Consider the following 40,724-nt stretch of genomic DNA (forward strand, 5'->3'; position numbering starts at 1 on the left):
TTCCGAAAATTATTGTAGAAGGCCGGAAAGGAGGTAGTAATCTGGCCGCCACATTAGTAAATTCCATTCTTACCTTCAATGATGCAGAAGCCCTGCTTCCTGGAAGAGATTTATAGTGAATAAAATATGAAATATATTGTAATAGGAATTAACGACTCATACTCTCCTTATTTCTCTCCTGATATACTTGAAGAAATCAGTAAAGGAAAGGTGTTCTCCGGAGGGAAACGACATCACGAGATAGTAAAGGCTCTTCTCCCAAAGGATATAGAATGGATTGATATTACCATTCCTCTGGAGGAGGTTTTTTATCAATATAATAAGTTAGATGCCAAAGGAATAGAACGAATCATTGTATTTGCATCGGGCGATCCGCTATTCTTTGGCTTCGCCAATACGATTAAACGTAAAGAGCCAAATGCAATTATCAAAGTTTATCCTACCTTCAACTCCCTACAAACACTGGCACACCGATTAATAATGCAATATCACGATATGCGAATCGTCTCTCTTACCGGTCGCCCATGGACAGAATTAGATAAGGCACTCATAGAACGTTCTCCTAAAATAGGCATTCTAACCGATAAGGAACATACTCCAGCAATGATAGCACAACGGATGATAAAATTCGGTTATACCACTTACCAGATGCATATCGGTGAACATCTGGGAAATTCAGAGATGGAACGAATCACCTCATGTACTATATGGGAGGCTTCCAAACATGCTTTTGATAATCCGAACTGTTTAATTATAGAAACTCCCAAAGAACTATTAACAGTACGACAATATGGTATTCCCGATCAAAGTTTTGAACTATTAAATGGTAGAGAAAAGATGATTACTAAAATGCCTATCCGTCTACTCACTCTACAGGCGTTAGAATTGAATAGGCATCATGTCTTGTGGGATATAGGATTTTGTACGGGATCCGTCTCCATAGAAGCCCGTCTGCAATTCCCTGATGTAACAGTTGTCTCTTTCGAGATTCGAGAAGAAGGAAAAAAATTGATGTATGAAAACAGCCGTAAGTTCGGTACTCCTGGCATTACAACCCTTATCGGTGATTTTCTGACAATTGATATTTCCGATCTTCCCAAACCCGATGCAGTCTTTATTGGAGGACATGGTGGCCGATTGAAAGAGATGATGGCAAAGGTGATGACTGTCCTTCAACCTGGTGGATGTATCGTAATGAACTCCGTACCAAACAAATCAAATAGCGAAGAACTGTTTAAAGAAACAATAAAAGAATTAAGACTGCACATGGAACCTGTAACTCACATTACATTAAACGATTATAACCCGATAGATATTTTAAAAGCAACAAATAAATGAAAGCAGCTGTCATATTGATTTCTGAAGCAGGTTATGAAACTGCTCAATCTATTCATAAGGAATATAAATTCCCTGTATACTCACTTCATAAGGAACAGAAAACGATTTATATAAATAATATAGATGAACTGTTAAAAGTAGAATTCCACCACTTTGAGGCATTCATCTTCATTGGAGCAATGGGTATTTGTGTCCGTAGCATAGCTTCTTATATAGAAGATAAACATACCGATCCGGCTATACTCTGTATCGACTGTAATGGTCAGTCGGTTATCAGTGTTCTATCCGGTCACATAGGTGGAGCCAACGAGCTGGCCAAACAAGTTGCCGCAACTATTGGTGCTACTCCGGTCATTACAACCCAAAGCGATAAATTAGGATTATGGGCACTCGATACACTGGCTAAACGTTTCAACTGGTATGTGAATAAACAGCAAATGAATAAGGAGATATCCCTCTTTACTTCCGGAAAATCAACTGCTCTTCTATTATCCATCCGCGATAAAGGAACAGAATGGATGGAAGCTAATCATCCTGCAAACGTAAAGGTATTTTATCACTACGAAGACATTCAACAAAATGACTATTCTCTGCTACTCATCGTCTCTCCTTTTACTCCGAGAAATATACATATTCCATACCTTATATATGCCCCTAAATGTTTGCATATTGGCATAGGATTAGCACATCAGGCAGAACCAGTTGAAGAAATTTTAAAAGAGATGGAATCTACTTTGAATGAACATGGAATTTCGAAAGATACCATTCTTGATTTCTCCACAATTAATGAGAAAAAAGATGAACCGGCAGTAAAGAGATTACAGCAAACTTATCCAATTCTTTTCTACGCTGCGAAAGAACTGAAAGAAGTGAATGTTCCTAACCCGAGTTCCACCGTAAAAAAGTATATGAATACTTATAGTGTAAGTGAAGCATCTGCTATTTTATCTGCTGACAATAAAAAACTTATTATAAATAAAACTAAAGGGAAGAAATGGACTTTAGCTGCCTCTATTGATTACAAATTCCTTCGTCAAGGACATATTGAAATAATAGGTGCAGGACCGGGAGATCCTGATCTTATCTCTGTTCGTGGAAGAAAAATGCTGGAGAAAGCTGATCTTATCCTCTATGCTGGCAGTTTGGTTCCACGTGAGTTAACAGAGTGTGCCAAATTAGGAGCAACCGTTAAAAGCTCCGCTTCACTTGACTTAGAGGAGCAAATTGATTTAATGAAAAAATTTTATGATAAAGGTAAACTTGTAGTTCGTCTGCATACCGGAGATCCCTGTCTCTACGGAGCCATTCAGGAACAAATGAATTTCTTCGACAAGTATCACATGAATTATCATATCACTCCCGGAATATCTGCCTTTCAAGCTGCTGCTGCAGAACTGCGTTCACAGTTCACCATTCCTCGCAAGGTACAAACCATCATCCTCACCCGTGGAGAAGGACGTACTCTAATGCCTGAGAAAGAAAAACTACATCTATTGGCTCGTTCACAAAGTACCATGTGCATTTATCTGAGTGCTGATATTGTAGAAAAAGTACAAGCAGAATTACTTCAAGAATATCCTGAGACTACTCCTGTAGCTGCCTGCTATCGACTAACTTGGAAAGAACAACGTATCTATAGAGGTCAATTAAAAGATCTGAATCATCTATTGAGAGACAACAATCTTACACTTGATACATTAATCGTGGTGGGTGATGCTATAGACAATCGTCAAGGCTTGTCGGAACTATACTCATCCCACTTCACTCATTTATTCAGAAAGGCAAAAGAATGATTCTGGTATTCGGAGGAACTACAGAGGGACGCAAGGCCGTTAAAGAGCTGGAAGAAAGTGGAAAACCATTCTATTATTCCACCAAAGGTAATGAGCAGGAAATTACCTTAAAAAATGGAATTCGTCTTGAAGGAGCTCTTCTGAAAGAAGATATGCTGAACTTTTGTAAAAAGAAAAACATTCGACTGCTTATTGATGCAGCTCATCCGTTTGCTACACATCTTCACCAAACAGTAGCCGAAGTAGCGGAAATTCTTCATCTGCCGGCTATTCGCTTTGAGCGAATATTTCCTTCACAGCATACAAATCACATAACTTGGTGTGCTGATTATGCCGATGCCATCAACAAGATTAATGTACCGGTACTGCTTGCTACTACGGGAGTACAGAGTATTAGCCAACTAAAGCCTCTGGAAGAGAAAGGTGTAAAAATATACTACCGCATTCTGGAACGGGATAGTTCTATTAAATTAGCCCGTCAGCAAGGAGTCAAAGAATCTATGCTTTGCTATTATCATCAAGGAGAGAACGAACTAAATATTTTTCGTCAAATTCATCCTGACGCTATTCTACTGAAAGATAGCGGAGAAACGGGAGGCTTCAATGAAAAGATTCGTGCAGCCGAGGAATTGAATCTTCAAATCTTTGCTATCTCCCGACCAACTACACCTAAAATTTTCACCCGTGTCAACGGAGAACACGGACTCCGACGAATGGTAGAGAAACTCCTACCGGACTTCTACACTTTACATAGCGGGCTCACTACCGGAAGTTATGCTACAGCTGCTGCAGTAGCAGCAACCCAACAATTGTTACAACGCAAAGGAAATGGTTATATTCTATCGGACACTATCCCTGAGAATACCGTCCCAATTATATTACCCAATGGGGAAACAATCTATGTTCCTGTAACTTATGGTAAAAACAATAAAGCAACCGTGATTAAAGATAGTGGAGATGATCCCGATGTTACCAATGGGGTGGAAATCATTGCAGAGGTTTCTTATCTGACAGACAATCAACCTAACGAACTTATTCGTATTAAAGGTGGTGAAGGCATCGGGCACATCACACTTCCCGGATTTGACTATCCTGTTGGTGAGGCTGCAATAAACAAAGTGCCACGGCAAATGATACAGAAGAATATTATAAGTCAGTTATATCCCGAAAAACCTCTTTTAGTCACCATCTCCATCCCTAAAGGTAAAGAATTAGCAAAACGAACCTTTAATCCTCGTTTAGGCATCACCGACGGTATATCTGTCGTAGGCGTATCGGGTATTATCAAACCATTCTCCAAAGAAGGATTTCTGAATTCTATACGCAAATGCATGGATGTAGCGAAAGCTACAGGATGCGACCGCATCGTCATCAACTCAGGTGCCAAAAGTGAAGGATTTGTTAAAGCCTACTATCCCGAACTACCAGCTCAAGTATTCGTGGAATATGGCAACTTTATTGGTGAAACTATTAAGTTAGCTCAAGAGATGCATATCCCGAATGTTACACTGGGTATCATGATGGGGAAAGCTGTTAAATTAGCAGAAGGAAATCTTGATACACATAGTAAGAAAGTGACGATGAACAAGGAATTCATCAAACAAATGGCGCGTGAAGCCGGTTGTGATGAATCTATCATCAATGAAATAGACACTATTAACTTGGCCCGCGAGCTTTGGGAAAAGATTCCTGCCAATAAGATAGAAGATTTTTGCGAAACCATCATCCATCACTGCCATAACTGTTGTGATCCGCTTCTTCCGGACGGAAAACTCTCCATTTTGATTATTGGCGAAAAGGGTGATATACATGCCACCGTTAGCTGACTATACTTCTTTCAGGATATGAATGGAAAGATCTTCTTTATTGAACACGATGCCATTCTTTTCAATATAATGACTCAACACTCCATTCTGAGCCAAATCCCGAGGAGTACCGGTACTTAATCCGTTATACTTATCCATCATCCATACTTTATCAGCTATCTGTAAAGCAAGCTCCAAATCATGAGTAGAGAAAAAAATGGTCTTATCCATCTCTCTACTCAACCGTTGCATCAGTTGCATCATCTCCACCTTACTGGGAAAATCCAGAAAAGCAGTCGGTTCATCTAAGAATATCACAGGAGTCTGTTGTGCCAAAGCTTTAGCTATCATCACCTTCTGACGTTCTCCATCGCTTAGTGTCTGAATCATTCGATGCGTTAAATGCAGAATGCCCACCATCGCCATCGATTCATCTACAATGGTATAATCCTCCTTTGTAAGATTTCCCCAAAAACCGGTATATGGGCTACGTCCCAAACCTATTAACTCACGAACAGACATATTCTGGATATGAACCCTGCCAGTCAATACTACACCTATCAACTTTGACAATTGTTTGTCCGAGTAAGTCATTATCTCTTTATCATTGAGGAATATCTTCCCACCCAACTTAGGTTGAAAGACCGAAAGCGTACGCAGTAAAGTGGATTTACCTACTCCATTCGCGCCAAGCAAACAAGTAAGCTCTCCGCTTCGAATCGAAGCATTGATATGTGAGGCAACTACTTTTACATCAGCTTTCTTTCCTATATATCCTATGCTCAAATTCTGCAGACGGATGGTTTCTTTACTCATGGACATCCTCCTTCCTTCTTCTGAACAATACAGACGCGATGATTGGCGCGCCTACCAGTGCCGTTACCGAATTTACCGGAAGTGCTCCCTCAAATCCGGGCATACGGGCTATTAAATTACATATAAGTGCTAAAGCCGAACCTGTGAGCATTGTGCCGGGCATTAGAATACGATGATCGGAAGTATGGAAAATAGCTCTACATAGATGAGAAACTGCCAGGCCTATAAACATAATAGGACCACAATAGGCGGTAACAATAGCCACCAGTATACCCGAACAGGTAATGACCTGCATTCGCGCCTTTTTGATATTCAATCCCAGATTACGGGCATAACCATCACCTAAAAGCAACAAATTCATGGTTTTTACTAAAAGCATGGACAACGGTAGAAGAATACACATCAATGCTACAAACAGAAACATCTGATCGCCTGATACCCGTGCGAAACTACCTAAGCCCCAAACTACATAAGCTTTCACATCTTCCTCGGGACTAAAGAATTTCAATACACCGATAATAGCGGAAGCCAAGTATCCTATCATAACGCCTATAATAAGCAAAGTGACATTCCCTTTTACTTTTTGTGAAACATAAACAATAAGCACCATCACGGCCAATGCCCCAATAATAGCAGCTACAGACATAGCTGCGTCACCAAAATAACCCAGACGGCTCAGAGCTACCTTACCAATAGCTCCTGACATAAGCACCACGAAAGCAACACCTAAACTGGCTCCGCTACTGATTCCCAACACCGACGGACCGGCCAACGGATTACGAAATACCGTTTGCATCTGAAGTCCACTCACTGCTAATCCCGCTCCTGCTACCATTGCAGTCAACGCTTGTGGAAGACGCGATTTCCATATAATATTCTGCCATATCTCAGACTCATTTCCTTCATTAAAAAGAATCTTCACAATATCTTTCACAGGAATATGTACCGAACCTATGAACAGGTTAATCATAAAGAATAACAGGATCAGTACCAACAACAGCAATATCATGGGAATCGACTTACGTATCATTTCAGTAAAGTATAGAACGTAGGTTTATAATTCTCAGGCATCAATTCGGAATGAAATATATAAGTTAAATCTGCAAGCAGTACATCCGGTTCCACAGGAGTAATCTCGTAATATGGAGTTTGCTGCATGTTACAATAAATCACTTGTTTCTCCTTGAATGCCTTGAAATCGGCATTCCGCTCATTGCTCTTTTTCAGAATCTCATAACTAAAATCACCTTTAAAGCTGTTTAAAATACGCCAATAATCGGCATTTGCAGCCATACTGTACATCTTCTCAAAATCTATATTCACGCCCCCGCTACTGGGATTATCTTTCATCACATAATCAGCCCCGGCATCTTCGAACATTCGTGCCAAATAACTCTTTCCTCCCACTGCATACCAATTACCTCCATGCATCTCTCCGCTGAACACCAACGGACGATGTTTCACTTTCGCCACTTTCTCTTTCAGGTCATTATAACGTTGTGCTATCCCGTTAAACACACTATTTGCTTCTGTCTCCTTACCTATAAACATACCTATGAACTTTATCCATTCGGCTTGTCCAAGTGGATCCAGTTCCTTATATCCTAAATGCGGAATCATTGTAATACCCGTCTCTTTAATAACTTCGTAGCCCCCTCGCTTAAACGGTGAGATAAAAATAACATCAGGATTGGCTGCCATAATTACCTCAGAATCAAAATTACCTTCCATTCCTATTTTTACTATCTTTCCTTCTTTCACACGGGACAAGATATCTTTATTATAGAGATTCTTCGTTCCTGTGATACCTGTCACAAAATCGTGTGCATTCAGTGCTGTAAAGTTCGACAACTGCAAAGCTGTCATGCATATACATTGCTTGATGGGTACATTCACCCGTATGTATTGATCTGGAATATCTGTTTCTTTCGCTTTCTGTGGAACTAAAGCGAAATGGTAATCAAGACTCTCTTCATCTTGAGGATCGTGTATATCCACCAGTCGCACGCCATTCTCTATGTACTTCACTTTAAAACCTTTAGCGTAATAGGGATGAATATGCAACGAATCTTTCATAATGCCGGGCGTTACCGACTCCGTAGTTTTTTGTTCTTTCTGCTTTGAGCTGCATGCGCCCATTATGACGGCAAGTATCAAGACCGTTCCAAAAAATAATGCTTTTTTCATTGAATATAAATTTATTCTCCACACCCGGAAGTTTGATTCCATTACGATTCGGCAGGTCTTCTGACTCACTCCTTAACCCAACGCCTTCCCGTCTGAACTAACAGTGGCTGTAGTATGGATCTTTTCAGAGCTTACAGCAGCGGGTACTGCTCAGGATTCTCACCTGATTCCCTTTTAATTAGTTTTAAACCAAATCAAGGTACAAAAATACACACTTCTTATAGCAAAACAAAATTCTCACTACAAATTCTAAATAAAGAAACGGAACTTTTTGATGGAAGATAGGCTATTTATTGCGCATTTTCATGGTTCAGACTATCATGGCTCCTGCTATTACAGAGATCCGAGAAAAGTAATACGTATGAGTTTTCAAAATCATCAGAAGTTTTGAGCAACTCATACGTATCAATCAAACGATTCATGCGCATCACTTTGTCAATTCATGCGCATCACTTTATCGGTTTATGCGTATCACTTTGTCGGTTTATGCGTATCACTTTTATCATTCTTCAAAACGACTTTTTAAAGTAACACTTATCTATTTAATTGATGTCGTCCGACTAATCATGGTGATAAGCATTTTAAAATTCATATCGGCACGGACACTGTGAATGCGTCCTGAAGGAATCATGAACAACTCTCCGGCCTTTACCACATGCTCTACATTATCGAGCGTCATAACCATTTCACCATCGGTAACTTGAACGAGTGCGTCAAAAGGAGCCGAATGAGGACTCAACTGTTGACCTCTCGCAATAGCAAACAGGGTTATACTTCCACTTTCGTTGTGAAGAAGCTCCATACTTACAATGCCTCCATCCTGATACGCCACTACTTCATTAGGATTAATGGCCTTTCCCTTAACAAAATTTGTCATAACAATATTCCTTTATCAGTAAATTCTTTTAATTTTTAATTCAGCTACTGCAAAATTAAAGAAGCCACCAATTAAAAGATGGGCACAATTGTTACCGGTGAGATATAAAATTCTTTAAAAAGAAACTTTTCTGAACAAGTATTACCATGTATAGTTTAATCCGAAGCTAAGGAGTTCGGTCAACTGAAAGTAACTATGATTCTTTGTCACACCATCATCATATCTCGGATTAATAAATAGCTTGGTAGACAAATATTTATTTACCTTAAAGTCGAAAGTATTCTCCCAGTTGGCAATGATTTTCTTATATGTAGTAAAATATTCCAAAACGGAAGTCCAAGTAATATTCTTCGAGATATTCCATGTCAGATTACCTGTAATTTTAGAACCGAACATATGAGCAGTGATATGCCCCGTCTCCACATTAAACTTCGTCACGTCATTGATATGATCATTATTAATATATATAAAGGTATAAGCCAAAGGAGAAGTCAGGACAGACAACGTATAATTCTTTTCCTGTCGCTTATAATCCATACCAAGAGTTATATCAAGTTCTAAAGGAGAAAGGAAATTAGAAATCATATTATCAGTATTCGTTGAGTAGCTGGCAAAGAACTGCGACTTCACTTCAGCAGCTAATGTATAATACCAGTGTTTCCATGCCTGAACACCAAGTTTACTTGTTATACGAAGCAAGTCTTGATTCGTCTTATAGCTATGCACCGTATCAGAAGGAGCTGTAATAAATCCGAGTTTAGCCTCGAACTTATTATCCCATTGCACTTTCTGCCTATCATTATAGTTCGCCTCCAAAACAATACCGGATAAGAGAGATACCGTACTCTCACCACCTTTATACCAGTTATCGGAAATATAATGTTGAGAGAGCTGCGTATATCCGTTTCCTTTCTTAGTCCAAAAGTTTGGACGAAGCACAACAAGCCCCTCATCCGAGGTCACATTGGTCACTTCCTTGGCAGGTTCCACATAATCAGTAACCGCTTCCTCACGAGGAGCAGTAACCACATGTGTTGCGCCCAACGGTTTGGCATCGGCCAGATAAGCCTCATTGCCGAGGACATTATTAGGCTGTTCCAAGTAGTATGTAAGCAATATCTTATTCACCCACTTATCTACCGCCTTTTTCCTTTCCATATCAGGGAGCTGATAAAGTTCGGCCGATTTGTGAACACAACTATACAGACTGTCGGCAGCTGTATTCTCAGGATAAATAGACTCCGGTTTCTTCCAATTGATAACATAGGCTTGTTCAGCTACACTATTATAATAAGTAGGCGGAACAAAAAGCTTGTAGAAATCAGGATCAGGCTTTAGCTTCGGCATCACCACCGTAGGATCTTCCCACAAACGTGCCCATGCACGATACGATGCAGCCAAATTATTTAATGAATCGGAAAAAGCCTTAGGTACATTAATAGTCTGAGTGACAGGAATAGCTTTTATATTAGAAGGAATAATTATGTCCTGAGCAGACAACGAAGAACATAATATTAAAAGAAATGCAAAGATAAATAAATGTTTCTTCATAAAATCGTTTAGTCGTTAAATAATATTTCACAAAAGTATATCATTTTTTCTACAATTACATTATTTACACGGAAAATTCTATTATCTGATTCAATTTTTAGTATTTATATCCCTTTAAACCAAAAAGATTTTATAATTTTGTGACTTATAATAATTGATAAAAAACAAAATAAATATCATGCAAGGAGAAACAAGATATATCTTCGTAACCGGTGGTGTGGCCTCTTCATTAGGAAAAGGTATAATTTCTTCATCCATCGGCAAGTTATTGCAAGCCAGAGGCTATAATATTACCATCCAAAAATTTGATCCCTATATTAATATTGATCCGGGAACACTGAATCCATACGAACATGGTGAATGTTATGTTACCATAGACGGACATGAAGCCGATTTGGATTTAGGTCATTACGAACGTTTTACGGGTATTCAAACCACTAAAGCAAATAATATTACTACAGGTCGTATTTACAAAAGCGTAATTGATAAAGAACGCCATGGCGATTATTTGGGAAAAACAATTCAAGTTATTCCTCACATCACCGATGAAATTAAACGTTGCGTCAAACTATTGGGTACAAAGAAAAACTTCGACTTTGTTATTACAGAAATCGGCGGTACAGTAGGTGATATTGAATCTCTTCCTTATCTGGAGAGTATTCGTCAGTTAAAATGGGAAATGGGGAAAAACGCACTCTGTGTCCATTTAACTTATGTTCCTTATCTGGCTGCAGCTAAAGAGTTGAAAACAAAACCGACCCAGCACTCTGTAAAACAATTACAGGCAGCCGGTATTCAACCTGATATTCTTGTTCTTCGTACAGAGCACGACTTAAACACAAGTATCCGCAAAAAGGTAGCGCAATTCTGTAATGTAGAAGAGAAAGCTGTTGTCCAATCACTTGATCAGCCGACTATCTATGAAGTTCCCCTGAGAATGCAAGAACAAGAGTTAGACGCAACTATCCTCAAAAAGATGGGATTACCGGTAGGCCCTACTCCTAACCTCGGCCCATGGAGAGAGTTCCTGGACAGACGTCATAAAGCAAAAGAGGTAGTGAAGATTGGTTTGGTAGGCAAATATGATTTACAGGATGCTTATAAGTCTATCCTTGAGTCTATCTCCCAAGCTGCTACTTATAACGATCATAAAGCCAATGTTGAGTTCATTAATAGTGAATACCTGACAGACGAGAACGTTGAAGAGAAATTGGGTGGTAAAGATGGAATCATTATTTGTCCGGGATTTGGTCAGCGTGGCATAGACGGAAAGTTTGTGGCTGCTAAGTTCGGACGTACTCACGATATTCCCACATTCGGCATCTGCCTTGGCATGCAATGTATGGCTATCGAGTTCGCACGTGATGTACTCGGTCTACAGGATGCCAACAGTAGAGAGATGGATCAGAAAACGCAGCATAATGTGATTGATATCATGGAAGAACAAAAATCCATTACCAATATGGGTGGTACCATGCGACTCGGAGCTTATGATTGTCGTCTGAAAAAAGGTTCAAAGGTTCATGAAATCTATGGAAAGGATCATATTCAAGAACGACACCGCCACCGTTACGAATTCAATAACGAATATAAAGAAGTCTATGAAAAAGCCGGAATGAAGTGTGTTGGTATCAATCCGGATTCCGACTTAGTAGAAATCATTGAGATTCCTAAACTTCGCTGGTACATTGGAACACAGTTTCATCCGGAGTATAGCAGTACAGTTCTGAATCCGCATCCTCTGTTCCTTTCATTTATCAAAGCAGCAATCACTAAAAAGAAATAATATAATAAGATTTGAAGAATGGATAAAAACACATTAGTGGGATTCGTGTTGATTGGAACGGTATTAATAGGTTTCTCTATTTATAACCGCCCAAGTAAAGAAGACTTGGAACAAGCACACCACTATCAGGATTCTATACAAGCTATTCAAAAGGAACAGTCTAACAAAGTCGACGTTGAAGTACAAAAAGATTCTATCTCGTATACACAAATCGTAGCTGATTCTACATCTGCTTTCTATAGCTCACTAAAAGGAACAGAACAAGAGATCTCTTTGGAGAATAATTTAATACAATTAAAACTTTCGAATAAAGGTGGTACACCGCAAGAAGCAATCCTAAAAAGCTATAAAGACCAAAATGGTCAGCCTCTGGTTGTCTTCGACAAGAAAGATATTCAGATGGATTTTTCTATTGACGGAAAGAATGAAAACATTCTGACTAACAATCTTTATTTCACTCCGACTAACGTAACCGATAGTACGGTTACCATGCGACTGCAAATAAATGGAGGTGGAACACTCGACTTTAATTATAAATTGCTAAAGGACAGTTATGTGCTTAACTTCTCCATTCAGGCTAACAACATGCAGAACTTCTTCCCTTCGGCATCTAAATCAATCAACCTGAATTGGCATCAGAAAATACGTCATCAAGAGAAAGGATATAGCTTTGAACAACGTTACACTGCTCTTACATACAAACGTAGCGGACATGATTCCAATAAATTAAGCGAAGGTCGTGATGCAAATAAAGAAATAGAAGACGCACTCGACTGGATTGCATTCAAGGGACAATTCTTTTCAACTATCTGGATCGCTCATCAAGACTTTAACAATACGATACTGAATTCAAAGGTGTTGGCAGAGAACAGTGGCTATATGAAAGAATATAATGCTAATATGACCACTTCTTTTGATCCGACAGGTAAGGAACCGACAAACATGCAAATGTACATCGGTCCGAACCGCTTCAACACCTTAAAAGCAACCAATAAAATTTGTGCAGCTGCCTCTCCTAAAAGTCTGGAGCTACAAGATTTAGTATATTTAGGATGGCCGATTGTACGATTAATCAATCGTTACTTCACTATTCCTTTGTTCGACTGGTTGTCGGGCTGGGGACTGTCAATGGGTATAGTCCTATTGCTCATGACCTTCATTGTCAAAAGCATTGTTTACCCGGCTACATATAAATCATATATGTCATCAGCCAAGATGCGTGCATTAAAACCTTACATGGACAAAATTAACGAGAAATATCCAAACAAGGACGATGCTTTAAAGAAACAGCAGGAAATGATGAGCTTATATAGTCAATATGGCGTAAGTCCTATGGGGGGCTGTCTGCCCATGCTTGTCCAAATGCCTGTTTTCATGGCCTTATTCTTCTTTGTTCCTAACGCTATTGAACTACGACAACAGAGTTTCTTATGGGCAAGCGATTTGTCAGCATACGATGATGTCATCAACTGGGGAACAAATCTACCTATTATTGGCAATCACCTGAGTTTGTTCTGTGTATTGTTCTCTGCATCCAGCTTACTGAATACTTATATCTCTATGAAGATGCAAGACCCAATGGGACAACAGCAACAGATGCCTGCCATGAAGTGGATGATGTACCTAATGCCGCTTATGTTCTTCTTCATCTTCAATACTTACTCTTCCGGTTTAAATTATTATTATTTCATTTCCGGCTTGATTAGTATTATTACAATGGTCATTTTACGTAAGACAACTGATGAGAAGAAGCTGCTCGCTAAGCTGGAGACTAACAAGGTTAAGATTCAAGCCGATCGGACAGCGAAAGGTTCTCGAGGTGGAATGATGGCTAAACTGGAAGCACTGAAAAAAGAGCAAGAACGTATTGAAGCTGAACGTCAGAAAACATTAAAGAATAAACATTAATACTCTACTTATGAATAAAACATACTTAATCTTAATGGCAGCTGCACTAATGATGACTTCTTGCAAAAAGGAAGAAAAGCAAACAGAAGAACAAGCCCCTTTCATTGGTAAGCAAGAGGTTACCATAAAAGATGGAAGAATGACTCCCGAAGTACTCTGGGCTATGGGACGTATCGGCAGTAGCTCTGTATCTCCTGATGGCAAAAAGGTTGCCTATACAGTAGCTTATTACAGTGTTACAGAAAACAAAAGCCACCGCGTCATATATACCATGAACGCAGATGGAACAGAGAACAAGATACTCACTAAAACTTCGTTCAACGAAGGTGATCCGCAATGGATCAATAATGGAGAACAAATAGCTTTCCTCTGCAACGAAGACGGAAGCAATCAACTTTGGGTAATGAACACCGATGGATCTAATCGGCATAAGGTATCATCGTACAAAGGTGATATAGAAGGATTCAGTTTCTCTCCGGATGGAACAAAAGTACTCTTCATTGCTCAAATAAATAATGGGAAAAGCACAGCAGAACGTTATCCCGACTTACCTAAAGCTACAGGTATGGTCATAGACGATTTAAACTACAAACATTGGGATGAATATGTGCTAACCATTCCACACCCTTTTGTGGCTGATTTTACGGATGGTAAAGTAGGCGAAGCTACTGATATTCTTCAAGGCGAACCATACGAAAGTCCGATGAAACCGTTCGGTGGTATTGAACAGTTGGCTTGGAGCCCGTATTCTAATTTCATCGCCTATACTTGCCGGAAGAAGGAAGGATTGGCATACGCGCAGTCTACCGATTCTGATATTTATCTGTACGACTTGAACACTAAACAAACTACTAATGTTTGTAAGATTGAAGGTGATACTGACCAGAATATGGGTTATGACACGAATCCGAAATTTAGTCCTGACGGACAGTGGTTGGCATGGCAAAGTATGCAACGTGATGGTTATGAAAGCGACCGAAACCGCTTGTGCGTATATAATCTGATGAGCCATAGAAAGAACTATGTAACAGAAAGTTTTGAAAGTAATGTGGACGATTATGTGTGGAATAATGACTGCAAGAGCTTTTATTTTATAGGTGTATGGCATGGGACTACCATGGTATACAGTGCTAACTTCGACGGTGATGTGAAAAAGATTACCAATGGTAACTTCGACTATGGATCGGTTGCTTTGTTAGGTGATCAAATTCTTTGTAAGCGTCACTCTATCAGTGCTGCAGACGAACTTTACGCTATCAATCCTACAGATGGAACAGCTACTCAGTTAACCCACGAAAACGATGCAATCTTCAAACAGCTCACACTTGGAAAAGTAGAGGAACGCTGGACAAAAACTACCGATGGTGAGGACATGCTGTCATGGGTAATATATCCATCGAACTTTGATCCCAATAAAAAGTACCCTACTCTGCTCTTCTGCGAAGGCGGTCCCCAAAGTCCGGTAAGCCAATTCTGGAGCTACCGGTGGAACTTCCAGATTATGGCAGCCAATAATTATATTATCATCGCTCCAAATCGTCGTGGCCTTCCCGGTTTCGGAATGAAATGGCTTGAAGAAATCAGTGGTGATTACGCAGGGCAGTGCATGAAAGATTATCTTTCTGCTATTGATGATATTGCTAAGGAACCTTATGTCGATGCCGAACATTTAGGTTGTGTCGGTGCCAGCTTTGGTGGTTATTCCGTTTACTGGCTGGCCGGTAATCACAATAAGCGTTTCAAAGCCTTTATTGCTCACGATGGTATTTTTAATGTTGAGCAACAATACCTTGAAACAGAGGAACTCTGGTTCACCAAATGGGATTTAGGTGGTCCGTACTGGGAGAAGAACAACCCTATTGCACAGCGCAGTATAGCAACTTCTCCTCACCGTTACATTGATAATTGGGATACTCCTATACTTTGTATCCATGGTGATAAAGACTATCGAATCCTATCCTCTCAGGGGCAATCAGCATTCCAGGCTGCTCTGCTGAAAGGTATTCCTGCCGAATTGTTACTCTATCTGGATGAAAACCACTGGGTATTGAAACCACAAAACGGAATTCTATGGCAGCGAACTTTCTTCGCTTGGCTTGACAAATGGTTAAAACCACAAAACAAATAAACTTCATAAAACACCGTTCACCTTTTGAAGAACGGTGTTTTTTTATTTCCTATTGGAATAAGTATGCCTTTTATAACTCAGCCTGACCTTTTGCCTTTCCTACAACATCAATAGAAAGGTTATGTTAAACCTCATTCTTGAGCAGAAGCGTCCTTACAATGCGTTTAAACATTGTTTTTGTATTCTTGTCAGATGTATTAAATTGGTCATAAGGATGACCGGAAAAAGTGATACGTATAAACCGTCTAACTCATACGCATGAATCGATCAACTCATACGCATGACCGAGGAAAGTGATACGCATGAATTGATCAACTCATACGCATCACTTTGCATAAACTTCTAATGAACTCGGAAGCTCAATGCGTATCTCCTCGATTAAAGATAAAAGCACATTAAAATAAAGTACTTGATAAGCACATTCAATGATATATCCTAATTCTACAGAGTTACTATTTGAACATAAAGAAAGAGGAAAAGAACTTGCGAAAGAAAGAAAAATCTATCATCTTTGCGATATGAACGCAAAAATACATTTATGAGGAAGATTCACTTTATTTTCATTTTAATCATCCATATACTGGCATTTAACCAACCGATCACTTCACAAGAAAAAGCTCATGAACGCCCTAAAGTAGGTGTTGTTCTCAGTGGTGGAGGCGCTAAAGGCATGGCTCATATCAGTGCGCTGAAAATCATTGAAGAAGCCGGAGTTCCTATTGATTATATCGTAGGAACAAGCATGGGATCTATCATCGGCGGCCTCTATTCCATCGGTTATACACCTGCTCAAATGGACAGTATGGTACACAAACAAGACTGGACTTTCCTTCTCACTGATAAGATAGTATCTACAGAACAGAATATCACACAGAAAGAAAATAAAGAAACGTATCTTCTCTCCGTTCCTATTCACAAAGACATGAAAAAGGAAATATTAAGTGGACTCATTCGTGGTGAGAATTTGGCCAATCTCTTTAGCGAACTCACTATCGGTTACCACGACTCTATCGATTTCAATACCTTAAAGACTCCGTTTGCCTGTGTTTCAGAGGATATAGTAAGTGGTAAGCCTTACGTGTTTCATAATGGTATACTAACCGAAGCGATGCGGTCGAGTATGGCTATTCCGGCCGTTTTTACTCCAGTCCGTAAAGACAGTATGGTATTAGTTGACGGTGGTGCCGTCAATAACTATCCTGTAGATGTGGCTAAAGCCATGGGAGCTGACTATATTATTGGTATAGATGTACAGAGTGATAAACGGAATGCCAATGAACTAACCAGTGCAAAAGATATTATTTTTCAACTTGTCAACATGATGGGGAGTGACCTCTATAAAGAAAACCTAAAGAATACAGATGTCTATATCAAGGTGAATGTAGAAGGATATAGTTCTGCCAGTTTCACTCCTGACGCTATTGATTCACTTATTCGTCGTGGCGAGGAAGCCGCGACAGCTCAATTACCTGCATTACGCAGTTTGAAGAAAATGTTGGGGCTCCCCAACTATTACAAACCAGACAGAGGCAATCCATATCCCTGCATGCAGAACAAAATAGTAAAGGTAAACAATATCACCATTAACGGAATGGATCAGAACGATGAGAAATGGATAGAGAAACATTTTAACCTGCAGGAGAACTCAGAAATCAGTATTGACAAAATAAAAGAGATTGCTAATGATATCCGTGCCAATCTAAACTATAAAAGCGCTATCTATCACCTCACACGTTCGGAAACCAATAAAGGATACGACTTGAGCTTTGACCTTACCAAACAAACAGATGATAAGATTAATGTTGGCTTTCGATTCGATTCAGAAGAAAATGCTTCCCTTCTTATCAATATGACCGGTCACCTGAAGCGGAAAAGTAAACCGAATATCTTCTCCGCTACCATCCGCTTAGGAAAGCGTATGGGAGCCGACATATCGTACGCATGGGCTCCATCGCCTATGCGAAAAATTGGCTTACAATACAGTTTCCGTTACAATGATATAAACTTCTATTATAATAATAGGAAGGTATTTAATACTAACTTCCGCTATCATAAAGCAGAGATTGCTTACTCCGATGTATGGCACACTAATTTAGGATTCTCCTTGGGAGTTCGCTATGAACTATACGATTACAGCAAGTTTCTCTATGAACCGGACTTTTATATGAGTTCCTCCATCAATCTGGACACAGAACATTTCTTTACCTACTTTGCTAAAATTAAATACGATTCCACTGATAAGCCTTATTTTCCTTCAAAGGGTATGATAGCAACGGCATCGTATGAGTATATCACCGATAACTTTGCTAAATACTATGATATAGTCGGCCCTTCGGCTGTACAGGGAAGCATAGAAAGCGTAATACGCATGAGCCATCGATTCGCGACCATACCTTTTATCTATGGAAGGTTTCTTTTTGGAAAGACTATTCCATATTCCAAGATGAATGTGATGGGTGGCGATGTCCCCGGATATATGATGGAAAAAGAACTTCCGTTTGTGGGTGTAAATACCGCCCAACTAATGAATCATTCGCTGGTGGTAGGTGGCATAAAACTCCGTCAGCGTATCGGTAAGGCACACTACATTACCATGACCAATAACTATGCTCTGAGCAGTAAGAAGATAAAAGATCTTTTGAACAGCTATACCGCCTACGGATTCAGTCTGGGCTATGGGATGGATAGTATATTTGGCCCGTTGGAACTATCCTTAAACTACATGAATCACTCCAGCAAAGTACGTTTCTTTGTCAATCTTGGATTTCGATTCTAATCGTGCATGATGAGAGCCGACTGCGCCGGAATAGATACTGTTGAGCCCCACAAAATAGAAAGCCCCATCGGTTCTACCCGCCCGTCTTTGCATACCACCGTGTATTTCCCGTCAGGTACCTGAACGGTAGCCGGTTCTTTACGACTGTTGAAGAATACATAGATAGTATTCCATTCATCACCTCCGGCATGATCTTTTAACTTAAAAGCTATTAAGTCCGGTCCGTCTACATTTATAAACTCCATATACTGACGAACTCTCTCAGCATTATTCAGACGGAAAGCAACATGTGCTTTCCGTAAAGCTATCAATCCTTTTACATAGTCAAATATATCCTTATGCACCGATTTCAGATTCCAATCGATAGCATTGATACTGTCTGGACTATTGTAAGAGTTGTGCACCCCTCTCTTATTACGCATCATCTCATCTCCATTGAAAATGAAAGGAATACCCTGAGAAGTAAAAATGACTGTCTCGGCCAACTTTTGTAATGCAACCAACTCTGTTTCCGAAGCCGTCGGATTGGTGGTTCTTAATCTGTCAGCCAAACACATATCATCATGGCAACTCACATAACTTATCATTTGCGTCGGTTGAATAGCCCAAGCCGACTTACTATAGTTCACCTTATCATAATCTATCTGTGGATGTTGTATGGCACCCACCAAACCAAACTTAACGCTCTCCTCATTTCCGGGTTTACCAACCAAGAATGCACCCATCTTATTATCATTCCACGGTCCTCTTAGACCATCTCGCATTTCATCACCAAAAGCAGATATACGAGACATCTCACTCATATTCTTCTTCATGGCAAGCTTCTTTTCCGGATAAGCAGGAGTACCGGCAGCCCATCCTTCCCCATAAATAAAGATGGATGGATCAATATCATCCAGTGCCTTGCGAATCTCATTCATCGTCTCTATATCATGAATGCCCATCAAATCGAAACGAAAACCATCAATATGATACTCTCGTGCCCAATAACACACCGATTGAATCATGAACTTACGCATCATCGGGTGATCACTGGCAGTTTCATTACCACAACCCGAAGCATTCGAATATTTCCCTTCTTCGGTCACGCGATAAAAATATCCCGGAGCAGTCCGTTCAAATGCACTGCCCTTTATGTCATAGGTATGATTATATACCACATCGAGTACCACACGGATTCCGGCATTGTGCAGAGCCTGAACCATCTGTTTGAATTCTAATATACGAACTTCCGGCTTAAAAGGGTCAGTTGAGTACGAGCCGTCAGGAACATTATAGTTTACAGGATCATATCCCCAATTATATTGTTCCTTTTCCAGATGTACCTCATCCACCGATGCATAATCTGTCGACGGCAACAAATGCACATGAGTAACACCAAGTTCTTTCAGATGATCCAGACCGGAAGTCTCTCCTTGCATAGTCTTTACCCCTTCTTCGGTGAGTGCTATATATTTCCCTTTATTACGAATACCCGAAATAGTATCAATGGAAAAGTCACGATGATGCATCTCATATACAATAATATCCCCGTAATCATTCAGAACGGGACGCCTATCTGCGCTCCATCCTTCCGGATCGGTCATCTTCCAATCAATAACAGCCCCTCTCTTTCCATTCACACCCACCGCTTTAGCAAATATGCCCGGAGTATCACCCATCCAACGCTTATCTTTCTTCACGTTGAATGTATAAAACTTGCCTTTCAAATCTCCATCGCATTCAGCGTTCCAAACACCATCCTCACCAAGGGTCATATCAATTGACCGCAACGCAGAGCCCGAATTAGCAGACTCATATAACAACACACGAACCTCATCTGCTTCAGGCGACCATAGATGGAAATCAGTCTTTGCGGGAGAATACAACATTTCATTTATCTCTCCTGCAGGAACCGGATAATCCATTACCGAGGTATAAACTTTCTTTTCTTCCTTGCAGCCGGCACCTAACAACATCATCATAATCAACGCATATTTTAATTTCATATAATCACATTTTTATATTTTTCTCATCAACTACTTTCCCCGGATTCCGGTCAACAAAATCTTTCCAACTATGATATTTCTTTGTTATAACATCAGGTTTACCCATTTCCAAATAATGGCAGTAAGCAGCCCCCAACGCATCGGTCGCATCTAAAAACGGTCCCATCTCACTGTCCGGAATATGAAGCATACGTTGCAGCATATCGCCTACTTGCTCTTTACTCGCTCGCCCGTTTCCCGTAATGGCCATCTTAATTTTTAACGGAGCATATTCCGTGATAGGAATATCACGACTTAATGCCGCGGCCATCGCCACTCCCTGAGCACGCCCCAGTTTCAACATTGATTGTACGTTCTTCCCATAGAAAGGAGCCTCAATAGCCAATTCATCCGGCAAAAACGATTCGATAATCCCTATAACCCGCTCAAAAATATGTTTCAGTTTCAAGTAATGGTTCCTGTATTTACGCAAATCGATAACTCCTAACGATACCACTGTCGGCTTCGTTCCTGTTACTCTCAATACCCCATACCCCATGATATTTGTACCGGGATCAATACCCAAAATAATCTTTTCCTTCACTGAATAAATCACCTTACTACCTCCATTAATGTATCGAAACCAAGTACCTTATTCTTAAAGACTTTGTTCAGCTCCTGAGTAATGCGGGGACTATATTGTGTATGGAATTTCTGTAACATACCCAAACTTTCTGCTTCCCACTGCATGGAAAAACATTCACTATCGTGTTCCTTATGTGTCAAGATTCGTGTTAATCGCGGATTCATCAACATCCCCGTCTTCTCCACCTCCGGAATGAGGTAGGTATCCACCCAAGTTACAAAATTCCTTGCATCGGGTAACTCCACATGATATGTAGTATTATATACGATCATATTCCTTTATTTACAATATAAAAATTCTTTCTTTTACAAATTTATAAAACAATTCTCATAACCCTAAAAAATAGTGATGTAAAATATCTCTAAAGAACATGTCCTTCAGATTGATCATACTGCTGAATAAAGATAAAGCCGATACGCTACCATGAAATAACGAAGACTGATTGATTGATATATAAAACAAGAGATATATGCCGTTTATAAGAATCAACCGGAAAAGTCTGTTTGACTATACTACAAAGTGATACATATAAGTCAGTCAACTCATCAGCATGAATCAGTCAACTCATCAGCATGAATCAGTCAACTCATCAGCATGAATCGGTCAACTCATCAGCATGAATTTGTCAACTCATACGGATCACTTTTACAACTCATACGTGTTGACTTTTGCAACGGTCACCACCGGTAAGCAAAGTGCTATGTATCAAGGAGATAAAACATCGGCCATTCAATAGCCCATCCACCGGTCATTGCGTCAACAGATAAAATATTGCCGGAATGATCCATGCCAACAGCAACCATCATATTACCTTACCATTATAATGAAAAAAGCTTACTTCAGCAGAAACTGACGTCTCGATTCAATGATATCATCCATATTATTCGTTGCCCAAGTAAGCAGTTCATCTATCAGTGGCAACAAACTTCTACCTTTCTCTGTAAGTGAGTATTCCACTCGCGGCGGTATTTCCGGATACGATTCTCTATGTAACAAAGCATCCGCTTCAAGAGTTTTAAGTGTAGCCGTAAGCATCTTTTGCGAAATATCGGGAATGTTACGCTGCAACTCTTTAAAACGTAGGCAATCTGATTGTTCCAAAGTGAACAATACCAACATAGACCATTTATCTCCTATCCGTGACAAAATATTGCGTATAGGACAATGAGGAAATAATCTATCTCTAACTTCAACTCTATTCATATACTTTCTACAATTAGTTTACAAAAGTAACTAATTATCTTTTAGAACCAATCATTTTTGTTAAATCATATAAAAGAAATATTTTAAAATGACGATGTAGTCACATTAGTTACTATAAGGTAACTGACTTACTTATATGTACCTACTTGCAATATCTCTATTGGGAAATTATCTTTGTATCATCAAAAAAGATAATAACTAACTTAAATAATAAAACAAATGAAAGAAATTAAAACAACAAAGAACGGTAAGAATTTTACCGCAGTGAATTTAGGTAAATTGAATGAGATTAAGGATTATGAACTTCACATGGGGCCGAGCATGGTTATCCCCGGAAAAGTTTTTGTCGGGCAATCCCTTGGGACAACAGGCAGTGAGATTTCTTTTCAATCACTCGCGCCCAATCAGGACAGCGGTTTTCTGCACACTCATAAGACACACGAAGAACTTTACCTTATTGTAAAAGGTGAAGGAGAATATCAAGTAGACGGTGAGATTTTCCCTGTAAGTGAAGGTAGTATTGTGAGGGTAGCGCCAAAAGGAAAGCGTGCGTTGAAGAATACAGGTAAGGATGAAATGATTATGATGTGTATTCAATACAAGGCTAATACATTTACTGAAGACGATTCACCAGCCGGTGATGGCGTTATTCTGAACGAACCTTTGAAATGGTAATTGATTTAAATTTTTCCTAATACCTGATCCGCAACATGCTTTCCACATATTGCGGATCGGATTCTTTATAAATATTCCATATTCGAAATGTAAATACCTATTTGCATAACAAACCCAACTTTGAAGAAAATAAAAGCATTTCTTTCTTAATTAAAGTAAAATCACTATTTTCGTAGAAATTTGATTGAAAAAGGAATGTTTAACGGATTGTTCTCAGCCGACAGTTGGCTTAATCATATCATCACATCATTCAGTGATGTAATATGGACATATTTTATCATTATTGTTCTTATCGGGTGCGGACTTTATTTTACATGGAAAACACACTTCGTTCAATTTAGAATGATACGCGAGATGATTCGGCTTCTTTCCGATGCCGTTGCAGACAACAACGGAAAGAATCATATTTCCTCTTTTCAAGCATTTGCAGTATCTGTTGCCACCCGTGTCGGAACCGGAAATTTAGCCGGTGTAGCTACAGCGATAGCTATTGGAGACCCAGGGGCTATTTTCTGGATGTGGATTATCGCCTTGATTGGCTCCGCGTCTGCATTTGTAGAATCTACCCTCGCCCAACTCTTTAAGCGCAACGCGAATGATTCCTATATTGGAGGCCCTGCCTATTATATTTACCACGGGTTGCATAAAAAAGGATTAGCAAACACTTTTGCAATACTTCTGATTCTGACTTTTGGATTCTCATATAACTCTATTCAAAGTAATACTATCTGCGACGCTATGCAGAAAGCGTTCGGATTTGATCCGATACCGGTAGCATTGATTATTACTGCAATGGCCCTTATTATTGTATTTGGCGGAATTCAAAGGATAGCAAAGGTAAGCAGCGTGCTTGTTCCCATCATGGCAATAGGATACTTTATTCTTGCCATTATGGTTGTTGCATTAAATATCCATCAAATTCCTCACGTTTTTCAGCTTATCATTGAAAATGCATTCGGAATCGGTCAGTTTGCAGGAGGAGCTTTAGGAACAACCATCATGATGGGAATAAAACGAGGCTTGTTCAGTAACGAAGCCGGTGAAGGGTCTACTCCTAATGTCGCGGCTACAGCCAGTGTCAGCCATCCGGTAAAGCAAGGTTTAATTCAAACTTTGGGAGTGTTTACTGATACTCTTTTAGTTTGTAGCTGCACAGCCTTTATCATACTCATCAGTGGGCTGTATGATAGTGGAGTCAATGGCATTGTTTTGACACAAAGCGCATTACAAAACGAAATAGGTTCTACCGGCCCTGTTTTCATCGCCATCGCTATTTTCTTTTTTGCATTCAGCAGCATAATAGGAAACTATTACTACGGTGAAGCAAATATCCGATTTATGATAAATAGCAAGAAAGTTCTGACAATTTACCGACTATGCTCCGGAGGTATATTCGTCCTCTTTGGAGGCTTAGCCAGTCTGGACTTTGTTTGGAACATGGGCGATATATGTATGGCTTGCATTACCCTATGCAATTTATTCGCCATTATTCAGCTTAGTAAATATGCATTCCGACTCCTTGACGATTACCGCGAGCAAAAAAGAAAAGGCATAAAAGAACCAATATTTAGAAAACATATATTCCCTGATATAGAAAAAGACATAGAATGTTGGAACGAATAAATTTAAATATATGAAAATAGCTATTATAGGAACCGGAAAGATTATCCCTACAGCTGTTACTGCCATGCAGCAGGTGCAGGAGATAAAGATTACTGCCATATTCGGTCGTCATAAAGAAAAAGCCGAAGCTGTGGCACAGCAATTCCATATTAATAATGTATATGACAATTATGAAGAATTGTTGAATAAAGAAGATGTCGACTTTGTATATGTTGCTTTGGTCAACTCGGCTCATTATGAATATTGTAAAAAGGCACTTCTGAAACATAAAAATGTCATCGTAGAGAAACCTTTCTGTTCTTGTTTGGAAGAGGCAAAAGATTTATCAGAAATTGCTTTGAAAAATCACCTCTATCTGATAGAAGCTGTAACCTTATTACACATGCCTAACACACATGCAATAGATGCCGATCTGCCAAAATTGGGGAATATCAAATTGATTAACTGCAATTACTCCCAATACTCCAGCAGATATGACAAATACTTGAATAAAATAATAGAACCGGTTTTTGATCCGAAACTGTCAGGCGGAGCATTGATGGATATTAATATCTATAATTTAAATTTTGTTCTACATATCTTAGGCAAACCGGATAGTATCCGCTACGACGCAAATATAGGATATAATCAAATAGACACATCAGGCATTCTCACATTGAAATATAAAAACTGTTACGGTATTTGTGTCGGGGCAAAAGACAGTGCCAGTCCCGGATACTGTACAATTCAGGGGGATAAAGGATGGCTTAAAGTGAGTGGAGGGCCCAATGAATTTGTCGGCTATACCTTATTTACTAACGGTAAGATGGAAGAAAAAAGAATGAATCTATTCGAAAATAGAATGACGCATGAATTCATGGAATTTGTTGAGATGTTTAATAAAAAAGACTATGATACCATGAAACGATTTTTAATGCAATCTTTAATCGAAATGGATATCATTGATGAAGCAAGAAAGCAAGTAGGAATACCAATTATAAATTTATCTGGTAAATATTAGTACAATTTGCTATATAAATACTACTTTTGCAATGCAATTTGGAATTTAAAATGAAAGTAGCTATTATCAAATATAATGCCGGAAACGTATATTCAGTTAACCATGCGTTAAAACGATTGGGGATTGAAGCTGAGCTGACTGATGACAAAGAAACGTTGTTAAAAGCAGATAAAATTATTTTTCCGGGGCAAGGAGAAGCTTCAACCACAATGAATTATCTAAGAGAGCATCAACTTGACCAACTGATTAAAAGTTTAAAACAACCTACTTTGGGTATTTGTATTGGTATGCAACTGCTTTGTGAACATTCGGAAGAAGGTAATACTGACTGCTTGGGCATATTCCCTACGACAGTGAAGAAATTCATTCCTACAAAAGGAGAAAAAGTGCCTCATATAGGATGGAATACTATTACTGATTTAAAAAGTGATTTATATAAAGATACAAGTGATGATGAATTCGTTTATTTTGTTCACAGCTTTTATGTTCCTTTGAATGAATTCACTACTGCAACAACGAATTATGTTCTTCCTTTCAGTGCTTCCCTTCATAAAGACAATTTCTACGCCACTCAGTTTCATCCCGAAAAGAGTGGGAAGATTGGCGAAAAAATATTACGGAACTTTTTGGATATAAAACTATGATTGAGATTATTCCTGCTATTGATATCATTGAAGGAAGATGCGTACGACTTTCTAAAGGAGATTATAATACTAAAAAAATATATAATGAGAATCCACTGGAAGTAGCAAAAGAATTTGAAACCAATGGCATACGACGCTTACATGTTGTCGACTTGGATGGAGCCGCTTCACAGCATATTATTAATTACAAAGTACTTGATCTGTTAGCCGGACATACATCACTGACCATTGATTTCGGAGGTGGCATAAAAACCGACGAAGACCTTCAGATAGCATTCGATAATGGGGCTATGATAGTAACATTAGGAAGCGTAGCGGTTAAACAACCTGAATTACTCAAGAAATGGCTGCAGAAATATGGTTCAGAGAAATTAATTCTTGGGGCCGACGTCAAAGATGGAAACATAGCAATCAATGGTTGGAAAGAAGAAAGTCAAAATAAACTTATGCCATTCCTCGAACATTATACCAAGCAAGGCGTTTCCAATGTACTTTGCACAGATATCGAACGCGACGGCATGTTACAAGGACCGGCTATTTCCCTCTATAAAGATATTATAAAAACTTTTCCAAAAATGCATTTGATAGCCAGTGGAGGTGTTGGCAAAATTGAAGATATCTATCAGCTGGAAGATTCATATATACCGGCTGTCGTATTGGGTAAAGCTCTATATGAAGGGACAATTAAATTAGTAGAACTTAAACCTTTCATCAATAATTAATCATGATATCAAAAAGAATAATACCTTGCTTAGATATAAAAGCCGGACAAACTGTAAAAGGCACAAATTTTATCAACCTACGCAGTGCCGGAGACCCGATAGAACTTGGCCAACTATACAGTGATCAGGGAGCAGATGAATTGGTTTATCTTGATATAACAGCAAGTTTTGAAGGAAGAAAAACATTTACTGAGTTAGTAAAAAAAGTGGCTGCCAATATCAGCATACCTTTTACTGTTGGTGGTGGTATTCATGAAATTGGCGATGTAGACCGTTTATTGAATGCCGGAGCTGATAAGGTATCCATAAATTCTTCTGCTATTAAAAATCCGAATTTAATAAATGATATAGCCAAACATTTCGGATCACAAGTATGTGTGGTCGCTATTGATGCAAAGAAAAGACCCAATGGCTGGAAATGTTTTCTAAATGGAGGACGAATTGAAACAGACAAAGAATTATTCAGTTGGGCAAAAGAAGCAAACGACCGGGGAGCAGGAGAAATTCTTTTTACGAGTATGGATCATGATGGCGTTAAAAATGGATTTGCCAATGAACCTTTAGCCAGGTTATCCTCTACTCTTTCCATTCCAATAATTGCATCAGGAGGCGCCGGCAAAATGGAACATTTTAAAGATGTATTTATAGAAGGAAAAGCTGACGCTGCGTTGGCTGCCAGTGTTTTTCACTTTGGAGAAATACAAATTCCAAAATTAAAACAGTATCTTTGCAACGAAGGTATTAATATACGATTATAACGTTATTATGGATAAGTTAAAGTTAGATTTTGAAAAGATGAACGGACTCATTCCTTCCATTATACAAGATGCTGATACCCAAAAAGTATTGATGCTTGGATACATGAATGAGGAAGCATATAAAAAAACGGTAGAAACAAAAAAAGTTACTTTCTACAGTCGTACTCGTAAAGCACTTTGGACAAAAGGAGAAACAAGTGGTAACTTTTTGCATGTAGTAAGTATTAAAGCCGATTGCGACAATGACACCTTATTAATAGAAGTTCATCCCGATGGGCCTGTATGTCATACCGGCGCAGATACTTGTTGGAATGAAAAAAATGAGCAGGATATCCTATTCTTAAAAGAATTGCAAGACTTTATCTCCAAACGTCATGAAGAAATGCCGGAAGATTCTTATACTACCAACTTATTTCAATCGGGAATAAATAAAATGGCTCAAAAAGTTGGCGAAGAAGCTGTTGAAACTGTTATTGAAGCAACAAATGGTACCAAGGAGCGTTTAATTTACGAAAGTTCGGATTTGCTTTACCATTTAATTGTACTTCTCACATCAAAAGGTCTTCGGATAGAAGATCTTGCGAAAGAACTGAAAGATCGGCATAAACCGAATTGGAAAAAACATTAAAAGATATGGAAAGAAGCGAAGTTTTGATACACTATAAAGATGTTTATATCAACCAACAAGAATTTTGTGTGTTGGAAAATATAGATTTAGAGCTGAACAAAGGTGAGTTTGTTTATCTCATCGGAAAAGTCGGCTCAGGAAAAACATCTTTACTCAAAACATTCTATGGAGAATTAAGTATCGCTTCAGGTGAAGCTAATGTTTTAGGCTTCGAGATGAAAAATATTCGCAGAAAAAAGATTCCGACTCTACGTAAAAGGTTAGGCATCGTTTTTCAGGATTTTCAACTCCTTACAGACCGAACAGTTCGAGATAACTTAAAATTTGTACTAAAAGCTACCGGCTGGAAAGAAAAAGCAGCTATTGACGATCGAATTGAAGAAGTTTTAAAACAAGTAGATATGGAAGGCAAAGGCTATAAAATGCCTAACCAGCTTTCCGGAGGAGAACAACAACGAATAGTCATTGCCAGAGCCATACTAAACAGACCCGATATTATCTTAGCTGATGAACCTACCGGCAATTTAGATATAGAAACAAGTTGTAAGATTGTAGAGTTGCTTAAATCCATCAGTTCCAAAGGTTCCGCGGTTATTATGAGTACACATAATTTACATCTTGCAAAACGCTATCCGGGAATTGTTTATCGCTGTAAAGATCATCATGTAAAAGAGATAACTAAAGAATTCTTCAATGAGCAATCGGAACAAATAGAAGAATTAGTACAGAAAGAAGATACAAAAGGAACAAATCATGCCTAATATTTTATATATTTGCAGCCAAGAATTTGTTACTTTATTAAATAATATTTTAATACGAGACGAAGATGAAAGTTTTAAAGTTTGGAGGTACATCAGTTGGTTCTGCCCAACGAATAAAGAACGTTGCCAAATTGATTACAAATGGAGAACAGAAACTTGTCGTGCTCTCTGCTATGGCAGGAACAACAAATATATTAGTAGAAATATCAGACTATTTATACAAAAAGAATCCTGATGGAGCAAATGAAGTAATTAATCGGTTGGAAACTCAATACCGAAAACATATCAATGAGCTCTACTCTACCGAAACTTATAAACAGAAAACAAGTGATGCCTTAAAAGCACAATTTGAATTCATTCGATCGTACACGAAAGACTTATTCACTCTTTTTGAGGAAAAAGTAATTTTAGCGCAAGGTGAATTGATGTCTACATGCATGATGACCAATTATCTACAGGAGCAAGGAGTCAAAGTTGAATTGCTTCCTGCGCTTGAATTCATGCGTACAGATAAAAACGGAGAACCGGACCCCGTATATATCAAAGAAAAATTAAATGCCCAATTAGACTTACACCCCGGAGCTGATATATATATTACTCAAGGCTTTATCTGCAGAAACGCCTATGGAGAAATAGATAACCTGCAACGTGGAGGAAGCGATTACACTGCATCTTTAATAGGAGCAGCTATACATACTGATGAAATTCAAATCTGGACAGATATTGATGGTATGCACAATAATGACCCTCGATTCGTTAATCATACAGAGCCTGTTCCACGTTTGCAATTTGAAGAAGCTGCTGAGCTGGCATACTTCGGCGCTAAAATTCTACATCCCACTTGCATCCAACCGGCAAAATACGCTAATATCCCTGTCCGATTACTGAATACTATGGATCCCTCTGTTCAGGGAACTTTAATTTCTAATGATTTGGTTTCCGACACTATTAAAGCTGTAGCTGCAAAAGATAATATTACAGCTATCAAAATTAAATCGGGTCGTATGCTCCTCGCCTATGGATTCCTTCGTAAAGTATTCGAGATTTTTGAAAGTTACCAAACTTCCATCGACATGATCTGCACATCTGAGGTTGGCGTATCTGTTACCATTGATAATACAACTCATTTAAATGAGATTATTGATGACTTAAAGAAATACGGAACCGTTACTGTCGATAAAAACATGTGCATTATTTGTGTAGTAGGCGATTTAGAATGGAGCAATGTTGGATTCGAAGCAAACGCTTTGGACGCAATGCGCGACATTCCGGTGCGTATGATTTCGTTTGGAGGAAGTAACTACAACATCTCTTTTCTGGTAAAAGAAGAAGATAAAAAACGTGCGCTCCAATCATTGAGCAATCATCTGTTTAATAATAAAATTTAATATTAAAGACGAGAGGATGCCCACCTTTATTTGGCATTAAATTCAATGAAAACGTTTTTCCCTATCAACCAATTTCAAAGTTTAAAAACACCTTTTTATTATTATGATACTTCATTACTTCGCGAAACAATAGACTGCATAAACAAAGAAGCAAAGAAATATGAGAAGTTTTGCGTTCATTATGCAATTAAATCAAACGCTAACCCTAAAATTCTATCTATCATAAATGAAGGAGGATTAGGCGCTGATTGTGTTAGCGGGGGTGAAATACGTGCAGCTTTGAATGCCGGTTTCCCAAATGATAAGATTGTTTTTGCCGGAGTTGGCAAAACAGATTGGGAAATTGATTTAGGACTTAATAATAACATCTCTTGCTTTAATGTAGAATCTATACCGGAAATAGAAGTAATTAACGATTTAGCGACAGCAAAGAATAAAATCGCGAATGTAGCTTTTCGAATTAATCCCAATGTTGGAGCACATACTCATGCAAACATCACTACCGGTCTTGCGGAGAATAAATTTGGCATAAGTATGGAAGATGTCGATAAAGTCATTGATTTGACCTTAGGCATGAAAAACGTGAAGTTTGTAGGATTGCACTTCCATATAGGCTCTCAAATTTTGGATATGAATGATTTTATTGCACTCTGCAATAGAATAAATGAACTTCAGGAAAAACTATATGCCAGACAGATTATTGTAAACAGCATCAATGTCGGAGGAGGATTAGGTGTCGATTACCAACACCCCGACCGTCAATCCATTCCCGATTTTGCGACGTACTTCGCGACTTATCACAAACATCTGAGACTACGCCCTAAACAAACTCTACATTTTGAATTAGGTCGTTCAGTCGTTGCCCAGTGTGGAAGTCTTATAAGTAGAGTCGTATTTGTTAAACAAGGTACCCATAAACAGTTTGTCATACTTGACGCGGGAATGACCGATTTAATCCGACCCGCGCTATACCAAGCATATCATAAAATAGAAAATATCACTTCAGAAGAACCAATAGAAACTTATGATGTGGTGGGACCGATTTGTGAATCTTCCGATGTGTTTGGAAAAGCAATAGATATAAACAAAACACATCGAGGGGATTTAATTGCCATCCGTTCTGCCGGAGCATACGGTGAAATTATGGCCTCACAATATAATTGTAGAGAACTGCCTAAAGGATATATGTCAGAAGAACTGATATAATAAACCTTCAATACTATGGAATTCACACTTACTGGTTTCATTTTACCCTTTCTTATCATTTGCTTATTATTCATTCAGCTATATTATTGGCAAAGAATGTTTAATGGCATCCACCTCTTGATAAAAAAACCGTTGAAATGTACCAATAATTATCCTCCTATATCGGTTATTCTTGTATCGAAAGATACAGGAATAGCAATAGAAAAAAACCTCATCCCCATCTTAGAACAAGATTATCCAACATTCGAGGTTATTGTAGTAAATGACCAATCGAATGACGATTACGATAGTACGCTTACTCTGTTAGAATCAAAATATCACAATCTTTATCATACTTTTATCCCTGAAAGCGCTAAATATATCAGTCATAAGAAATTGGGAATCAGCATGGGAATAAAGGCCAGCCACTATGATTGGTTAGTATTTACGGAAATATATTGCAAACCTTCAAGTAACCAATGGCTGAAAAAGTTATCAGATAACTTTACGGATGAAACTGATATAGTATTAGGATATAGCAATTACGAGAAAGCCGATAGTTGGTTCAATAAGAAAATTACGTATGACAAGCTGATTAACTCCATGCGTTTTTTAAGTATGGCTATTATGGGCATGCCATATATGGGAAATGGCAAGAACTTAGCTTACCGAAAATCTCTCTTTATGAAACAAAACGGATTTACCAACCAACTGAAATGGAAACATGACGAAGATGATTTATTTATCAATCAAACCGCAAAGAAAAAAAATACCGGAGTTGAGGTTAGTCGTGAAAGCATTATACGTATATCCATGCCAACAAAACGAACATGGGAGAATGAAAAGATTAATTATGCGGCAACCAGCCAATTATTCAAAGGTATAGGTAAATTCATCGTCGGATTTGAAACGCTTACTCGAATCTTATTCTATTTTGTTACTATCTATTCTTTAATTACAGGACTCTTATTTCAACAGTGGATGCTTTTAGGAATAGCTTTTTTATGTCTTATCGCGCAACTGATTGTAGAAATAAAAGTAATACATCAAACGGCTGTTGATTTAGGAGAAAGAGAATTCCGCTTTTTAATACCCCTATTTAATGTAATCCAACCGCTCTGGAACTGGAAGTTCAAGTTGAATAGAGCAAAGCACCATCAAAATAATTTTCAAAAAATATAAAGATGAAGATAAATAAAGTGCATCATATCGCTATCATAACTTCCGATTATAAGAAAGCCATACACTTCTATCAAGACGTTTTAGGATTAACACTTGAGAAAGAAACATACCGACCTGCACGCCAATCGTACAAAGCCGATTTATATTTAAATGGTGAATATACAATAGAGCTCTTTTCTTTTCATAACCCACCCAAAAGATTATCATACCCCGAAGCCGTAGGATTACGCCATTTAGCTTTCGAAGTGGATAATATAGAAAATACATTTGAAGAACTTAACTCTAAAGGCATACGCCCACAAGAAATAAGAATAGACGAACTGACCGGTAAAAAGTTCTTTTTTATCTATGATCCCGATGAATTACCTATAGAATTTTATGAAAAGTAAACATTAAACATGCAACTTTCCATTTTATTTGAACTAACTTTGTACTAAACCAAAATATAAAATAATTATGTTCTCAGGAATTGTAGAAGCAACAGCAAAAGTCGTGAAGATAATAAAAGATCAAGAGAATATTCATTTCACTTTTACTTGTCCTTTTGCGGATATGTTAAAAATAGATCAAAGCATATCTCATAACGGAGTATGCTTAACTGTCGTAAGTTTAGATAAATCATCAAAAACTTATGTTGTTACTGCCATGAAAGAAACGCTCGACCGTTCAAACTTAGGGCTCTTAAAAGAGGGTGATGAAGTAAACGTTGAACGCAGCATGCAGCTAAACGGACGACTTGACGGGCATATCGTTCAAGGACATGTGGATGAAACCGCAGAATGTACAGATATTAAAGACGCGCAAGGCAGTTATTATTTCACTTTCAAATATCCTTTTAATAAAGAAATGGCTCAGCGCGGATATTTTACCGTCGACAAAGGATCGGTTACTGTTAACGGTGTCAGCTTAACTGTTTGCGACCCTACAGACAATTCTTTTCAGGTTGCTATCATACCCTATACCTTTGAAAATACTAATTTCCATTCCATCAAAATAGGATCAAAAGTAAATATTGAATTTGATATTTTAGGAAAATACTTAGCCGGACTAAATCAGTTCAAATAACTCTGCGCTTTCTTTATTTAATCAGATTCAATCCTTCACTCACACTGCTAATTCAATCGACTGAGCAAGATGGGTGAAGGATAATATTGATTGCTTCTTTCAACAACCTTTATTACTTCTATTTTCTGCTTGATAAATCCTTAAAGTCACAAGCGAATTTAGGTGTATCACGCACGTGAACCACATGTACCACGCACGTGAACCACATGCACCACGCACGTGAACCACATGTACCACGCACGTGAACCATGTGAACCACGTACGTGAACAACCTAAATTATTTAGAAAAACAAGGATACGATATCGTTCATCATCAAGTTGATAAGTATCATATTAGTAATCTTTATTTTACTTCCACAAATTGTATTTGAAAAGCTTTTATATTATCTTTGTGCAGATTTTAATTATATATATCATATTATGAAAAAACAAATTGCAACCGGACTGTTTGTTTTGACAGCTCTAACTATGAACGCGCAGTCGAACGAATGGCAAAACCCTGAAGTGAACGCAGTTAATCGCTATCCTATGCATGTTAATTACTTTGCATACGAAAACGCAAAAGCTGCCGATCAAGGAGTAAAAGAGAATTCCGCTAATTTCATGACATTGAATGGTACATGGAATTTCAATTGGGTAAAGAATGCAGACCAACGTCCTCTTGATTTCTGGAAAACAGATTTCAATGATAAAGGATGGGACAAAATGAAAGTCCCTGCGGTATGGGAATTGAACGGTTACGGTGACCCTATTTATGTTAATGTCGGGTTTATTTGGCGTAACTTCTTCAAACCTGATCCACCAAAAATTCCAACAGAAAACAATCACGTCGGATCATATCGTAAAACTATCGTTGTTCCTGCTTCATGGAAAGGAAAAGATATCATTGCTCATTTTGGTTCTGTAACTTCAAACATGTATCTTTGGGTGAACGGAAAGTATGTCGGGTACAGTGAAGACAGCAAATTGGAAACAGAATTTGATTTGACCTCTTACTTAAAGCCGGGACAGAAAAACTTAATTGCTTTTCAAGTATTCCGCTGGTGCGATGGTTCTTATTTGGAAGATCAAGATTTTTTCCGTTATAGCGGTGTAGCTCGCGACTGTTACTTATATGCCCGTAACAAGAAACGTATTGAAGATATACGTGTTACTCCCGATTTGGACTCCCGGTATAAAAATGGAACTTTACATATTCAATTAAGTTTAAAAGGTTCCGGTACTGTTGATTTAAAGCTGTCGGACGCGATGGGAAAAGAAGTCGCGAGTACTTCAACTAAATCAAATACAGCATCTATAAGTTTAGACAATGTCAATAAATGGTCGGCCGAAACTCCTTATTTATATACATTGACAGCTTCTTTACAGGGAACAGATGAAGTAATTCCTATCAAAGTTGGCTTCCGTAAAGTAGAACTTGTTAAAGATCAGATACTTGTTAATGGTATGCCGGTACTCTTCAAAGGAGCCGACCGCCACGAAATGGATCCGGATGGCGGATACGTGATGTCTAAGCAACGTATGATTCAGGATATGCAATTATTCAAAAGCTTCAATCTAAACGGCGTTCGTACCTGCCATTATCCGGACGATAACTTCTGGTACGATTTATGCGACCAATACGGACTTTATATGGTAGCTGAAGCTAATATTGAATCACACGGAATGGGTTACGGCGAGAAAACTTTAGCAAAAAATCCTTCATACGCTAAAGCACACATGGAACGTAATCAACGAAATATTCAACGTAACTTTAATCATCCGGCAATTATATTTTGGTCGTTAGGAAATGAAGCCGGCGACGGACCAAACTTTGAGGCTTGTTATAAATGGATAAAGAAAGAAGATCCAAGTCGTGCGTGCCAATATGAGCAGGCTCGCGAAAAAGATCATACCGATGTGTTCTGTCCTATGTATTATAATTATGAAAGAACAGAAGCATACGGAAAAGCAACTGATAAGAAAAAGCCTTTAATACAGTGCGAATATGCTCATGCCATGGGTAACTCGGAAGGCGGATTCAAAGAGTATTGGGATTTATTCCGTAAATATGACAACTTACAGGGTGGTTTCATTTGGGATTTTGTTGACCAGTCCTGCCGTTGGAAAGGAAAAGACAGTGTAACTATTTATGGCTATGCCGGCGACTTTAACAAATTCGAATATGGCGATCAAAATTTCTGTGATAACGGATTAGTTAGCCCTGACCGGGTTCCGAATCCTCACATGTATGAAGTTGGATATTATTATCAGAATATCTGGACTACTCCGGCAGACATGGAGAAAGGTCAGATTAATATTTATAATGAAAACTTCTTCCGTGATCTTTCTGCTTATTACATGGAATGGACATTGTTACACAATGGTGAAGCTGTTAGAAGCGGACGCGTTGATAATTTGAATGTTGGTCCCCACGAAACAAAGACTTATACGATTGATTATGGCACAACTTGTAAGCATTGTGAATGGCTGCTGAATGTTTCCTATAAATTGAAGAATCGAGAAGGTTTACTCGCCGCAGGACACGAAGTGGCAAAAGATCAGTTAACCATTAATCCATATTCTGCTAAGGAATTAGTAATCAAAAATAAGCAGAATACCAATATAGACGTTGAAAATCCTGTTTTAAAGGACAATGATGAAACCTATTTAATTGTTAACGGAGATAACTTTACAGTAGAATTTGATCGTCGTAACGGATATATGATTCGCTATGCCGCTAATGGATTAGAAATGATAAAAGATGGAGCTGCGCTGACTCCTAATTTCTGGAGAGCTCCAACAGACAATGATATGGGAGCCAACTTACAAAAGAAGTTCAGTGCATGGAAGAATCCGGGAACTAAACTAACCTCTTTCAAATCGAAGATGGAAAATGGCTTAGTTATTGTTGACGCAGAATATGACATGCCGAACGTTTCCGCGAAATTGGCATTAAATTATACCATTAATAATGCCGGTCAAATTAAAGTCACACAGAAAATGACAGCAGACAAAACGGCAAAAGTATCTGATTTCTTCCGTTTCGGTATGCAACTGGTTATGCCAAAGAGCTTTGAAACCATTGAATATTATGGACGCGGACCTGTTGAGAATTACAGTGACCGAAATCATGTTACAGATTTAGGCATATACAGACAAAGTGTTGACGAACAATTCTATCCTTACATTCGTCCGCAGGAGAATGGTAATAAAACAGATATCCGCTGGTGGAAGCAATTGGCAAGTGGTGGCAATGGATTACAAATCGTGGCAGATGCTCCATTTTCAGCTTCTGCATTGCATTATACTATTGAATCATTGGATGATGGATTAGAAAAACATAATTCTCATTCAGAAGAAGTTAAGCAAGCAAATCTGACTAATTTACTGATTGATAAAGTTCAAATGGGGTTAGGATGTGTAACAAGCTGGGGAGCATTACCATTAGATAAATACATGCTTCATTATGGAGATTATGAATTCACATTCATGCTCTCTCCGGTAGAACACGCTATTGATATTAAATAAATCTGTCAACATACAAAAAGAGAGGTTGTGTCATTTCAATTATGGCACAACCTTTTTTTATGCGCAAGGCCCCGACTTTCCTATAAATTCAAGATAGAAGCGATCTGCGTACCGCAAATAATTTTGTGTTTTCTTTGCCATGTTAAAAAAACGTTATATCTTGTACCCGAAATTATAAAACCAATACGCTATGCGGTCACAAGGCGCACATACCACCTTTGTCACACCATTCGTTGCTTCGCGGCACGAAACCGCTATGGCGTTTTACCCTCCCCGTTAACATCATTTAACAAAACGAGATTTCCGACCGCTTATCCGGTGCCGGATATATGGTCTGCACGTGCGATCGGCGTTGCGGCACGCAATTACGTGTCGCGGTTATCTGCCTTGGGCTTCGGGGCATCTGTTTCCATGCCGAACGACTTAAGTATTAAATAAATATATAAATCCATTAAAATTTAAACGTATGAATGAAAATCAAGACAAATTACCGGCGCGGGAACAGTATACCGCGCCCCAAATCGGAATCATCAACATGGAGCCGGAACAGAACATCCTCAGCGGCAGCGGCACCGTTCCCGACATGCCGGGCGAATCATGGTAAAAGAGCCATGAGCATTGAACCGTTAAACAATTAAACATCCAAACGATTAGACAATCGAACAGTTGAACATTTAAAATTACGTGTTATGAATTATAAATTATTACTTATCCTCGCTGCCGTGTCGCTTATCTTTGTCGGCTGCGCCAAGGACGAACTGACAGAACAGCCGCAACCACGTGTGATGCGCTTTACCGCCACCGTGGAAGAACCTGCCGACACCCGTGCCACATTGGAAGAGACCGATGCCGGAGCCATCCGTTTCAAATGGAAAACCACTGACATCATACAAATGGCATTCGTGCAAGGAACTACAAAGAAAAACGCCAACGCTGCCGTTACTTCGGTAAGCGAGGACGGGCGCACCGCCCAATTTAGCGTGAAAGTACCCGACAAAATCACCGGCGACTTTATCCTCTACGCTTACCGTAGCAGCCGATATGATTCTTATACCGGAGGCAGCGAACTGCTTGCCACCGACCCTACCATTGCCGTGCTGCCTATGATGCCTTCGACTTATACTGCGACCTTATATGGACAATCCATGCCGATATCGGTTTGGTGTAAAAAAGACATCACGTACAGCGGGGGCGTCCTGCCCGATGTATCGCTTGCCTTCCAACACTTGGGGGCGATGATGACCGTGAAAGTGAAAAACAGCACCGGTGTCGAAGTGAATGATATATTCAGAATTAGGTTAAAAGGCACAAAATATTGGGTGTGGAACTATGCAGGAAATGGAATGGCGCAGTTCAATATGGCTATCGGCAGCTATGTAACCGGTGAAGAGATGAAGAATATCGCCTTAGAAATTAGTACGAATATGACTTGGTATGGCGGTATCGCCGCAGGAGCCGAAAAAACCTACTACACGTGGTTTGTACCCGGAGCATATACCGAGGGCAATGCCATCGCTTTGGAGGCTATAGACAGTTCATGGAACGATATTGGTACCACCGGTCCTTCGGGCAGCAAAAATCAAATCGATTTCCAACCCGGCAATAACTACCGCGTAGCTATTGAAATAACCGGTACCAGCCCTAACTATAAACTCAATTTTGTGCCGTGGTAAGTAGGAAGCCGGTCAGAGTGATCTGACAAATGCAATAAATACAAAGAAAGAGAGGTTGTGTCGAAACGCTGGCACAACCTCTCTTTACTTTTTATCTAATATTGAAACTAAAATTCCAAATCAGCCCAATGCGGATTATGATCAGATATAAAGCCTTTGGAATCCTCTCGAGGAATTCCGGCTTTAACAACATGAATAGAAGGAGTAACAAAAATAAAATCAATCTTTTCACGCTCGGCTATAGGAACACGTCCGTAATCATGAAATGTATAATTTACACCTTCCTTTGAATTTGCTATCTTATACGCGTCTTCCAAAACAAATTCATTTGTAGTAATTGTTTTATAAGCTTCACTTTGGTCATTAACATTAAAATCACCTGTCAAAACAGCCGGCTTATCACCAACAATTTCTTTAATCTTCCTGATGATTAATAATGCGCTCTGTCTACGAGCCTCTGTTCCAATATGATCGAAATGAGTATTAACAGCCATAAATATTTTACCTGAACGTTTATCTTTCAGCTTTGCCCAAGTAGCAATGCGAACACAAGCAGCATCCCATCCCTTTTTACCTACACTATCTGGATTTTCAGATAACCAGAAAGTATTAGAGTCTAATAACTCAAATCTATCTTTCTTAAAAAAAACAGCACTATATTCGCCACCTTCTTTGCCATCATCACGTCCAACACCAACAGCTTGGAAACCAGAAAGCCTTTCTTCCATATCGACCAATTGATTATGAAGAACCTCTTGTGCGCCAAAGACATCAATATTCATATCTTTAATCCACTGACAAGCTCTGTCACGACGATATTGCCAACTATTTAAACTATCGTACGGAGTATCTAAACGAATATTGAAAGTAGCCCATCTGACATCAACTTTTTGGTTCCTCTTCGTACAACCTACAAAAGAGAATAGTAGAAATAATAAATATAAAACCTTTTTCATAATAGAAGTATTTAATAAAATTATGTAAACATCATTCATTCACCATAAAAAAAGAGGAGTCTTTCCTGTTCAAGGAAGACTCCTCAAGAAGGCAGCTGCCTACTCTCCCACTCTGACGCAGTACCATCGGCGTGACGGGGCTTAACTTCTCTGTTCGGAATGGGAAGAGGTGG

General features: G+C 38.8%; 33 protein-coding genes, 1 rRNA gene, 1 pseudogene and 1 riboswitch (1 of these 36 running past the window's edge). Of the genes and pseudogenes, 24 read left to right on the forward strand and 11 right to left on the reverse strand.

Going from position 1 to position 40,724, the window contains the following annotated elements:
• The 4 genes in view from cobJ to cbiD are tightly spaced (at most 10 nt apart) and all read left to right on the forward strand, a layout consistent with a single transcriptional unit that may run on beyond the window.
• On the forward strand, positions 1–116 hold the 3' portion of the coding sequence (cobJ, locus tag LO761_RS01300) for a precorrin-3B C(17)-methyltransferase (RefSeq protein WP_272816526.1). Its footprint begins 1,294 nt before the window's first position; 116 of the gene's 1,410 nt are visible here — the last part of the coding sequence; the start codon falls outside the window, past its left edge; the stop codon is at positions 114–116.
• A gap of 10 nt (positions 117–126) precedes the next feature.
• On the forward strand, positions 127–1,338 hold the full coding sequence (cbiE, locus tag LO761_RS01305) for a precorrin-6y C5,15-methyltransferase (decarboxylating) subunit CbiE (RefSeq protein ID WP_272816527.1): 1,212 nt from the start codon (positions 127–129) through the stop codon (positions 1,336–1,338).
• Positions 1,335–3,131, forward strand: a complete 1,797-nt coding sequence (cobM, locus tag LO761_RS01310; protein WP_272816528.1) for a precorrin-4 C(11)-methyltransferase — start codon at positions 1,335–1,337, stop codon at positions 3,129–3,131. The genes cbiE and cobM overlap by 4 nt, the downstream gene beginning before the upstream one ends.
• The gene (gene cbiD, locus LO761_RS01315; RefSeq protein ID WP_272816529.1) at positions 3,128–4,957 is read left to right on the forward strand and encodes a cobalt-precorrin-5B (C(1))-methyltransferase CbiD; all 1,830 of its coding nucleotides are present in this window, start codon (positions 3,128–3,130) and stop codon (positions 4,955–4,957) included. Before cobM ends, cbiD begins: the two co-directional genes overlap by 4 nt.
• 33 nt (positions 4,958–4,990) lie before the next feature.
• On the opposite strand, the pseudogene LO761_RS01320 reads toward cbiD, so the two are convergent.
• The 5 genes and pseudogenes from LO761_RS01320 to LO761_RS01340 form a co-directional block, all read right to left on the reverse strand.
• Positions 4,991–5,752: pseudogene (locus LO761_RS01320) on the reverse strand (ABC transporter ATP-binding protein); the annotation flags it as partial.
• Positions 5,745–6,782 (reverse strand): iron ABC transporter permease, encoded by a 1,038-nt coding sequence (locus tag LO761_RS01325; protein ID WP_272816530.1) that lies wholly within the window; start codon positions 6,780–6,782, stop codon positions 5,745–5,747. The gene LO761_RS01325 and the pseudogene LO761_RS01320, both read right to left, overlap by 8 nt.
• Positions 6,779–7,939, reverse strand: coding sequence for an ABC transporter substrate-binding protein (locus tag LO761_RS01330; RefSeq protein WP_272816531.1), 1,161 nt, complete (start codon positions 7,937–7,939; stop codon positions 6,779–6,781). Before LO761_RS01330 ends, LO761_RS01325 begins: the two co-directional genes overlap by 4 nt.
• Positions 7,940–7,972: 33 nt before the next feature.
• Positions 7,973–8,148: riboswitch (cobalamin riboswitch) on the reverse strand.
• Positions 8,149–8,477: 329 nt separating this feature from the next.
• Positions 8,478–8,816: a cupin domain-containing protein gene (locus LO761_RS01335; protein WP_272816532.1), complete on the reverse strand. Its 339-nt coding sequence runs from the start codon at positions 8,814–8,816 to the stop codon at positions 8,478–8,480.
• 141 nt (positions 8,817–8,957) lie between these two features.
• Positions 8,958–10,367, reverse strand: a complete 1,410-nt coding sequence (locus LO761_RS01340) for a DUF3078 domain-containing protein (protein ID WP_272816533.1) — start codon at positions 10,365–10,367, stop codon at positions 8,958–8,960.
• A gap of 178 nt (positions 10,368–10,545) precedes the next feature.
• On the opposite strand from LO761_RS01340, the gene LO761_RS01345 reads away from it, so the two are divergent.
• The 4 genes from LO761_RS01345 to LO761_RS01360 all read left to right on the forward strand — a co-directional run bounded on the left by LO761_RS01345 (position 10,546) and on the right by LO761_RS01360 (position 18,965).
• Positions 10,546–12,153: a CTP synthase gene (locus LO761_RS01345; RefSeq protein ID WP_272816534.1), complete on the forward strand. Its 1,608-nt coding sequence runs from the start codon at positions 10,546–10,548 to the stop codon at positions 12,151–12,153.
• 18 nt (positions 12,154–12,171) lie between these two features.
• Positions 12,172–14,061: a membrane protein insertase YidC gene (gene yidC / locus LO761_RS01350; RefSeq protein ID WP_272816535.1), complete on the forward strand. Its 1,890-nt coding sequence runs from the start codon at positions 12,172–12,174 to the stop codon at positions 14,059–14,061.
• A gap of 10 nt (positions 14,062–14,071) precedes the next feature.
• Complete coding sequence (locus tag LO761_RS01355; protein WP_272816536.1) at positions 14,072–16,189, forward strand: S9 family peptidase; 2,118 nt, start codon at positions 14,072–14,074, stop codon at positions 16,187–16,189.
• Positions 16,190–16,727: 538 nt separating this feature from the next.
• Positions 16,728–18,965, forward strand: a complete 2,238-nt coding sequence (locus LO761_RS01360; protein ID WP_272816537.1) for a patatin-like phospholipase family protein — start codon at positions 16,728–16,730, stop codon at positions 18,963–18,965.
• Here LO761_RS01360 and pulA read toward each other — a convergent pair.
• The 4 genes from pulA to LO761_RS01380 form a co-directional block, all read right to left on the reverse strand.
• Entirely contained in the window at positions 18,962–20,953 is a 1,992-nt protein-coding gene (gene pulA / locus LO761_RS01365; protein WP_272816538.1) for a type I pullulanase, read from the reverse strand. The two genes, LO761_RS01360 and pulA, sit on opposite strands and share 4 nt — an antisense overlap.
• A gap of 4 nt (positions 20,954–20,957) precedes the next feature.
• The gene (ruvC, locus tag LO761_RS01370) at positions 20,958–21,548 is read right to left on the reverse strand and encodes a crossover junction endodeoxyribonuclease RuvC (RefSeq protein WP_272816539.1); all 591 of its coding nucleotides are present in this window, start codon (positions 21,546–21,548) and stop codon (positions 20,958–20,960) included.
• Entirely contained in the window at positions 21,545–21,850 is a 306-nt protein-coding gene (locus LO761_RS01375) for a DUF4286 family protein (protein WP_272816540.1), read from the reverse strand. Before LO761_RS01375 ends, ruvC begins: the two co-directional genes overlap by 4 nt.
• Positions 21,851–22,412: 562 nt before the next feature.
• Entirely contained in the window at positions 22,413–22,781 is a 369-nt protein-coding gene (locus LO761_RS01380; RefSeq protein WP_272816541.1) for a winged helix-turn-helix transcriptional regulator, read from the reverse strand.
• A 219-nt stretch (positions 22,782–23,000) separates the two neighbouring features.
• On the opposite strand from LO761_RS01380, the gene LO761_RS01385 reads away from it, so the two are divergent.
• The 16 genes from LO761_RS01385 to LO761_RS01460 all read left to right on the forward strand — a co-directional run bounded on the left by LO761_RS01385 (position 23,001) and on the right by LO761_RS01460 (position 39,595).
• Positions 23,001–23,456, forward strand: a complete 456-nt coding sequence (locus LO761_RS01385; protein WP_272816542.1) for a cupin domain-containing protein — start codon at positions 23,001–23,003, stop codon at positions 23,454–23,456.
• A 195-nt stretch (positions 23,457–23,651) separates the two neighbouring features.
• On the forward strand, positions 23,652–25,079 hold the full coding sequence (locus LO761_RS01390) for an alanine/glycine:cation symporter family protein (RefSeq protein ID WP_272816543.1): 1,428 nt from the start codon (positions 23,652–23,654) through the stop codon (positions 25,077–25,079).
• Positions 25,080–25,089: 10 nt separating this feature from the next.
• The gene (locus LO761_RS01395) at positions 25,090–26,079 is read left to right on the forward strand and encodes a Gfo/Idh/MocA family protein (RefSeq protein WP_272816544.1); all 990 of its coding nucleotides are present in this window, start codon (positions 25,090–25,092) and stop codon (positions 26,077–26,079) included.
• Between the two features lie 50 nt (positions 26,080–26,129).
• Positions 26,130–26,723: an imidazole glycerol phosphate synthase subunit HisH gene (hisH, locus tag LO761_RS01400; protein WP_272816545.1), complete on the forward strand. Its 594-nt coding sequence runs from the start codon at positions 26,130–26,132 to the stop codon at positions 26,721–26,723.
• The gene (hisA, locus tag LO761_RS01405) at positions 26,720–27,445 is read left to right on the forward strand and encodes a 1-(5-phosphoribosyl)-5-[(5-phosphoribosylamino)methylideneamino]imidazole-4-carboxamide isomerase (protein WP_272816546.1); all 726 of its coding nucleotides are present in this window, start codon (positions 26,720–26,722) and stop codon (positions 27,443–27,445) included. The genes hisH and hisA overlap by 4 nt, the downstream gene beginning before the upstream one ends.
• A 2-nt stretch (positions 27,446–27,447) precedes the next feature.
• Positions 27,448–28,203 carry an imidazole glycerol phosphate synthase subunit HisF gene (hisF, locus tag LO761_RS01410; protein WP_272816547.1) on the forward strand — a complete coding sequence of 252 codons (756 nt, stop codon included), beginning with the start codon at positions 27,448–27,450 and terminating at the stop codon, positions 28,201–28,203.
• Positions 28,204–28,210: 7 nt separating this feature from the next.
• Entirely contained in the window at positions 28,211–28,831 is a 621-nt protein-coding gene (gene hisIE, locus LO761_RS01415; RefSeq protein ID WP_272816548.1) for a bifunctional phosphoribosyl-AMP cyclohydrolase/phosphoribosyl-ATP diphosphatase HisIE, read from the forward strand.
• Positions 28,832–28,836: 5 nt separating this feature from the next.
• The gene (locus LO761_RS01420; protein WP_272816549.1) at positions 28,837–29,592 is read left to right on the forward strand and encodes a cell division ATP-binding protein FtsE; all 756 of its coding nucleotides are present in this window, start codon (positions 28,837–28,839) and stop codon (positions 29,590–29,592) included.
• 65 nt (positions 29,593–29,657) lie between these two features.
• Positions 29,658–30,980 carry an aspartate kinase gene (locus LO761_RS01425; RefSeq protein ID WP_272816550.1) on the forward strand — a complete coding sequence of 441 codons (1,323 nt, stop codon included), beginning with the start codon at positions 29,658–29,660 and terminating at the stop codon, positions 30,978–30,980.
• Between the two features lie 45 nt (positions 30,981–31,025).
• Entirely contained in the window at positions 31,026–32,186 is a 1,161-nt protein-coding gene (gene lysA, locus LO761_RS01430; RefSeq protein ID WP_272816551.1) for a diaminopimelate decarboxylase, read from the forward strand.
• A gap of 96 nt (positions 32,187–32,282) precedes the next feature.
• Positions 32,283–33,347, forward strand: a complete 1,065-nt coding sequence (locus tag LO761_RS01435) for a glycosyltransferase (protein WP_272816552.1) — start codon at positions 32,283–32,285, stop codon at positions 33,345–33,347.
• A gap of 2 nt (positions 33,348–33,349) precedes the next feature.
• Entirely contained in the window at positions 33,350–33,736 is a 387-nt protein-coding gene (gloA2, locus tag LO761_RS01440; RefSeq protein ID WP_272816553.1) for an SMU1112c/YaeR family gloxylase I-like metalloprotein, read from the forward strand.
• 67 nt (positions 33,737–33,803) lie between these two features.
• Complete coding sequence (locus tag LO761_RS01445) at positions 33,804–34,412, forward strand: riboflavin synthase (protein ID WP_272816554.1); 609 nt, start codon at positions 33,804–33,806, stop codon at positions 34,410–34,412.
• Between the two features lie 420 nt (positions 34,413–34,832).
• Positions 34,833–37,922: a glycoside hydrolase family 2 TIM barrel-domain containing protein gene (locus LO761_RS01450; RefSeq protein ID WP_272816555.1), complete on the forward strand. Its 3,090-nt coding sequence runs from the start codon at positions 34,833–34,835 to the stop codon at positions 37,920–37,922.
• 466 nt (positions 37,923–38,388) lie between these two features.
• Positions 38,389–38,526 carry a hypothetical protein gene (locus LO761_RS01455; RefSeq protein ID WP_272816556.1) on the forward strand — a complete coding sequence of 46 codons (138 nt, stop codon included), beginning with the start codon at positions 38,389–38,391 and terminating at the stop codon, positions 38,524–38,526.
• Between the two features lie 85 nt (positions 38,527–38,611).
• Positions 38,612–39,595, forward strand: coding sequence for a hypothetical protein (locus tag LO761_RS01460; RefSeq protein ID WP_272816557.1), 984 nt, complete (start codon positions 38,612–38,614; stop codon positions 39,593–39,595).
• Positions 39,596–39,702: 107 nt separating this feature from the next.
• On the opposite strand, the gene LO761_RS01465 is transcribed toward LO761_RS01460, so the two are convergent.
• Both LO761_RS01465 and rrf read right to left on the reverse strand, forming a co-directional pair.
• Complete coding sequence (locus LO761_RS01465) at positions 39,703–40,551, reverse strand: endonuclease/exonuclease/phosphatase family protein (protein ID WP_272816558.1); 849 nt, start codon at positions 40,549–40,551, stop codon at positions 39,703–39,705.
• 86 nt (positions 40,552–40,637) lie between these two features.
• Positions 40,638–40,724 (reverse strand): 5S ribosomal RNA (gene rrf / locus LO761_RS01470); the annotation flags it as partial.

The organism is Phocaeicola oris (assembly GCF_021295095.1).
GTDB lineage: Bacteria > Bacteroidota > Bacteroidia > Bacteroidales > Bacteroidaceae > Phocaeicola > Phocaeicola oris.

Excerpts from the sequence above, each read along its gene's own strand:
- cbiE (WP_272816527.1), top strand. The coding sequence starts at position 127 with ATGAAATATATTGTAATAGGAATTAACGACTCATACTCTCCTTATTTC.
- cobM (WP_272816528.1), top strand. The coding sequence starts at position 1,335 with ATGAAAGCAGCTGTCATATTGATTTCTGAAGCAGGTTATGAAACTGCT.
- cbiD (WP_272816529.1), top strand. The coding sequence starts at position 3,128 with ATGATTCTGGTATTCGGAGGAACTACAGAGGGACGCAAGGCCGTTAAA.
- LO761_RS01325 (WP_272816530.1), bottom strand. The coding sequence starts at position 6,782 with ATGATACGTAAGTCGATTCCCATGATATTGCTGTTGTTGGTACTGATC.
- LO761_RS01330 (WP_272816531.1), bottom strand. The coding sequence starts at position 7,939 with ATGAAAAAAGCATTATTTTTTGGAACGGTCTTGATACTTGCCGTCATA.
- LO761_RS01335 (WP_272816532.1), bottom strand. The coding sequence starts at position 8,816 with ATGACAAATTTTGTTAAGGGAAAGGCCATTAATCCTAATGAAGTAGTG.
- LO761_RS01340 (WP_272816533.1), bottom strand. The coding sequence starts at position 10,367 with ATGAAGAAACATTTATTTATCTTTGCATTTCTTTTAATATTATGTTCT.
- LO761_RS01345 (WP_272816534.1), top strand. The coding sequence starts at position 10,546 with ATGCAAGGAGAAACAAGATATATCTTCGTAACCGGTGGTGTGGCCTCT.
- yidC (WP_272816535.1), top strand. The coding sequence starts at position 12,172 with ATGGATAAAAACACATTAGTGGGATTCGTGTTGATTGGAACGGTATTA.
- LO761_RS01355 (WP_272816536.1), top strand. The coding sequence starts at position 14,072 with ATGAATAAAACATACTTAATCTTAATGGCAGCTGCACTAATGATGACT.
- LO761_RS01360 (WP_272816537.1), top strand. The coding sequence starts at position 16,728 with ATGAGGAAGATTCACTTTATTTTCATTTTAATCATCCATATACTGGCA.
- pulA (WP_272816538.1), bottom strand. The coding sequence starts at position 20,953 with ATGAAATTAAAATATGCGTTGATTATGATGATGTTGTTAGGTGCCGGC.
- LO761_RS01375 (WP_272816540.1), bottom strand. The coding sequence starts at position 21,850 with ATGATCGTATATAATACTACATATCATGTGGAGTTACCCGATGCAAGG.
- LO761_RS01380 (WP_272816541.1), bottom strand. The coding sequence starts at position 22,781 with ATGAATAGAGTTGAAGTTAGAGATAGATTATTTCCTCATTGTCCTATA.
- LO761_RS01385 (WP_272816542.1), top strand. The coding sequence starts at position 23,001 with ATGAAAGAAATTAAAACAACAAAGAACGGTAAGAATTTTACCGCAGTG.
- LO761_RS01390 (WP_272816543.1), top strand. The coding sequence starts at position 23,652 with ATGTTTAACGGATTGTTCTCAGCCGACAGTTGGCTTAATCATATCATC.
- LO761_RS01395 (WP_272816544.1), top strand. The coding sequence starts at position 25,090 with ATGAAAATAGCTATTATAGGAACCGGAAAGATTATCCCTACAGCTGTT.
- hisH (WP_272816545.1), top strand. The coding sequence starts at position 26,130 with ATGAAAGTAGCTATTATCAAATATAATGCCGGAAACGTATATTCAGTT.
- hisA (WP_272816546.1), top strand. The coding sequence starts at position 26,720 with ATGATTGAGATTATTCCTGCTATTGATATCATTGAAGGAAGATGCGTA.
- hisF (WP_272816547.1), top strand. The coding sequence starts at position 27,448 with ATGATATCAAAAAGAATAATACCTTGCTTAGATATAAAAGCCGGACAA.
- hisIE (WP_272816548.1), top strand. The coding sequence starts at position 28,211 with ATGGATAAGTTAAAGTTAGATTTTGAAAAGATGAACGGACTCATTCCT.
- LO761_RS01420 (WP_272816549.1), top strand. The coding sequence starts at position 28,837 with ATGGAAAGAAGCGAAGTTTTGATACACTATAAAGATGTTTATATCAAC.
- LO761_RS01425 (WP_272816550.1), top strand. The coding sequence starts at position 29,658 with ATGAAAGTTTTAAAGTTTGGAGGTACATCAGTTGGTTCTGCCCAACGA.
- lysA (WP_272816551.1), top strand. The coding sequence starts at position 31,026 with ATGAAAACGTTTTTCCCTATCAACCAATTTCAAAGTTTAAAAACACCT.
- LO761_RS01435 (WP_272816552.1), top strand. The coding sequence starts at position 32,283 with ATGTTTAATGGCATCCACCTCTTGATAAAAAAACCGTTGAAATGTACC.
- gloA2 (WP_272816553.1), top strand. The coding sequence starts at position 33,350 with ATGAAGATAAATAAAGTGCATCATATCGCTATCATAACTTCCGATTAT.
- LO761_RS01445 (WP_272816554.1), top strand. The coding sequence starts at position 33,804 with ATGTTCTCAGGAATTGTAGAAGCAACAGCAAAAGTCGTGAAGATAATA.
- LO761_RS01450 (WP_272816555.1), top strand. The coding sequence starts at position 34,833 with ATGAAAAAACAAATTGCAACCGGACTGTTTGTTTTGACAGCTCTAACT.
- LO761_RS01455 (WP_272816556.1), top strand. The coding sequence starts at position 38,389 with ATGAATGAAAATCAAGACAAATTACCGGCGCGGGAACAGTATACCGCG.
- LO761_RS01460 (WP_272816557.1), top strand. The coding sequence starts at position 38,612 with ATGAATTATAAATTATTACTTATCCTCGCTGCCGTGTCGCTTATCTTT.
- LO761_RS01465 (WP_272816558.1), bottom strand. The coding sequence starts at position 40,551 with ATGAAAAAGGTTTTATATTTATTATTTCTACTATTCTCTTTTGTAGGT.